Source organism: Roseibium sp. FZY0029, from assembly GCF_036350355.1.
Lineage (GTDB): Bacteria > Pseudomonadota > Alphaproteobacteria > Rhizobiales > Stappiaceae > Roseibium.
This window is the reverse complement of record NZ_JAZDVZ010000010.1, coordinates 114,114-169,873: the sequence shown is the minus strand read 5'-3', so window position 1 is coordinate 169,873 and position 55,760 is coordinate 114,114. Positions and strand designations below refer to the sequence as shown.

55 protein-coding genes (2 of these 55 cut by a window edge) are annotated in these 55,760 nt (G+C 60.7%); 14 read left to right on the top strand and 41 right to left on the bottom strand.

Annotation, left to right across the window (positions count from 1 at the left end; translation table 11 throughout):
• The 3 genes in view from V1T76_RS24905 to V1T76_RS24895 are tightly spaced (at most 35 nt apart) and all read right to left on the bottom strand, a layout consistent with a single transcriptional unit that may run on beyond the window.
• Window positions 1–1,080, bottom strand: the 5' portion of a protein-coding gene (locus V1T76_RS24905; RefSeq protein WP_442970173.1) for an ATP-binding protein. It extends 315 nt beyond the left edge of the window; 1,080 of the gene's 1,395 nt are visible here — the first part of the coding sequence; the start codon lies at window positions 1,078–1,080; its stop codon lies beyond the left edge, outside the window.
• Window positions 1,081–1,090: 10 nt separating this feature from the next.
• Window positions 1,091–1,789, bottom strand: coding sequence for a response regulator transcription factor (locus V1T76_RS24900; protein ID WP_330563382.1), 699 nt, complete (start codon window positions 1,787–1,789; stop codon window positions 1,091–1,093).
• Between the two features lie 35 nt (window positions 1,790–1,824).
• Complete coding sequence (locus tag V1T76_RS24895) at window positions 1,825–2,391, bottom strand: MarR family winged helix-turn-helix transcriptional regulator (RefSeq protein WP_330563381.1); 567 nt, start codon at window positions 2,389–2,391, stop codon at window positions 1,825–1,827.
• Window positions 2,392–2,637: 246 nt separating this feature from the next.
• On the opposite strand from V1T76_RS24895, the gene V1T76_RS24890 reads away from it, so the two are divergent.
• On the top strand, window positions 2,638–3,543 hold the full coding sequence (locus tag V1T76_RS24890) for a branched-chain amino acid aminotransferase (protein ID WP_330563380.1): 906 nt from the start codon (window positions 2,638–2,640) through the stop codon (window positions 3,541–3,543).
• 187 nt (window positions 3,544–3,730) lie between these two features.
• Window positions 3,731–4,807 (top strand): alcohol dehydrogenase family protein, encoded by a 1,077-nt coding sequence (locus tag V1T76_RS24885; protein ID WP_330563379.1) that lies wholly within the window; start codon window positions 3,731–3,733, stop codon window positions 4,805–4,807.
• Window positions 4,808–4,825: 18 nt separating this feature from the next.
• Here the strand turns inward: V1T76_RS24885 and V1T76_RS24880 are convergent, their stop codons facing one another.
• From V1T76_RS24880 to V1T76_RS24845, 8 genes are all read right to left on the bottom strand, one after another.
• Window positions 4,826–6,133, bottom strand: coding sequence for a multidrug effflux MFS transporter (locus V1T76_RS24880; RefSeq protein WP_442970172.1), 1,308 nt, complete (start codon window positions 6,131–6,133; stop codon window positions 4,826–4,828).
• Between the two features lie 114 nt (window positions 6,134–6,247).
• Window positions 6,248–6,709: a molybdenum cofactor biosynthesis protein MoaE gene (locus V1T76_RS24875; RefSeq protein WP_330563378.1), complete on the bottom strand. Its 462-nt coding sequence runs from the start codon at window positions 6,707–6,709 to the stop codon at window positions 6,248–6,250.
• A gap of 3 nt (window positions 6,710–6,712) precedes the next feature.
• Complete coding sequence (gene moaD, locus V1T76_RS24870; RefSeq protein ID WP_330563377.1) at window positions 6,713–6,964, bottom strand: molybdopterin converting factor subunit 1; 252 nt, start codon at window positions 6,962–6,964, stop codon at window positions 6,713–6,715.
• Between the two features lie 42 nt (window positions 6,965–7,006).
• A complete protein-coding gene (pgsA, locus tag V1T76_RS24865) occupies window positions 7,007–7,579 on the bottom strand; it encodes a CDP-diacylglycerol--glycerol-3-phosphate 3-phosphatidyltransferase (RefSeq protein WP_022998065.1) in 573 nt (190 codons plus the stop codon).
• Between the two features lie 102 nt (window positions 7,580–7,681).
• On the bottom strand, window positions 7,682–7,972 hold the full coding sequence (locus V1T76_RS24860) for an HlyU family transcriptional regulator (RefSeq protein ID WP_006937566.1): 291 nt from the start codon (window positions 7,970–7,972) through the stop codon (window positions 7,682–7,684).
• Between the two features lie 154 nt (window positions 7,973–8,126).
• Window positions 8,127–8,915 carry a molybdate ABC transporter substrate-binding protein gene (modA, locus tag V1T76_RS24855; protein ID WP_330563376.1) on the bottom strand — a complete coding sequence of 263 codons (789 nt, stop codon included), beginning with the start codon at window positions 8,913–8,915 and terminating at the stop codon, window positions 8,127–8,129.
• A 71-nt stretch (window positions 8,916–8,986) separates the two neighbouring features.
• On the bottom strand, window positions 8,987–9,358 hold the full coding sequence (locus V1T76_RS24850; protein WP_330563375.1) for a winged helix-turn-helix domain-containing protein: 372 nt from the start codon (window positions 9,356–9,358) through the stop codon (window positions 8,987–8,989).
• A gap of 167 nt (window positions 9,359–9,525) precedes the next feature.
• The gene (locus tag V1T76_RS24845) at window positions 9,526–10,551 is read right to left on the bottom strand and encodes a carbon-nitrogen hydrolase family protein (protein ID WP_330563374.1); all 1,026 of its coding nucleotides are present in this window, start codon (window positions 10,549–10,551) and stop codon (window positions 9,526–9,528) included.
• 124 nt (window positions 10,552–10,675) lie between these two features.
• Between V1T76_RS24845 and V1T76_RS24840 the strand changes: the two genes are divergently transcribed.
• Window positions 10,676–11,629, top strand: coding sequence for a helix-turn-helix domain-containing protein (locus tag V1T76_RS24840; protein ID WP_330563373.1), 954 nt, complete (start codon window positions 10,676–10,678; stop codon window positions 11,627–11,629).
• Between the two features lie 30 nt (window positions 11,630–11,659).
• On the opposite strand, the gene mscL is transcribed toward V1T76_RS24840, so the two are convergent.
• The 5 genes from mscL to V1T76_RS24815 all read right to left on the bottom strand — a co-directional run bounded on the left by mscL (window position 11,660) and on the right by V1T76_RS24815 (window position 16,333).
• On the bottom strand, window positions 11,660–12,103 hold the full coding sequence (gene mscL / locus V1T76_RS24835) for a large conductance mechanosensitive channel protein MscL (protein ID WP_330563372.1): 444 nt from the start codon (window positions 12,101–12,103) through the stop codon (window positions 11,660–11,662).
• 154 nt (window positions 12,104–12,257) lie between these two features.
• On the bottom strand, window positions 12,258–12,830 hold the full coding sequence (locus tag V1T76_RS24830) for a phosphatase domain-containing putative toxin (RefSeq protein ID WP_330563371.1): 573 nt from the start codon (window positions 12,828–12,830) through the stop codon (window positions 12,258–12,260).
• A gap of 88 nt (window positions 12,831–12,918) precedes the next feature.
• Entirely contained in the window at window positions 12,919–13,956 is a 1,038-nt protein-coding gene (locus V1T76_RS24825; protein ID WP_330563370.1) for a transporter substrate-binding domain-containing protein, read from the bottom strand.
• Window positions 13,957–14,106: 150 nt separating this feature from the next.
• A complete protein-coding gene (locus tag V1T76_RS24820) occupies window positions 14,107–15,177 on the bottom strand; it encodes an amino acid ABC transporter permease (protein WP_330563369.1) in 1,071 nt (356 codons plus the stop codon).
• Window positions 15,178–15,181: 4 nt separating this feature from the next.
• A complete protein-coding gene (locus V1T76_RS24815; RefSeq protein ID WP_330563368.1) occupies window positions 15,182–16,333 on the bottom strand; it encodes an ABC transporter permease subunit in 1,152 nt (383 codons plus the stop codon).
• Between the two features lie 96 nt (window positions 16,334–16,429).
• Here V1T76_RS24815 and V1T76_RS24810 point away from each other — a divergent pair, with 96 nt between their 5' ends.
• A complete protein-coding gene (locus V1T76_RS24810) occupies window positions 16,430–17,056 on the top strand; it encodes a GntR family transcriptional regulator (protein WP_330563367.1) in 627 nt (208 codons plus the stop codon).
• Window positions 17,057–17,081: 25 nt separating this feature from the next.
• On the opposite strand, the gene V1T76_RS24805 is transcribed toward V1T76_RS24810, so the two are convergent.
• The 6 genes from V1T76_RS24805 to V1T76_RS24780 all read right to left on the bottom strand — a co-directional run bounded on the left by V1T76_RS24805 (window position 17,082) and on the right by V1T76_RS24780 (window position 25,378).
• Window positions 17,082–17,666 (bottom strand): thymidine kinase, encoded by a 585-nt coding sequence (locus V1T76_RS24805; RefSeq protein ID WP_330563366.1) that lies wholly within the window; start codon window positions 17,664–17,666, stop codon window positions 17,082–17,084.
• Between the two features lie 127 nt (window positions 17,667–17,793).
• The gene (locus V1T76_RS24800) at window positions 17,794–18,864 is read right to left on the bottom strand and encodes an endonuclease/exonuclease/phosphatase family protein (protein ID WP_330563365.1); all 1,071 of its coding nucleotides are present in this window, start codon (window positions 18,862–18,864) and stop codon (window positions 17,794–17,796) included.
• Window positions 18,865–18,979: 115 nt separating this feature from the next.
• On the bottom strand, window positions 18,980–20,539 hold the full coding sequence (locus V1T76_RS24795) for a tetratricopeptide repeat-containing sulfotransferase family protein (RefSeq protein WP_330563364.1): 1,560 nt from the start codon (window positions 20,537–20,539) through the stop codon (window positions 18,980–18,982).
• 138 nt (window positions 20,540–20,677) lie between these two features.
• Window positions 20,678–22,234 (bottom strand): tetratricopeptide repeat-containing sulfotransferase family protein, encoded by a 1,557-nt coding sequence (locus V1T76_RS24790; protein ID WP_330563363.1) that lies wholly within the window; start codon window positions 22,232–22,234, stop codon window positions 20,678–20,680.
• A 60-nt stretch (window positions 22,235–22,294) separates the two neighbouring features.
• Window positions 22,295–24,274 carry an excinuclease ABC subunit UvrC gene (gene uvrC, locus V1T76_RS24785; RefSeq protein WP_330563362.1) on the bottom strand — a complete coding sequence of 660 codons (1,980 nt, stop codon included), beginning with the start codon at window positions 24,272–24,274 and terminating at the stop codon, window positions 22,295–22,297.
• A gap of 90 nt (window positions 24,275–24,364) precedes the next feature.
• On the bottom strand, window positions 24,365–25,378 hold the full coding sequence (locus tag V1T76_RS24780) for a calcium/sodium antiporter (RefSeq protein WP_330563361.1): 1,014 nt from the start codon (window positions 25,376–25,378) through the stop codon (window positions 24,365–24,367).
• A 371-nt stretch (window positions 25,379–25,749) separates the two neighbouring features.
• Here V1T76_RS24780 and V1T76_RS24775 point away from each other — a divergent pair, with 371 nt between their 5' ends.
• From V1T76_RS24775 to V1T76_RS24760, 4 genes are all read left to right on the top strand, one after another.
• Complete coding sequence (locus tag V1T76_RS24775) at window positions 25,750–26,421, top strand: outer membrane protein (protein ID WP_006937548.1); 672 nt, start codon at window positions 25,750–25,752, stop codon at window positions 26,419–26,421.
• A gap of 296 nt (window positions 26,422–26,717) precedes the next feature.
• A complete protein-coding gene (locus V1T76_RS24770; RefSeq protein WP_330563360.1) occupies window positions 26,718–28,259 on the top strand; it encodes an efflux RND transporter periplasmic adaptor subunit in 1,542 nt (513 codons plus the stop codon).
• 57 nt (window positions 28,260–28,316) lie between these two features.
• On the top strand, window positions 28,317–31,496 hold the full coding sequence (locus V1T76_RS24765) for an efflux RND transporter permease subunit (RefSeq protein WP_330563359.1): 3,180 nt from the start codon (window positions 28,317–28,319) through the stop codon (window positions 31,494–31,496).
• A gap of 129 nt (window positions 31,497–31,625) precedes the next feature.
• Window positions 31,626–32,630: an aldo/keto reductase gene (locus tag V1T76_RS24760; protein WP_442970171.1), complete on the top strand. Its 1,005-nt coding sequence runs from the start codon at window positions 31,626–31,628 to the stop codon at window positions 32,628–32,630.
• Between the two features lie 357 nt (window positions 32,631–32,987).
• Here V1T76_RS24760 and V1T76_RS24755 read toward each other — a convergent pair whose 3' ends face one another.
• Window positions 32,988–34,421, bottom strand: coding sequence for a glyceraldehyde-3-phosphate dehydrogenase (locus V1T76_RS24755; protein WP_330563358.1), 1,434 nt, complete (start codon window positions 34,419–34,421; stop codon window positions 32,988–32,990).
• 372 nt (window positions 34,422–34,793) lie between these two features.
• The gene (locus V1T76_RS24750; RefSeq protein WP_330563357.1) at window positions 34,794–36,428 is read right to left on the bottom strand and encodes a winged helix-turn-helix domain-containing tetratricopeptide repeat protein; all 1,635 of its coding nucleotides are present in this window, start codon (window positions 36,426–36,428) and stop codon (window positions 34,794–34,796) included.
• Window positions 36,429–36,547: 119 nt separating this feature from the next.
• Here V1T76_RS24750 and V1T76_RS24745 point away from each other — a divergent pair, with 119 nt between their 5' ends.
• Window positions 36,548–36,772 (top strand): tautomerase family protein, encoded by a 225-nt coding sequence (locus tag V1T76_RS24745; RefSeq protein ID WP_148585848.1) that lies wholly within the window; start codon window positions 36,548–36,550, stop codon window positions 36,770–36,772.
• A 143-nt stretch (window positions 36,773–36,915) separates the two neighbouring features.
• On the opposite strand, the gene V1T76_RS24740 is transcribed toward V1T76_RS24745, so the two are convergent.
• The 5 genes from V1T76_RS24740 to V1T76_RS24720 form a co-directional block, all read right to left on the bottom strand.
• Entirely contained in the window at window positions 36,916–37,737 is an 822-nt protein-coding gene (locus V1T76_RS24740) for a hypothetical protein (RefSeq protein WP_330563356.1), read from the bottom strand.
• Between the two features lie 72 nt (window positions 37,738–37,809).
• Complete coding sequence (locus V1T76_RS24735) at window positions 37,810–38,595, bottom strand: hypothetical protein (RefSeq protein ID WP_330563355.1); 786 nt, start codon at window positions 38,593–38,595, stop codon at window positions 37,810–37,812.
• Window positions 38,596–38,611: 16 nt separating this feature from the next.
• The gene (locus tag V1T76_RS24730) at window positions 38,612–39,082 is read right to left on the bottom strand and encodes a hypothetical protein (RefSeq protein ID WP_330563354.1); all 471 of its coding nucleotides are present in this window, start codon (window positions 39,080–39,082) and stop codon (window positions 38,612–38,614) included.
• A gap of 160 nt (window positions 39,083–39,242) precedes the next feature.
• Entirely contained in the window at window positions 39,243–40,616 is a 1,374-nt protein-coding gene (locus tag V1T76_RS24725; RefSeq protein ID WP_330563353.1) for a tetratricopeptide repeat protein, read from the bottom strand.
• 24 nt (window positions 40,617–40,640) lie between these two features.
• Complete coding sequence (locus tag V1T76_RS24720) at window positions 40,641–41,408, bottom strand: FkbM family methyltransferase (RefSeq protein ID WP_330563352.1); 768 nt, start codon at window positions 41,406–41,408, stop codon at window positions 40,641–40,643.
• Between the two features lie 164 nt (window positions 41,409–41,572).
• Here V1T76_RS24720 and V1T76_RS24715 point away from each other — a divergent pair, with 164 nt between their 5' ends.
• Window positions 41,573–42,370: an FkbM family methyltransferase gene (locus tag V1T76_RS24715; RefSeq protein ID WP_330563351.1), complete on the top strand. Its 798-nt coding sequence runs from the start codon at window positions 41,573–41,575 to the stop codon at window positions 42,368–42,370.
• Here the strand turns inward: V1T76_RS24715 and V1T76_RS24710 are convergent.
• The 8 genes from V1T76_RS24710 to V1T76_RS24675 form a co-directional block, all read right to left on the bottom strand.
• Window positions 42,341–42,772: a DUF6165 family protein gene (locus V1T76_RS24710; protein WP_330563470.1), complete on the bottom strand. Its 432-nt coding sequence runs from the start codon at window positions 42,770–42,772 to the stop codon at window positions 42,341–42,343. The genes V1T76_RS24715 and V1T76_RS24710 overlap by 30 nt on opposite strands.
• 181 nt (window positions 42,773–42,953) lie before the next feature.
• Window positions 42,954–43,604, bottom strand: coding sequence for a glutathione S-transferase family protein (locus V1T76_RS24705; RefSeq protein ID WP_330563350.1), 651 nt, complete (start codon window positions 43,602–43,604; stop codon window positions 42,954–42,956).
• Between the two features lie 47 nt (window positions 43,605–43,651).
• Window positions 43,652–44,308, bottom strand: coding sequence for a ribonuclease T2 (locus V1T76_RS24700; RefSeq protein WP_330563349.1), 657 nt, complete (start codon window positions 44,306–44,308; stop codon window positions 43,652–43,654).
• Window positions 44,309–44,339: 31 nt separating this feature from the next.
• Window positions 44,340–44,792: a cytoplasmic protein gene (locus V1T76_RS24695; protein ID WP_330563348.1), complete on the bottom strand. Its 453-nt coding sequence runs from the start codon at window positions 44,790–44,792 to the stop codon at window positions 44,340–44,342.
• A gap of 97 nt (window positions 44,793–44,889) precedes the next feature.
• Window positions 44,890–45,738 (bottom strand): 23S rRNA (adenine(2030)-N(6))-methyltransferase RlmJ, encoded by an 849-nt coding sequence (locus V1T76_RS24690; RefSeq protein WP_330563347.1) that lies wholly within the window; start codon window positions 45,736–45,738, stop codon window positions 44,890–44,892.
• The gene (locus V1T76_RS24685; RefSeq protein WP_330563346.1) at window positions 45,735–46,262 is read right to left on the bottom strand and encodes a GNAT family N-acetyltransferase; all 528 of its coding nucleotides are present in this window, start codon (window positions 46,260–46,262) and stop codon (window positions 45,735–45,737) included. The genes V1T76_RS24690 and V1T76_RS24685 overlap by 4 nt, the downstream gene beginning before the upstream one ends.
• 237 nt (window positions 46,263–46,499) lie before the next feature.
• On the bottom strand, window positions 46,500–47,375 hold the full coding sequence (locus tag V1T76_RS24680) for a cold-shock protein (RefSeq protein WP_330563345.1): 876 nt from the start codon (window positions 47,373–47,375) through the stop codon (window positions 46,500–46,502).
• A gap of 214 nt (window positions 47,376–47,589) precedes the next feature.
• Window positions 47,590–48,693: a DUF1176 domain-containing protein gene (locus V1T76_RS24675; protein WP_330563344.1), complete on the bottom strand. Its 1,104-nt coding sequence runs from the start codon at window positions 48,691–48,693 to the stop codon at window positions 47,590–47,592.
• A 220-nt stretch (window positions 48,694–48,913) separates the two neighbouring features.
• Here V1T76_RS24675 and V1T76_RS24670 point away from each other — a divergent pair, with 220 nt between their 5' ends.
• Window positions 48,914–49,552, top strand: coding sequence for an MBL fold metallo-hydrolase (locus V1T76_RS24670; protein WP_330563469.1), 639 nt, complete (start codon window positions 48,914–48,916; stop codon window positions 49,550–49,552).
• 131 nt (window positions 49,553–49,683) lie between these two features.
• Here V1T76_RS24670 and V1T76_RS24665 read toward each other — a convergent pair whose 3' ends face one another.
• From V1T76_RS24665 to V1T76_RS24650, 4 genes are all read right to left on the bottom strand, one after another.
• Window positions 49,684–50,688: a DUF1402 family protein gene (locus V1T76_RS24665; protein ID WP_330563343.1), complete on the bottom strand. Its 1,005-nt coding sequence runs from the start codon at window positions 50,686–50,688 to the stop codon at window positions 49,684–49,686.
• A gap of 224 nt (window positions 50,689–50,912) precedes the next feature.
• Window positions 50,913–51,263 (bottom strand): DUF6665 family protein, encoded by a 351-nt coding sequence (locus V1T76_RS24660; protein WP_330563342.1) that lies wholly within the window; start codon window positions 51,261–51,263, stop codon window positions 50,913–50,915.
• Between the two features lie 53 nt (window positions 51,264–51,316).
• Window positions 51,317–52,642, bottom strand: coding sequence for an MFS transporter (locus V1T76_RS24655; protein WP_330563341.1), 1,326 nt, complete (start codon window positions 52,640–52,642; stop codon window positions 51,317–51,319).
• Entirely contained in the window at window positions 52,639–53,202 is a 564-nt protein-coding gene (locus V1T76_RS24650) for a chalcone isomerase family protein (protein ID WP_330563340.1), read from the bottom strand. The genes V1T76_RS24655 and V1T76_RS24650 overlap by 4 nt, the downstream gene beginning before the upstream one ends.
• 423 nt (window positions 53,203–53,625) lie before the next feature.
• Here V1T76_RS24650 and clpS point away from each other — a divergent pair, with 423 nt between their 5' ends.
• The 3 genes from clpS to V1T76_RS24635 form a co-directional block, all read left to right on the top strand.
• Window positions 53,626–53,928 carry an ATP-dependent Clp protease adapter ClpS gene (clpS, locus tag V1T76_RS24645; RefSeq protein WP_006937491.1) on the top strand — a complete coding sequence of 101 codons (303 nt, stop codon included), beginning with the start codon at window positions 53,626–53,628 and terminating at the stop codon, window positions 53,926–53,928.
• A 237-nt stretch (window positions 53,929–54,165) separates the two neighbouring features.
• Window positions 54,166–55,170 carry an NAD-dependent epimerase/dehydratase family protein gene (locus V1T76_RS24640; protein ID WP_330563339.1) on the top strand — a complete coding sequence of 335 codons (1,005 nt, stop codon included), beginning with the start codon at window positions 54,166–54,168 and terminating at the stop codon, window positions 55,168–55,170.
• Window positions 55,170–55,760, top strand: the 5' portion of a protein-coding gene (locus V1T76_RS24635; protein WP_330563338.1) for an aminotransferase class V-fold PLP-dependent enzyme. The gene runs 558 nt beyond the window's last position; the window shows 591 of its 1,149 coding nt (coding positions 1–591); the start codon lies at window positions 55,170–55,172; its stop codon lies off the right edge, out of view. The genes V1T76_RS24640 and V1T76_RS24635 overlap by 1 nt, the downstream gene beginning before the upstream one ends.

The following is a 55,760-nucleotide window of genomic DNA, read 5'->3' as shown; positions in this document are numbered from 1 at the left end:
CAGGCGGCGTACCTCCACGTCCGGCGGCCCCTCGAAGCGTGTCGTCACGTCGTGGCCGGAGATCTCGGCCTCTTCTTCCAGTTCTTCCAGCAGCAGGGACATGTCGGTCTTCTGGATGTCCTCGTCGCCATAGCCGCTGGCAAAGGCGAGGTAGTCCTCCAGCATATGGCTCATCTCGTCGACATCCTTGCGCATCGCCTCGCTTTCCGGCGTGCCGCCGAGGAACGCAAGCTGCAGCCTGAGGCGCGTCAGAATGGTTCTGAGATCGTGGCTGACACCAGCAAGCATGGTGGTGCGCTGCTCGATCTGCCGTTCGATGCGCCGCCGCATGTCGATGAAGGCCAGGCTCGCGCGGCGGACTTCACGGGCACCGCTTGCCCTGAAGTTCTCCACCGGCCGGCCACGGCCAAAAGCTTCCGCCGCATTGGCCAGCCGGATGATCGGACGTATCTGGTTGCGCAGGAACAACAGCGCGATGATCACCAGGACCAGAGAGGTCGAAAACATCCAGACAAGGAAGATGTGCGAATTGGAGGCATAGGTCTGGCTGCGCCGGGTGAAGACGCGCAGGATCGAGTCCTTCAACTGGATGCGTATCTCGACGAAGCGGGACCGGCCGACCGTGTCGATCCAGAACGGCTTGCCGATGCGCTGCCCGATGGCCTGGCTCAGTTCCTGGTCGATAACGTCGAAGAACGGCTTGGGCGTGGGCGGTGGCAGGGGTTCCAGCGGCGTTACCGTCATGGACATGCCAAGCGCCCGCGAGGCGAGTTCCTCGATGTTGGCGTAATCCGGGTCCTGCGGATAGTTCTCCAGCACATAGACGACGGCTGCAATCTCGCGCACCACCGCTTCCGACATCCTGCGCGAGACCAGCTGGTAGTGCCGCTCCATGAACACGAAGACGAGCACCGACTGGAGGATCACAATCGGCGTCACGATGATCAGGAAGGTCCGGGTGAACAGGCCCTTGGGCATGACCCGGTACATCAGCCGGGAGGCCTGGCGGTAGACCGCCATAAGCGGTTTCAGGGGCACCGTCAGGGGAAAGCGCCGGAGGAAGCTGTCTAATCTGGCCATTGCGGTCCGGTCAGTCGCACGCAAGCCTGTAGCCGATGCCGCGCACCGTCTGCAGGTAGATCGGGTTCCCGGGATCGGTTTCGATCTTGCGGCGCAGCCGGTTGATCTGAACATCCACCGTGCGCTCTCCCAGACCGCTGTCATCGCCGACGATCTTGTGGCGGGGAACGGTCGCGCCCGGCTGTTCGGCGAAAATCGACAGGATCTGCTTTTCCCGGTCGGTAAGGCGTACCATGGCTTCGCCGTTCTTGAGCTCACCGCGCGCGGAGTTGAACGAGAACGGCCCGAAGCGGATTTCTTCGCTGACGATGACCGGCTGCTGGTTGCCGCGGCGCAGGATGGCGGCAATGCGCAACATCAGTTCGCGTGGTTCGAATGGTTTCGACAGGTAATCGTCGACGCCGGCCTCAAGCCCGGCGATCCGGTCCGGGGCTTCGGAGCGCGCGGTAAGCATCAGGATCGGGACGGGTGACTCCTCGCGAAGCGAAACGGCCAGTTCCAGACCGGTTTCTCCCGGCATCATGACATCGAGAATGATCAGGTCGAATTCCAGGCCGGAAAGACAGGTGCGCGCCTCGGCCGCATGGGCGGCGGTCGTCACACGGTAGCCGTTCTCCTTGAGCAACCTCGACAGGAGGTCCCTGATACGCTTGTCGTCGTCTACCAGGAGAATGTGGTTGGCGTTGTCGTCAGGCACCTGGGCATTCATGTCGGCTTTGTTGTCCTTCTGTGACCGTATGCCGGTCAATCCTTCAGGTTGTAAAGACTGCGTATCAACTGAAGGATCTGCGGCCGTGCTTCGGGATCAATCATTTGCAGCAGAAACCTGCGGATAATCTCGTCGCTGCCATCTGGCAATCCAATTAGGGCACGTTCAAGGCGCTTCTGTTGCAGGCTGGTCAGGTCCACAGCCAGGGCATGTCCACGTTCGGTGGTGTAAAGCAGCCTCTGCCGCCGGTCGTGATGGCCTTCGCGCTGTTCGATGATGCCGGCGTCCACCAGTTGCTTCAACACACGGCCAAGGCTCTGCTTGGTGATCCGCAGGATGCCGAGAAGATCGGTGACCATGATCCCGGGATTTCGGTCCACGAAATGCAGAACACGGTGGTGGGCGCGGCCGAACTCGTATTTGGCAAGCACGTCGTCCGGATCACCGGTGAAGTCGCGATAGGCAAAAAACAGAAGCTCGATCAGGTCGTAAGACAGCGTGTCGGCGCCATCCGTTTCGGACCCTTCGGGTTGCTGCGTCCGGGATATGTCCACACCGCGTTTAAGGGGCGGCTGGTCCGGTTTGAAATTTACGTCAGTCATATTGACTTAATTCTGATCGATTGTTACTTCTATCCGGTCGCGTACGAAATGATCGGTCTTTCTGATGCTTTTTTACGCATCAGATGATAAACGAATCCTATCATCGTCGCCGCGGCCATCAGGATACCGATAGTTGGCGTGCTGTGCAAAAAATACAGCGGTAAAAAAGGCGCAAGTCTTTGGTGTCATTTGCCTCTGTTGAACAGAAAACAAAAAGACGCTCATAGAGCGAGCGGGAGATGAAAGATGGCTGGAACGCCTTTTGATCAGCTCAGTGGTGATATCTGGTACGACGGCACCTTTGTGCCCTGGTCGGAAGCCAAACTGCATGTTCTCAGCCACGGACTGCACTACGGCAGCAGCGTGTTCGAAGGCGAACGTGCCTACGGCGGCCGTATCTTCAAGTCCGAAGAGCATACGGAACGCCTGCTTGCCTCGGCGCGCATGCTCGGTTTCGAGATCCCGTACACTGCTGAACAGATCAACGCCGCCAAGGAAGAAACCCTGGCACGCATGAACCTGACCGATGCCTACATTCGCCCCGTCGCCTGGCGCGGCAGCGAAATGATGGGCATCTCGGCACAGAACAACACCATTCACCTGGCAATTGCCACCTGGGAATGGCCGAGCTACTTCAAGCCGGAAGAGCGGCTGAAGGGCATTCGCCTGGACATGGCCGAATACCGCCGTCCGGCACCGGCCACGGCACCCTACAAGGCAAAGGCCGCCGGTCTCTACATGATCTGCACCATTTCCAAGCACGCCGCGGAAGCCAAGGGCTACACCGATGCGCTGATGCTGGACTGGCGTGGCCAGGTTGCCGAGGCAACCGGTGCCAACGTGTTCTTCGTCAAGGATGGCAAGATCCATACACCGACGCCGGACTGCTTCCTGAACGGCATTACCCGTCAGACGGTGATCGGCCTGGCAAAGGATCGCGGCATCGAGGTTGTCGAGCGCGTGATCATGCCGGAAGAGCTGCCGGAGTTCGAACAGTGCTTTGTCACCGGAACGGCCGCGGAAGTCACCCCGGTCTCCGAGATCGCCGGCAACTCCTTCGTGGTCGGCGACATCATCAAGACACTGATGCAGGACTATGACGCCGCCGTGCGTCCGCAGTCGCCGGCTCTGCAGGCCGCAGCGGGCCGGTAGGGTCTCGGCAAACGGAATGTTTGGAAAGGCGGGCCTCGGCTCGCCTTTTTCAGTTTCAGCGGCGGTCTTGTGCGAATTCAAAAGCAGCTGGCCAAGTGACAAGGCGCGGTTAGCCGATCGCCTTGTGTGTGAAGAATGATCGACTTACATAAGCAGGTAGAATGATCATTCTACCAAAGGAAGGCTTATGGCGATCCCCGAGACAATGAACGGTGTCGTGCTGACGGGGCACGGGGGACTTGAAAAACTGGTCTGGCGGACGGACCTGCCTGTTCCCGTTCCCGGGAAGAACGAGGTGCTGATCCGTGTCGGCGCGTCGTCAGTGAACAATACCGATGTCAACACGCGTACGGGCTGGTACTCCAAGGCCGTGCGCGGGGACACCGCCTCGGGGGCTGCCGGCGGATATACGGACGGTTCCGGCGCAGAGGGGAGCTGGACGGGCAAGCCGCTGACCTTTCCGCATATTCAAGGGGCCGATTGTTGCGGAGAAGTGGTCGCGGTCGGAGATGGCGTCCCGGCAGAGCGGATCGGCGAACGGGTGCTGGTCCGGGCCCTTCAATCCATGGAAACCGGCGGTGGGGATCCCGCGATCTGGACCTTCGGATCCGAATGCGCAGGTGGCTTTGCACAATATGCGACGGCGAGGTCTCACGATGCGCTTGCGGTCAACTCCGGCCTGAGCGATGCCGAGCTGGCGTCGTTTCCCTGTGCCTTTTCGACGGCTGAAGGAATGCTGCAGCGCGGTGAGGTCACGGCCGAGCGCGTGCTGATTACCGGTGCCTCCGGTGGTGTCGGCTCTGCCGCGATCCAGCTCGCCAAACGGCGAGGGGCTCATGTCACGGCAGTCACGAGCCCGCAAAAACCAGCAGAGTTGCAGCGTCTGGGAGCTGACGAGACACTGGACCGGGATGCTGTTCCACCCGAACAGTCGTTTGACGTTGTGCTGGATCTCGTCGGTGGTCCGTCCTGGGGCCGGTTGATCGACGCGCTTGGCAACCGGGGCCGCTATGTCACGTCCGGTGCGATTGCCGGTCCGATTGTCGAACTGGATCTTCGGACGCTGTACCTGCGTGACCTGACGCTTATCGGAAGCACCTATCAGCCGGACAGCGTCTTCCAGGATCTGGTGCGCTACATCGAGGCGGGCGAGATCCGTCCCGTCATCGCGAAAACCTACCCCTTGCGCGAGCTGCAGGCGGCCCAGGAGAAGTTTCTGGAAAAATCCTTCGTGGGCAAGATTGCAATAGATGTCGGCGCGTAAAGCGCCGGCAGGTCCCTGTTACGGCTGCGCATGCTTTTCGTGCATGGCATGAAACATCCGCCCGCGTTCGGCGTAGAGAATGCAGCCAATGGCGCACAGGCCATAGATTGTGTAGGCGAGGCCGAGCGGCTGGGTGGTGCCGTCGAAAAGCTGGCCCATGATGTAGCCCAGGATCGCGCCGCCAAGTGTCGAAATGGTGCCGATCACGGAGGAGGCAGTTCCGGCAATGGCACCAAGCGGTTCCATCGCCATGGCATTGAAATTCGCCCCCAGGAAGCCGAAGCTGGTCATGATCAGCGTGGCCAGGATCATGAAGGCCCAGAAATTCTCAAGGCCGAGCGCCGCCAGAAGCCAGACGGCAAATCCGAGTGCGGTGTAGACCACCGCCGCGCCATGGGACAGCCGGCGCATACCGATGGCTTCCACCAGTTGCGCGTTGGTGAAGGAGGCGCCTGCCATGGTGATGGCAATGGCGGCAAAGACGATCGGAAAAAGGGTTCCGAGGTCGAAGATGTCGACGAAGATCTGTTGCGACATGGCCAGGAACGAGAACAGGCCGCCAAAAATGAAGGCCGTGCCGACGGTGTACCCAAGGCTTACCCGCGTGGTCAGCGCCGTCATATAGGCGCTTACGATGGTGGAAACCTCCATCGGACGGCGGTTTTCGACCGCAAGGGTTTCCGGCATCCTGAGCGCGGACCAGATCATCATCGTGACACCGGAAATCAGCAGAAGCGCGAAGATCCAGTGCCAGCCGGCGATCAGGAGCACTGCCTGGCCGATGGATGGCGCGACAACCGGAACAGCCATGAACACCATCATCACCAGTGACATGACCTTGCCCATGCGTCTGCCGGTGTAACAATCACGGACGACAGACAGCACGGTGACACGGGCGGCAGCGCAGCCGATGCCCTGAAGCACGCGGGCGATCAGAAGCGTGTTGAGATCCATCGCGAAGATCGCGCCGATACTGGCAAGGCTGTAAAGCGCCAGTCCGCCGACGAGGACGCCGCGCCGTCCGAGGGCGTCGGTCACCGGGCCGAAGAAGAGCTGCGCGCTGCCGAAACCGATCAGGTAGGAAAGGAGCACCAGTTGGCGGTTGTTTTCCTCAACGATGTTGAGCGCATCGCCGATGGCGGGCAGGGCCGGCAGCATGACATCGATTGCCATGGCATTCAGCGCCATGATCATCGCGATGATGGCCACAAACTCGGCAAAGGGAATGCCGGGATCCCGAAGAACTTCGGAGGAAGAGCCGGAAGCGCCCTTTTCTGCCGCCGGCGTCGCAGCGGCTTTGCCAGAGGATTCACTGTCGTGTTTCACGGGGTCGGGACCAATACAAATAACGGGGCTGCCGGGGCAACCGCAAAGCTTGAGAATGGGAAAGGGGCGGCGGAGCGGCCTTTGAATCAATAGCAGACTATTCGCTTGGGCGGCTCAGGTCCAGCGTGCGGCGTCCGCGTCGTCTTCGGTTTTCGCTTCGACCCAGGTGCCGCTGCCACCTTCCGCTGGGTGTTCCTTCTTCCAGAAAGGGGCGCGGGTCTTCAGGTAATCCATCAGAAAATCTGCTGCCTCGAACGCGGCCCTGCGGTGGGAGGAGGCTGCGATCACCAGCACGATATTGTGACCCGGCGCGATCTTGCCGAAACGATGGATCACGGTGAGGCCAGTCAGTGGCCAGCGGGTTGCCGCTTCCCCGGCTATCCGGGTCAGTTCGGCTTCGGCCATGCCGGGGTAGTGTTCCAGTTCCAGCGCTGCCAGGGTGCCTGCTTCGTCCCGGCACAGACCAGTGAAGGTGACCAATGCGCCAACGTCCTTGCGGCCTTCCGTCAGGCGCAGGCTTTCCGCCTGAAGGTCGAAGTCTTCCGCCTGGACGCGGACGAGCGGCGTGACAGGCATCGTTCAGCCGCCTGTCATGGGCGGAAAGAAAGCAACTTCCCGGGCATTGCCAAGAGAAGCGTCCGTTTCAACGTGCATCTGGTCGAGGGCGACACGAATAGCGTCTTCTTCCTCGAAAGCGGCGGCGTGGTTGTCGTCGAGCGTCTTCAGATGCGTGATCAGATCGGCCACGGTGGCGACCGATGCCGGAAGCTCGATGGTTTCCTCTTCCACGCCGACCCGTTCACGGACCCAGGCGAAATAGCGGATGTTCATGAAACCTCCAGGTGGTGTTCTGTCAGGGACGGACCGAAGGCCCTATTCCGTGATCAGGTGGCCGATGCCGGCGCGGAAATAGTCGTACCCCGTATATAGGGTGAGGAGTGCGGCGAGCCAAAGTGCGACGAGGCCTGTTTGCGTCGTATAGGCAAACACGGTGTCTCCCGCAGGGCCGGCCAGCAGAAAGGCGACGGCGATCAACTGAACGGTTGTCTTCCATTTGGCAAGCTTGGTCACCGGAACGCTGACCTGCAGTTCAGCCAGAAACTCACGGAGGCCCGACACCAGAATTTCCCGGCACAGGATGATGATCGCCGCAATCATGGTCCAGCCATAGATGGTTCCATCGCCGGCCAGCATCAGCAAACTGACGGACACCAGCAGCTTGTCGGCAATCGGATCGAGCATGCGCCCGAGCGCGGACTGCTGTTGCCAGGCCCGCGCCAGATAGCCATCGAAGAAATCGGTGATCGCCGCCAGAACGAACAATGCAAGCGCGACCCAGCGGGCCGTGTTGCCTTCGAAATAGAAACAGACCGCAACCGCAGGAACCGCCAATATGCGCCCATAGGTCAGGAGATTGGGCAGGCTCAGGACAATATTTCGTTTCATGTCGGCTTTCAGATTTCGGGGTGATCCCGGCGACAAGGCTCCGCAAGACACCGTGCGGCAGCACCTGGAACGTCTGTCCCCAAAGATGGTCCGGTTTTCAGGTCAATCGAATATGCTATCGCCTACCTGGTCAATCATCATTTTGGCTTTGCGGATCATCTCGTTTTTCGCGCCTTCCTCATCCGGCAGCGTATCGGCGCGGATGAAGGTGTGAACCTTGGTCGTGTCGCCGACCTGTTTTTCAATTCGCCCGCAGACCTGCCACTGGCCATTCGCCTGCTGGGGCTCTGCGACGATCAGATAGCCGTCATAGTCCACCGTCGTTGCCTTCGACGCGCTTTTGCCACCGTCTCCGGAAGAGCCGAAAAGGGATTTGAACATCTTGCCGAGCATCTGAGGCCTCAATCCGTTTCATTTGCCCCCTTTTACGAGGGGCGGGGGAGCGCTTCAAGGGGAGAGGCGGGTGAAGCTTGCGGGAAATTGCATTCTCAGGAGCGCGGGGGGCGGTGCCAGGGCTTTCGGTAGGCGCCTCTTGAAGAGCCTCACCCTAGCGATCGAGCACGACGAACCCCTGTCGTTCGAAGGCTTCGCGCGCCTCCGGTCCCTGGAGATAGGTGAGAAACTCCGCTTCGGCAGAGCCATCGCGATTGGCGAGATCTGCCACCGGGTAGACGATGGGCGGATGGCTGTCTGCCGGGAAGGTTCCGACCACAGTCACATTGTCCTCTGCAACGGCGTCCGTGGCATAGACGATGCCATAGGGGGCTTCGCCCGTGGCGACCAGCGCGAGTGCGGAACGGACATTGTCGGATTGCGCGATCCGGGGCTCCGCTGCGTCCCACAGTCCGAGATTTTGCAGCGCCGCCTTGCCGTAAATGCCTGCGGGGACCGCATCGACCAGTGCCATGGCAAGGCGGTTGTCGCCGAGAAGCCCTGCAAGGTCCAGGTCAGTCATATCGAGCGGTTGAGCCTCCCGGCCATGGGCTATCAAGACGAGGGCATTGTTCAGGAGGTCAAACCGGCTGTCGGGTTTCAGAAGGCCGTCTTTCTCCAGGACATCCATCCAGTCCGGGTTGGCCGAAATGAAGATGTCCGCCGGTGCGCCCTGCTGGATCTGCCGTGCCAGCGCCGAGGAACCGGCCAGCGAAATCACCAGATCGTGACCCGTGGCGGCCTCGAAACGTTGTTCGATTTCATTGAGGGCGTCAGCCAGACTTGCCGCTGCGAAAACCGTGATCTGGTCTGCTGCGGCCACTGTCGGCGCCACTGCAAGGCCTACAAGAACGGCCGCACCGGCCAGCGAGCGCAGGCGGGTTTTTAGACTGGACTTGAACATGCGGCGAGGTCCTTGGACTTTCGATATGTTTCTCCGGAAATATCGCGGGTAAATACCCTGGAAGGCAAGCGTTATTTTCCGCTGGATATATCGCTCAGCATGGTCTTCAGTTTTTCGATATGCGGTTCTCCCGCGGCACGTGCCTTCAGTTCAATCGCACGATACTCCTCAAGAACCGCCAGTCCTGTCTCGGTAATCTGCGCCCCTCCGCCCTTCACACCGCCGCGGCTGCGTTCCACCAGAGGGGAGCGGAACATGGCGTTCAGGGTTTCCACAAGCATCCAGGCTCGTTTGTAGCTCATTCCCATTTCGCGGCCCGCGGCCGCAATCGATCCGGTGCGCTGGATTCGTTCCAGCAGCTCCGCCTTGCCGGGGCCGATCATTCCGTCCGGGCCGAACACGAGCCGGATGCGGAAGCGTGGGCTGCTGTCTTCGTCTGTCATGAACTGATATTGGCCGTGCCCGCCACGCCTGGACAAGGCGCAAATTGCCGTTTGTGGAGTTGTCCCAAAGTGTGTGCGAGGCATGGGGCAAGGAATTGGCGCAGGGGAATTTGGACACGTGCAACAAGGGGCCGGTGCGGAGATAGCCCGCACCGGCCCGTTTGTGGTTATTCGGCTGGCTCTTCCTTCTGGCTCAGCCGTGCTGCTGCAGGCTCGCCTGCATCTTCCCAGCCGGCCGCGTCATCGAAGGCGACGACGGGGCGCTGTTTCTTCCGGTTGAGCAGCAGTCTGGTGGAATCCCGCTTGGCATAGTGTCCCGCCGGATCGGCGGCTGCCTTGGCGAAGGCGATCATTCCAAGGTCGATTTCCGCATAGACGAGACCTTCTTCGTCCTGGGCAATCTGCGTTCCGATTTCCTGTCCGTCCGGGGCGTAGATGCGGGTATAACCACCACCAAGCGGGCACAGGGCCTCCTTTTCCGGATCACCCTGGCAGAGCTCATCCTGGATGTCCTTGGTGACCAGCGAGCATGGAGCAAGAACGAAACAACTGCCTTCGACCGCGTAGATCATCGATGCCGCGTTGTTGACTTCGTGGCCGAGGGCGTAGGCCATGCCCTTGTAGAGGTGGAGATTGGGCCATGCAGCGCAGTGGATCTGCTCGTTCTGGGCATACATGGCGTATTTCGACAGCGGCTGCAGGTGTTCCCAGCAGGCCAGTTGCCCGATGCGGCCAAGTGACGTTTCGACCACGGCAAGATCTGAGCCGTCGCCTTCGCCATAGACCGTGCGTTCCACGTGGGTGGGCTTCAGTTTACGCCGGCGGTTCACGACCCTGCCGGTCTCATCGAAATGCCACTGGGCGATATAGAGCGAGCCGCCGTCTCGTTCCGAACAGCCCATGGAGAGCTGGATGTTGTTTTTCCGGCAGGCGTCGGCAAGACGTTTTTCGTGGTCCGAGCCGGCAACGATGGAGTTTTCGAAATAGCGACCGGCAAACTGCATCTGCCAGGCAACTGGCCCGAGCCAGATATAATTGGGATAGCCGGGCAGCCAGGTTTCGCTGAAGGCGATCAGTCTGGCGCCCGCGGACGCCGCCTCGCCAATCAGGCGGACGGCTTTGTCGATGCCTGCCTCCAGATCGAGAAAACAGGGGGCCGCCTGGACGGCCGCGACTTTGAATTGCTTGGTCATGTGATGTCCTCCTAGGCCTGCCAGCCTGCCGGAGTGACAGCAGGAATACTTTTGTGCCTGAGCCAAAAAACTTGCGTTTTTGGGCGGACTGCCGAAAATCGACCGGTCGAACATGGAAACGCATATGAGCGGCCAGGCCTCATACAGCACTGCGCATATCGCACCGCGCGATCGGTTCGCCTACTGGCGGGAAGCGGTCTGTGCGTCGTATGTGCAACTGGGCTGTGAAGCCGGAGACGACCCGGGCTTTGCAGGCAGTCTGGATATCGAGCGTCATTCGGCCCTGTCCGTCTCCAGGGTGTCGGGAACACCGCACAGGGTGATACGGCGTCCGAGCGACATCCGCGCTGCCTCCGAAGCAGATTTCCTTGTCAGTCTGCAGACCGCAAATACTTCGCGTCTGACACAGTTCGGAAAAACCTCGGTTCTCCGTCCTGGTGACATGGTGATCTACGACAGCACCCAGCCTTATTGCCTGGATCTGACGGAGCCCTTTTCGCAGACGGTGCTGCAGTTTTCGAAGGCAAGTCTGCTCTCCCGCCTGCCTTTCGCCGAAACGCTCGGCGGAACCTGGGTCGATGGCCAAAGTGACATTGGCCGTCTGGTGCGGGAAAGTATGCTGGCGTTTTCCGCTCATCTGAACAGCAGTTCGCCGATCTTTGCCGCCACACTGCAAGAGACACTTCTTGATCTGGTGGCGACCGGGCTGGCCGGCAGCCGGACGAGCGAGCTGTCGCTGTCCTCTTTCGATCGGCAGATCCTGCTCCGGGCGCGCAGTTTCATTGCGCACTATATTCACGATCCGGAGCTGGATCGGAACCAGGTGGCGTTGGCCACCGGACTTTCAGTGCGGCGTCTCAACGCGATCTTCCAGTGCGAAGGCTCTTCCATTGCGGGAGAAATCCGTCAGAAACGGCTGGAGGTCGTTGCGGCGGCGTTGCGTGATCCGCGATTTGCAGCGCTGTCGATCAGCGAAATCGCGATCCGCTGCGGGTACAACAATCTGCAGCATTTTTCGACGCTGTTTCGAAACGCATTCGGCCGTTCGCCCCGGCAATACCGGGACGACGACGCGTAGCGGCAACGCGGCCGCGTTGCGAGGGCGCTGTCAGGCCGACGGCTTGGCCGATTTCAGCTCGTCGCGAATCTCAATCAGGACATCGATTTCCGATGGGCCGGTCTTGACCTCCGGCTCGACGTCGTCCGGCTTTTCCGCCATCGACTTGATCCGGTTGACCGACTTCACCAGCATGAAGACGACGAATGCGATGATCAGGAAGTTGATGCAGGATGTGAGGAAGGCGCCATAGGCGAACACAGCGGCACCGCTTTCACGAGCGGCGGCAAGGCCGGTGCCTGCGGGAACGTCTCCCGACAGAACGACATACATCGACGTGAAATCGATGCCGCCGATGATGAGCCCGATAATCGGGTTGATCAGGTCATTGACCAGACTGGTGACAATGGCGGTGAAGGCTGCGCCGATGATGATGCCGACGGCAAGGTCCATGACGTTGCCTTTGGCGATAAAGTCCCGAAATTCCTGAAGCATATGCTGACCTCAAATTTTCCTGATACCGAACCTGTCGTCCGGGATGGCCCGGCGGATATGCAAATGGCCGGGCTTCCTGACGGGCTTAACGATTTTCCCGGTCAGGTGGCTGTTGTCCATAACAAAGTGAAGCCTGTCTTCTGCGGGCGGCGGGTCAGGCGGCGCGCTCCCTTCCGTGCAGCCACTGGAGCTGCTTTTCGCTTTCGATGGAATCGGCAAATCCGGCACGGACGGTCTTGATGGCATCTGCCGGGGAAAGGCCCCGTTCGATCAGCATGCTGGCAGCGACCGTTCCGGAGCGGCCAGCGCCATAGTGGCACGACAGGGCCACCGTTCCTCCGGATGTCAGCAGGGCGCGGATCTCGGGATCGATTTCGGTCCAGTGGTCCATGAAAGCTCCATCGGGTGCTTCGTAGTCCTTGATCGGCAGATGGACGATCCGGATCGATCTTGCAGCCGCTGTCTGCGTCAGCAGTCCCCAGGCCTCTTCAGGCACTTCCCCGAATTCCACGAGCACGATCAGAAGGCCGCAGGCGGCGAGCGCGGGCGAAGACAGAGTCGCGGCCATGCGTTCGCTGTCAACATAGGCATTGCCCTGAACGTCGAAGGCCAGTCCGGGAAATCCGAGCGTCGCAATATGCCCGCCGCCGGGGCAGGCAATAACGGTTCGAATGCTTGTGTCGTCCTCCATCAGCCGGGCTCGAAGGTCAGGGGGGTATTTTTCCATCAATGTCTTTCCGTGGTTATCCTAGCATTCCTGTCATGCTTGTGACGATCGCCGGCGGATGACAGCTCCGCACCCGCCGGCATTTTGTTTAGCGGATCGGGTAGGCGTACATCTGGCCGCCGTCACTCACCAGGGCATTGGCGGTTTCCGAGAGGTCGATCCCGAACGGGGTTTCCTTGCCCAGGTGACGCTCGAAGACCTCGGAATAGGCACCGACCTGGCTGATGACCTGGAAGGCCCAATCCTTCGGCAAGCCCAGCTTGCCGGCCATTTCCGCCGCTGCGCTGTCTTCGGCAAAAAGGCGCTGAACCGCCTTGGGCTGGCTCTCCAGACCCTCGACGATTGCCGTGACATTTTTCGAGGTGATACCCAGGATATCGGCATTCAGCATGACCTGAAACGCCCAGAAGACGGCTGCCTCGAGAGCCTGATCTGGCTGGGTCACCAGCGTCAGCGGTTCGGCCGAGATCACTTCCGGCAGGATCGTGTAGGCTTCCGGGGTGTCGGACAGCAGGCGGTCGCTGAGAAGCGCGGTCACATCCGAGGCGTAGACATCGCATTTGCCGGAGAAGAAAGCCTCGAGCCGGGCGGTCTTGTCGGCAATGTTCTCGACACGATACTGGATATCGCGGTCGCCGAACCAGTCGGCGATGTTGAGAAGCGTGGTGGAGCCGTCCTCGGCGCAGACCGTCGCACCGTTGAGCTCAGTGGCGCTGGAGACGCCGAGCGTCTTGGGCACCATGAAACCCTGACCGTCAAAAAAGGTCGTTGCGACGAAGGCCAGGCCGGGGTCGGCGTCACGCGTGCCAGTGGCGGTGATCGAGCGCGAGGCCATGTGAGCGCCGTCGGCAACAATCGTCTTCATGGAGTCGGAAAAGCCGATCCCGCGAATGTCGGCCTTGGTGGCGTCGCCGAGTATCGCGGCGGCGGCCATGCGGCAGAAGTCGGTGTTGAATCCCTGGAAGACGCCCTGGCTGTCGGGAACCGAAAAGCCGGGCGAATTCGGGTTTACAAGGCAGATCAGCTTATCTTTGGCGATGATGTCGTCAAGTACCGGACCGGACAGAGCCGGAGTTGCGAAAAAGGCCGCCGTGAGTGCGGCGACTGAGGACAGGAGATTTTTCATTGCGGTCATCCCTTCACACTGGTCGAGAAATTTCTATACCTCAATACCTGTATACAGGTACATTGTAACAGTTTCTTGACGTCTGTCTACGGGACAGAAGAAAGACTTTCTGCTGGCAACCAGACGGCTATCGCCTTTGCGGATAGATCGTCAGGAAGCGGAATTGCGATGAAGCTGCCGGCCGATGCCGGACAGGTAGGCGCAGGACAGAAAGAACCACAGGCCGACAAGCACATAGGCTTCCAGGGCGTTGTCCCGCCATTCCGGATCGCCGAAGGACATGCGGGCGGTCGCGGTCAGGTCGTGAATGCCGACGACGACAACGAGGGAGGTGTCCTTGTAGGCCCCGATGAGACTGTTCACGAGAGAGGGCAGGCTGCGGCGGATGGCTTGTGGCAGCACGACAAGCCGGGTGGCCTGCCAGTAGGTCATGCCGAGCGAATTGGCCGCTTCGCCCTGTCCAGCAGGCAGGGAGAGAAGACCGCCGCGGATATCTTCCGCGAAATAGGACGCATGGAAGAACACCAGTGCCACCAGTGTTGCCATGACCGGAGAAATGCTGACGCCTGCCGGCAGCGTCAGAGGCAGCACGAAAATGCCGACGAACAGCACCGTCAGCATCGGGACCCCGCGGGTGATCTCCACATAGGAAGAGGCAAGGAGTGCGAGGATCGGATGGGAGGTCTGCACGCGGGCGAGCGTCAGCAGGACGCCAAGCGGAAAGGCAAGCGCAACGGCGACGATCGACAGGATCAGAAGAATGGGCAAGCCGTTCCAGCGCACCGGGTCGACGGCCTGAAGGCCGAAAACACCGCCGCCCATTAGGACGAAGGACAATCCGATGACAAGGACCCAGATCGCTGCCAGTTGCCCGGCATTGAGCCGGGGCGGTTTGCCGACCATCTGCCGGCAGGTCAGGATGGCCAGGAGGCATAACATCACAGAGACGGCTGCCGGGCGGGCCTGCAGGTCGTAGGGGTAGGTGCCGAACAGAATAAGCCGGACCTTTTCCGTCAGGAAGGGCCAGCAGAGACCTGCCGTCTCACGGCAGGCATCGGCCTCCTGCCAGGGCCAGACGGCCTCCAGCAACAGCCATCGGATCGAGACCCAGGCAATTGCGGCGATCAGACCCCCGGTCAACAGGGACAGGGCAGCTGCCAGCGGTGACGAAAACCCCTCCCTGAGGCCAGTGCGCAGATGCGCCGCGAAGGTGAAGTTCATTCGGTCACCTTGTCTCGCGCCTGGTCAGGCGACGATGGTAGCGGTTAAAGGTAGTGGTCAGGCCGAGACACAGGGCAAGGTAGAGCCCCATGGTGATCAGCATCATTTCCAGCGGCTTGAAGCTCTGGTTGATGATGGTGCCGGAGACCGACATCAGATCGGAATAACCGACCGCGATGGCAATGGAGGTGTTCTTGACCAGATTGACATACTGGTTGTTCATTGGCGGGATGACGATCCGGATCACCTGAGGCAGGACGATCAGGCGGATCGACTGCCAGGGCGTCAGGCCCAGCGCCTTTGCAGCCTCCGTCTGGCCTTTCGGAATGGCCAGAAGGCCGCCGCGGACCACTTCCGCGATCTGGGCGCCGTGGTAGATGCCGAGCGTAGCGGCGATGACCACGAATTGCAGCGACAGCCGTCCGCCGCCCTGAAAATCAAATCCCTTCAATTCGGGAACGGACACCGTTACCGGGACCTGGAAGACAAGGATCGCCAGCAGCGGCAGGGCGATTGGCAAGAGGTTGATCGCAACGGTTTCCGCCGCTCCACTCCGGCGGCCCGCCAGTTTCTGACGCGCGCGCCACAAAAAGCCGATGCCCAGTCCGAAAACAGCCGCCGCGACGGCAAACCACATTCTCTGGTTAGAGACCACGACCGGAAAATTGACGGAGCGGTTGGAGAGATGGAACGGGCCCACCGAGATCGCCTCGCGAACATGCGGCAGGCCGTTGACGGCCAGGACGAACAGGATCAGCAGGACAAGCAGCTTGGGCAGGTTGCGGAAGACTTCGACATAGGCCAGAGCCAGGGCGCGTCCGATCGGGCTGGGGCCGACGCTGACAAGCCCGAAGACAACGCCGATCACGGTCGCAAGAACCAGGCAGACAGCCGCCAGGAATACAGTGTTTGCCAATCCGACCAGGATGACGCGGGCATAGCTGTCGCCGGGGGAATAAGGGATCAGCGAGCCGCTGACGTCGAACCCGGCTTCCTGGACCAGAAATCCGAAGCCGGGGCTGACCCCGGCGGCTTCCATATTGGCCAGAACGTTGAAGACCGCCAGTGCCAGAACGAGCACAAGCCCTCCGACCACGGCGATGTCCGAGAGGTGCAGGTGCTTCTCTGCCGGAGGGGGTGGGCTTGGTGGAATCATGATCCTGCATGTATACTGGTGAGATTACCAAACTTGTATACAGGTATATCGATGCGACGTAAACCGTGCTTTATACCAATTGGACATGATGACCCGATGAACCAGTCCTCCCATTTCGATACGAAACACACCCGGACACTCGACGACCTGCGGCGGAACATCTGCATGGCGCAGCCCGGCGAAGACCTGGTGCTCCACGAGACCGCCCTGACGGCGCAATACGGCATGTCCAGAACGCCGATCCGGCAGATCCTGCAAAGACTGGCCTACGAGAGGCTGGTGGAAACCAGAAGCGGTGTCGGAACGGTCGTCGTCGCCCTGCAGGAAGCACAGCGCAAGCGCGATACCCTGACACACAAGGGCATCCTGCAGGCGGCGCTGCTGCAGGACCTGCCAGACCTGTCGATTGCGCAGCATTCCGACATTCTGGCGCTGGGCGGCATCGCCTCGATGGTCGGCGAGGACGACCGGGGCCTTCAATACGATGTCAAAAGCCGGCTGCACGGCCTGCTGTCCGGACTGATCCCGGACCCCATTCTCCAGGATGCCTTCTCCGCCAGCTACTGGCGGATGGTGCGCTGGCACATGCACGATCTTGCCGTCGATGCCACTGCCGCGACCGGTAGGCTGCGGGCTTTCATCGAGCGGATTGCAGCCTACGAGGCCCGCAACAGCCGGGATCTGGTCAGCCGTATTGTCGAAGGGGACAGCGCCAGCCTTTAGACCTGGGTTGAACGGGCGCGGAGGGTCAGGCCGGACCTAGATCCCGCTCGGACCAGTGCCGGCGGCAGAGCGAGACGTACTTGTCATTGCCACCGATGACGACCTGGTCGCCTTCTTCGACGATCTTGCCGTCCGCATCCAACCGGGCAACCATGGTTGCCTTGCGCCCGCACCAGCAGATGGTCTTGATTTCCTTCAGATTATCGGCAAGCGCCAGCAAAGCGGCGCTGCCGGGAAACAGCTTTCCCTGAAAATCCGTTCTGAGACCGAAGCACATCACCGGTATACGCAGCATGTCGGCCGCCCGGGCGAGCTGCCAGACCTGGTCTTCCGTCAGAAACTGGGCTTCATCGACGAAGACCGCATCGACCTTTTGCGCTTCGTTGGCACGCAGGATGTGTTCAAACACATTGTCGGATGAGTTGAAGACATCGGCATCCGCCCCCAACCCGATGCGCGAGGCTATCCGGCCCTTGCCGGCCCGATCGTCGAAGGCGGCGATCAGGAGCAGCGTGGTCATCCCGCGCTCCTCGTAGTTATAGGCAGCCTGCAGCAGGACGGTCGACTTGCCGGCATTCATCGAGGAGTAGTTGAAATAGAGTTTGGCCATGCGGAACTTTGTGAATCGGTCTTGAAGTTTCGGGCAGTTTTCAGGAAACAACCCGAGGCCTCAAACACTTTCCGGTTGAAGTCACAGCCAATATCTCAATTTCAGGTACCGGGGCCGATTGCCGGATTCAGTTCGCTGGCGTCTGGGCGATCTCCACGATGAGCGGCAGATGATCGGAACCGATATCGGGCCCAAGGGACACGTTGACGATCTGAATGTCCCTGGAGACGGCAAACTGGTCGACGGGTGCGCCGAGGATCCAGTGCAGGCTGTAGTCGAAGAAGAAACGTGTTGTCTGGGGCCAGCCATCCGGATAGGCGGTCTTCAGCCCGTTGCGTTCAAGGGTCTGCTGGAACCGTGCGGACCAGGGCGAACTGTTCCAGTCGCCGATTGCCAGAATGTTGGTGCCGTTGCCGGCCTTCAGAGTGTCGATGACAGCGTCGGCCTCATCGAAATAGCGGCGCTTGTTTTCCCAGCGGGTCTTCGAGCGCGGGCTGTCGGGATGAATGACCAGCAGATGCAGGGGCGCAGCCCCCGTGTCGAGGGAGAGCGACAGAAGCTCCCTGTCGCCGTCGTAATAGACGTTGGCACCGGGAGGCACATCGCCGGAGATGACGCGGGTTTCCTCGTCGGACACCGGAAAGCGGGAGTAGACGGCAAGACCGCCGAGATCACCCACTTTCAGATAGTCTGGGAATCCGTTCTGTCCTGCTCCGCCAACCGGCAGGCCGAGGCGCTGCCAGCGGCGTTCCTGCAGCCACCACAGCACTTCCTGGAAGACCACAACGTCCGGCTGCTCCTTTTCCAGAAAGGCCTGCAAGACCTTGTCGCCCAGAAACAGATGTTCGAGATTAATCGAGACGACCTTGAGCGGGCGGTCGCCCGGAGCGGCAGGGCCGAGAGGCTTGGTATTGGCGAGGGTGCGTGCGCCTGTCAGCCCGGCAAGGCTGAGAAAGGCGGCAAGAGCCAGCACCCAGGTTACCCGGTAGATCAGACGGAGACGGTGCCGAACCAGGAAACCGGCCGCACCGGCCAGGCAACCAGCGAGGCCAGCGGCCAGAAACTGCCGCAGGAAAAAGCTCATGTTGTCTGCGAACCAGATGTCCGGCGCCAGAAACGCCAGCAGACCCAGCACGCAGACCGCAATGGCACCAAGGCTGCCGCACCACCCGATCAGGGACAGTGCGCTGTGGATCACGGAACGCGGTTTAGCCTGGGGCTTTCGAAACATGGCAGCCTGTGTCCGATTTCTTGAGTAGGCGGCTGTGCTTAGCACGGACTGCGCAAAAGGTGCGACCTGTTTTGCCGTGAGATCAGGTTCCGTCGGCTTCCAGCGCTGTCAGAAGCGGCTGGATATGCGCTTGATAAGCCTTCCAGCGGCCGACAGAAGAGGCATAGACCGGACGGCGTGCCTGCTCGCGGCTGAAGGTGAAGATCTGGGTGGTCTCATCAGGGGGCGTCAGGCAGTCGTCGTCCCAGTCCAGGCCGGTGTGGGTGATCAATGCCCGGCTTTCCGGTTCCGTGTCGCTCACCAGGCTTTCATAGGACTGATGCCTCAAGGCAACCGGCAGAACCTCTGACCAATGGGCCATCAGAGCAAGGTAGTGATTGAAATAGCCGCCAAGCGAGGACTGGCTTTCATTGTAGGAATGGTGTGGCGGAAGCGGTGTCATGTAGATCGAAAGACAGGTGTCTTCTGCGCCCCGCGTCACATGCACGAAGCTGGCCTTCGGGAAAAGAAGGGCGAGAAGCCACAGCGTTTCGAAGTTGTGGGGCATCTTGTCGATCACGCGGTGCGCTCTCTTGTCGATATCCTCCAGATGGGTGAGATAACGGCGGCCGATGCGCTGAGCCTCCTGCCGTGTCATCTGACAGGCAGCTTCGAAAAGGTGCCGGCCGTGTCTCCGGCCGGTTGTCAGGTCATGAATCCGATCCGGTAGGAACTGAAGCTCGCCTGCGGCCCGGGCAGCCGGATGCCGGCCGATGATCCGCTCGACAAGGGTCGTGCCCGAGCGGGGCATGCCGAAAACGAAAACCGGTCTGTCGCTTGAAAGCGCCCAGTCTTCTCGCTGTTCGAAGAAGTCCCGGTCAAAGACGGTTTTACAGGTTTCCACGAAGGTTTGTTGGACGTCCGCGTCGTGAGCGGGATAAAGGCCCGTCCGGTAATTGTCGAAAAAGGAAAATGCCTTGCCGGTGTCGCCTGCAGCATCGCAGATCTTGCCTGCGGCAAAGGCAAGACGGGTGACCTCCGGGGAGGCCGTACCTTCAGGCATTTCCGAAAGATGCCGTTCGATTCCCTCAAGGACCCTTTCCCTCAGGGTTTCGTCCTCAACCTCGGAGGCCGCGGTCAGGATTGCAGGATCGGAAGGCGCCTTCGAGAGGGCGACGCGAATATGGTTTTCAGCAAGATCCCGATTGCCAAGCGTCATTTCCAGTTCAAACAGGCCGAGGTGTGCACGCGGCGACTGCGGATCGGCCTTGAGCGCCTGCGCGAAGGCCTGGCGGGCAGGTTCGGAGCGTCGAAGGTCGGCATAGACCTCGCCCAGGACGCGATGCGCGTATTCCGATCCCGGGGCGAGAGACGCTCCTTTTCGAGCGTGCGGCAAGGCTTCCTCGCTGCGCCTCTCGATGTTGAGCGCACTTGCAAGCGTGGTGTGCACCACTGCCTCCTTTTTCGCGAATTTTGCGGCCTTTTCCAGATGAGGGATCGCCGCCGCTGTCTCGCCGAAGGAAAGGCAGGCGAGGCCAAGGCCGTAGCGTGCGCGGGCGTTGTGCGGCTCTTTCGCAAGCAAAGCCTGAAGCAGTGCCTGCGCACGGCTGAACTGGCCAGTTTGAAGAAGAGCAAAAGCTTGATCGGTGGGATCTGCGTGCATCTTGGTCCGGTGGCTTGCACCGCGCAGGCGGCTGGTATCGCGAATGCACCCGTTTCCTGTACGCGTATAAGGCGTGCCGGGTGCCGGTTGATCGCTACAGCTTGTGATAAACCAGCCAGAAGATGCAACCCTTCGGTGTCAGGTTTCGATCCCTGCAAGTCCCTCCAGAAGCGGGCCGATGTGATCCCGGTATTTTTCGAAGCGGTTCACGGCCCCTGTATGAATGGGTTGCCTGACCTGGGCCATGGAGAAGGTAAATACCTGCGCTTCGTTCGTTTCGTGATGGCGGCAGGCATCGTCCCAGGCCAGCCCGGTGTGGGTGACCAGGGCCGGGCGTTCCTGGTCCGGGGCGTTTACCAGCGCCTCGTAGGACTGGTCACGGATCGCGACCGGCAGAACATCCCCCCAGTGCGTCATCAGTTTCCTGTACTGCCCGTAGTAGTGGGCGAGCGATTGCTGGCTTTCACAGTAACCGTGCTTGCCGGGGAGAGGGGTCATGTAGATCGAGACGCAGGTATCGGCCGGGTTGCGGCTGACATGGCAGAAATGCGCATTTGGAAACAGCAGTGCGATCAACCACAGATGCTCGAAATTCTGAGGCATCTTATCGATCACGCGGGCGCTTTTCCTGCTGAAGCCGTCGAGCATCGTCAGGTACTTGCGGCCAATGCGCTGGGCGGTCTTGCGGTCGAGTGCCATGGCGGCGTCAAAGAAGGCGGTGTCGCCGGCGAGACCCGCCGTCAGAGCGTCGATCTGTTCGTCAAAAAAACTGAGTTCGCCTGCGGCCGTTGCCTTCGGGTGGGCAGAGAGGATGGCCTCCACCAGCGATGTGCCGGAGCGTGGCATGCCAAAGACGAAGACGGGCCTGTCGCTGGTGAGGGCGAAGTCCTTGCGGTCGTCGAAGAACTGTTTTGAAAAGACCTCCCGGCACGTTTCGACATGGCGTTCCTGCCGGCCGGCATCATAGTGGCCGTAAAGCTCGCTCCGATGCAGGCCGAGGTAATGAAAGGCCTTGGGAATGTCGCCGGTGTCGTCGCAGATCTTGCCGGCGGTAAAGGCGAGCCTTGCCCGCTCGACCGTGGCCATCGGCTTGTCTGCATCATCCAGCAACGGCTCGATCTTTTCCAGCGCTTCCCGTTTCAGGCCAATGTCGGAGAGGTCCCTTGCGCTGATGAGAACGGAAGGTTCTTCGGGGGCAAGCTCCAGCGCGCGGCGGAAATGGGTTTCGGCCTCGTCCATCTTGCCGAGCGAGACCTTCAGCCGCGAGAGCGCCAGGTGCGCGATGGCCGATGCTTCGTTGATGGCAAGCGCGTGCTGGAAGGCATGTTCGGCCATGACGGGCCGCCGCAGCCTGGCGTAGATCTCGCCCAGGGTCCGGTGGGCGAATTCGGACTTGCCGTCGAGGGCGACCGCCTTGCGCGCATGGGGGAGGGCTTCCTCGAAGCGGTTGTCGAGGGTGAGAGCATCCGCCAGCGTCGCGAAAATCACGGCTTCCTTCTTGGCGACTTTCGCGGCGGCTTGAAGATGATCGATTGCCCGGGCGGCGTGTCCATGGGTCAGATAGATGACACCAAGCCAGTGGTTGACCTGCGGGTCGCGCGGGTTGGCTGCATTGAGATTGGTCAGGATCTCCAGCGCCATGCCGTAATCCTTCGCGTCGATGCACCGAAGCGCGGCTTCCAACGGGTTTGACACTCTAAGGCTTCCTTGGCTTTGGCGAATTCTTTAGCAGGGCGGAAAGGCCGGCGCGGCGTCCTATTCATGAAAATGGTCATAGACCAGTTTGGCAATCGCTTCGGAAATGCCCGGTACGGCGGCAAGATCATCGACGCCCGCCTTGGAGACAGCCTTGGCCGTGCCGAAGTGACGCAGAAGCGCCTTTTTGCGCGTCGGACCAACGCCTGCAATCTCATCGAGCGGGTTTTTGGTAATGTCCTTCTTGCGGCGGGCCCTGTGGCTGCCGATGGCAAAGCGGTGGGCCTCGTCGCGCAGACGCTGGACGAAATAAAGCACCGGGTCACGCTCGGGCAGCATGAAGGACTGACGGCCGGGGATGAAGAATTTCTCCCGTCCGGCATCCCGGTCCGGCCCCTTTGCAATGCCGACCAGCGGGACATCGGTGATGCCGAGGCTTTCCAGCGTTTCGCGCGCTGCGGTCAATTGGCCCTGGCCACCGTCGATGAGCACCAGTTCCGGCCAGGCCGGTACGCCGGTGTCAGTGGGGGCCGTTTCCAGATCGCTGTCCTCGCCGTCTTCGAGGGCGGAATCGTCCGCCTGCGGCTTGCTGTCTTCGCGGGCGTGTTCCTTCAACAACCGGGAGAACCGACGGGTCAGCACTTCGCGCATCATGCCGTAGTCGTCACCGGGGACAAGATCTTCCGACTTGATGTTGAACTTGCGGTACTGGCCCTTGGCGAAGCCTTCCAGGCCGGCGACGATCATGCCGCCCACCGCATTGGTGCCCATGATGTGGGAGTTGTCGTAGACCTCGATCCGGCGCGGCGGTTGGGGCAGGTCGAAAGCTTCCGCAACGCCTTTCAGCAGACGAGCCTGACTGGAGGTTTCCGCCAGCCTGCGGCCAAGAGCTTCGCGCGCATTGGTGAGCGCGTGGTCGACCAGTTCCTTCTTTTCCCCGCGTTTGGGGCAGGCGACATCGACCTTGCGGCCCGTCCTTTCGGTGAGAGCCTGGGCAAGCAGGTCCTGTTCGCTCAGTTCGTGGGACAGCAGGATCTGCCGGGGCGCGGGCTTGTCGTCATAAAACTGCGCCAGGAAGCTTTCCAGAATATCGGCTTCCTCAAAGGACTTGTCGGCCTTGGGAAAATAGGCCCGGTTGCCCCAGTTCTGGCCGGTGCGGAAAAAGAACACCTGCACGCAGGTCTGGCCGCCTTCCTGGTGGATGGCGAAAACGTCGGCTTCCTCGACCGATTGCGGGTTGATGCCCTGATGCGCCTGAATGTGTGACAGCGCCGACAGGCGGTCCCGGTAGATGGCGGCGCGCTCGAACTCCAGATCGGCAGAGGCGGCTTCCATCTGCTGGGCAAGCTGGGTCTTGATCAACTGGCTGCGCCCGGACAGGAACGCCTTGGCCTCGGAAACGAGGCCGGCATAATCCGCCGGATCGATTTCGCCGGTGCAGGGGCCGGCGCAACGCTTGATCTGATACTGCAGGCAGGGGCGGGAACGGTTCTCGTAGTAGCTGTCCGAACAGGTCCGGATCAGGAAGGCCTTCTGGAGCGCGTTGATGGTGCGGTCTACAGCGCCTGCGGAGGCGAAGGGGCCGAAGTAGTCGCCCTTGCGCTTGCGCGCACCGCGGTGCTTGACGATGGCGGGGGATTCATGGTCGCCGGTCACCAGAATATAGGGAAAGGACTTGTCGTCGCGCAGCAGCACGTTGAACCGTGGGCGCAGACGCTTGATCAGGTTGGCTTCCAGAAGCAGCGCTTCCGGCTCTGTCTGCGTGACGACGAATTCCATCGCCGCTGTCGCCAGGATCATGCGCATGATCCGGTTGGACTGGCCCTGCAGGCGTGTGTAGCTGGTGACCCGTTTCTTGAGGCTGCGCGCCTTGCCGACGTAGAGAACCTCGCCGTTCTCGTCCAGCATCCGGTAGACGCCCGGTCCGTTGGGCAGCCGCTTGACCTCGTCGGCGATGACCTCGACGCCCTTGCGTGCGGGGGCTTTGCCGGTCTCCGGCGCTGCTACGGCGCTTTTTTCAGAATCAGTATCGTCCTGCATGCCAGACATTTAAGCCGCGCAAGGCAATAGGGAAAGAGGCGGGCGCAGCGAAGCGCGGCTCTGCTGCCAACAAGGCTGCAAAAAGGGCTTTCAGGAGGTGTGCCCCAGCACATAAACGGTGGCGATATAGGCGCAATAGGCCGTCGTCATGACGGCGCCGGAGACGCGACCAAGGCAGATGCGCATTCCGGCCAGGATTGTCAGCAGGATCGCACAGGCCAGCATCACCCAGATATCCAGCTTAAGAACTTCCTGTGGCACGTCGATGGGAACGATGACCGCGGTGATGCCTATGATCGCAAGAAGATTGAAGACGTTTGAGCCGATGACGTTGCCGATGGCGACGGCGCCATGCTGACGGATGGCCGCCATGACGGTGGTGGCCAGCTCCGGCAGGGACGTGCCGAGCGCGATGACCGTCAGGCCGATCACGGCTTCACTGACGCCCCAGGAGGTTGCGATCGACGTTGCCCCACTGATGGTGAAATGTGCACCGAGCGGCAGGCCAACCAGGCCGAGCACGATATAGGCCAGCGCGATCCAGATGGAGTCCGGAACGTCCTCGACATCGTCCAGGCCGTCGTCGTCCTCCACCTCGATTTCAGCGGCCGCAGCACCTGCGGAGGCCGCGGCAATCGCCATTTGCTCTTTTCTGTGCTTGCGCGCCATCATCGTTGAGGCTGCGAGGAAGACACCGAGCAGTGCCAGAAGAATGACCCCGGCGGTGAGGCCGATGGGGGTGAAGAAACAAAGCGCCATGAAAACGATGGTGACGGCCACCATGAACAGTGCGTTGCGCGTTGCCCCGGTTTCGCCGCAAGGCGTTGCCGCGATCAGCGCGGGCATGCCCAGAACCAGAAGCACGTTGGCGATGTTGGACCCGACCACGTTGCCGATGGCAATGCCGCCTGCGCCTTCCAAGGCTGCTTTCAGGGAAATGACGAGTTCGGGAGCCGATGTGCCGAAGGCGACGATGGTCAGGCCGATGACCAGATTGGGAATACCGAGACGCTGGGCAATTCCGACAGAACCCCTGACCAAGACATCGCCGGCGATAATCAGAACAACAAGTCCGCCTGCGAGGCTTATGTAGTCAAAGAGCATTTACGAAATTCCGGTTCGGGTCAGGTTCAGTCGTCAAAGGCGGCTTCAATGTGGCAGCGCCAAAGTTCAACTTGGCGCCTTATACGCAATAGATCGGTGAGGGGAAAGCCGCGGACAAGGATCTTTCTACCGGCCAAATGGGGTTTGTGCATGCAAATTGCAATTGTCTTTACGGGTCTTTCATCCTGTCAGAATGTTGCCTCCATTCGTCATCAAAACTCCCCATTCTCAATCCTGATCCGCCACAAACGATCTCCATATCTTTGTGATGGGGGAGAGTGAGGGCGCGGCTATTGTCCCGTCCAACTCGCACATGGCCGGCTGATTACCGGCCTAAGCACTAATGGATAAAGTGGATCTGGAGTACTCAAATGAAACGTCTTGCACTTGCTGGCATGGCCCTGACAGCTGCGGCAACCGCATCGGCGCCTGTCCTGGCTGCGGATCTGCCGCAGTCGCCGGCACCGGCCTATGAGGCGGTTCCGGCTCCGCAGCAAAGCATCGATTGGACCGGCCTTTATGTCGGTGGCAATCTCGGCTGGGCGTTCGGCCAATTCGACAACAAGGCCGGCAACAACACCGGGCTTGGAGTGGATGCCAACGGCATCGCCGGCGGTCTTTACACCGGTTACAATTTCCAGGTGACGCCGAACATCGTCGTCGGTGCGGAAGCCGACTTCAGCCTGACCGACCTGGAAAAATCCAAGTCCAACGGCGGCTTGACCCTTCGGTCCAAGTCTGACTGGAACTCCAATTTCCGTGGCCGTGTCGGTTACGCCTTCGACCGTTACCTGGTCTATGGTGCCGGCGGTCTGGCGATTGCCGATCTGGAAGTTTCCGGCAATGGCGACACCGACAGCAAAACGGCCCTCGGCTGGACGCTGGGTGCAGGTGGCGAAGCAGCCATCACCAACAACGTTACCGCCAAGCTGGAATACGTCTACCAGGACTTCGGCGAGCAGGATTTCAACCTGAACGGAACCGGCGTGAGCTCGGATTTCAACAATTCGCAGGTTCGTATGGGTATCGGCTACAAGTTCTAAGCCAGCCCGCAACCGATGCGGAAAGACCCGGTACCGAGAGGTGCCGGGTTTTTTCATGGCTGCCTTACGTTTGGTCTTTGGTGAAGGTGCGGCTTTTGGGTGGCTGCGGCAAAGGGAAGCTGCTGACAGCGCGGCATGTCCGCTTTCCGCTGTAAACGGTACGGTCCGATACAAGTCGTTACAAGCTTTTCCGAATTTCGCCCCAGTACCGTGCTAGGAATGGCATCTGACGTAAGGTGCCGGTGCTGCGGGTGTTTTGTTCTGCCTGATTGCCCGGCCTTCATGTGGAGAGGCGAATGCGGTTTCTGATGCGCGGACTTGCCGGTCTGGCATTGATGGCGATCATGATCGGCTTTGCCGGTTTTGGCGGTTACCGTCTTTACAATGCGATGACGGCGGAAGAGACCGCGCAGAGCCGGCCCGCCCGGGAACGCAGTTATTCGGTCAATGTCGCCGAGCTGACACCGCAGACGGTGGCGCCGGTGACGACCGCCTACGGCCAGGTGGAAAGCTGGCGGACGCTGGAACTGAGGGCAAGTTCCGAAGGTCGGCTTGTTGAGGTTGCCTCCAAGTTTCGCGATGGGGCAGCTGTCGCCAAGGGCGAACTGCTGCTCAGGATCGATCCGGCCAATGCGGAGTTTCAGGTGCTGGATGCGGAGGCGGCCCTGGCTGATGCCGAGGCCCAGAAAGCAGAGGCCGCGGAAGCGATTGTCGGGGCGGAGCAGGAGCTGGAAGCGGCTCGCCGCCAGCTTGAGCTGCGCAAACAGGCGCTCGAACGCCAGCAGCAACTGAGGGACAAGGGCTATTCCACGGCCGTGCAGGTTGAGACCGAGGAACTGGCCGTCGCCTCGCTGGAACAATCGCTCAGCAACCGTCTGCAATCGGTCATCACAGCGCGCAAGCGGATCGAGCGCATGGACCTGACGGTCAAGCGCGCCCGGCTTGCGCTGGACGATGCCAGGCGCACCCTGGAAGAAATCACCCTGACGGCTCCCTTCAGCGGTTACCTGTCGGAGGTCAACGCCACGCTGGGGCGGCGCGTTGGCTCCTCCGAAACCCTTGCCCTTCTGATCGATCCGGCGGCGCTGGAAGTCCGGTTTTCCCTGTCGACCGACGAGTTCTCGCGGCTGCTGGATACCAGCGGCAATCTGGTGAAAGCGCCCGTGACTGCCGTCCTGCAACTGGGCAGCCGCTCCATCGAAGTGCCGGGCACCATCGACAGGGCCGCGGCTGTCGTTTCCGAAGGGGAGGCCGGGCGGACGCTGTTTGCCGCGCTCGATCTGGAGCCTGGTACGGTTCTGCGGCCGGGCGATTTCGTGAAGGTTGAGGTGCGCGAGCCGGAGCTTGCCCGGGTTGCCCTGGTCCCCTCGGCGGCCGTGACGGAAGACGGCCGCATGCTGATTGTCGGCGAAGACGAGCGGATCGAGGAAATCAAGGCAACGATCCTGCGCCGCATGGGCGATGACGTGATTGTGGCCAATGTCCCCTTCGGAGCCGATTATGTGCGCGAGCGCCTGCCGCAGCTCGGCACCGGGCTGAAGGTTTCACCAAGGCGCAGCAACGGCGGGCCGGATGCGCCGCAGGCGGACGAACCGGCGAGTGTGCAGGCACCAGATGCGCAGGTGTCAAATGGCGGGGCGCCGGAGAATGGCGAAACGCGTCTCTCCGGCGATCTGGTGGCGCTGGAACCGGAGCGGCGTGCGGCCCTGATCGATCAGTTGAACAGGTCCGACATGCCGGAAAACCGCAAGGCGAGACTTCTTGCCCTTCTGAACAAGCCGATGGTGCCGAAAGAGCTGATCGAACGACTGGAGCATGGCGGCGGAAACAGCGGCTGACCAGAGCTGATGTCTTTCGTCCCGTCCCGCCCGATACCCTGATTGGAGTGTTCCCACATGCGTTCTCCCGGCGGATCGCAATTTGCCTCGCTGCTGGACTATATGGTCCGGCACCGTACAGCGGCCAACCTGCTGCTGGCGATGATGCTGATCAGCGGTTTCGCGGCCTCGACGCAGATCCGGACACAGTTCTTTCCCGATTTCGTACGCGAGGAAGTGGAAGTCGTCGTCAACTGGTCAGGCGCCGGACCCGAGGATCTCGACAGGGCCGTGGTCGAAATTCTGGGTCCGCAGCTCCTTGCCATCAATGGCGTCGACGAAGCCACGTCCGTCGCGCGCGAGGGCAGAGCCAGCATCGAACTGGAGTTCGAGGATGGCTGGGACATGAGCCAGGCGACGGACGAGGTGAAGGCCGCCGTCGATCAGGCTCGCTCCAGCCTGCCCGAAGGCATCGACGAGCCCGTTGTCACCAGAAGCGTCTATTCCGACCGGGTGACGGATGTCGTCATGTACGGGCCGGTCGACATCGACCAGCTTGCCCGCTTTGCCGAGGATCTTCAGACCGTCTTTTTCCGCCAGGGTGTGACACGGGTTTCCATTCGCGGATTGGAAGACCCGATCATCCGGGTGAATGTCGGCGAGAACATGCTGGTGCGGCACGGGCTGACGCTTGCGGAGATCGCCGACGTGGTGTCGGCCGAAATGGAAACGACGCCCGCGGGCGATGTCGCCGGCAGTTCCGCGCGGTTGCGCACCGGGCAGACCCGGCGCAGCGAGCAGGAGCTGGGCGAGATCGTTCTGAAAGCGCCCTCGCAAGGAGAAAAGCTGCAGCTTCGGTCCGTCGCCGACATCGTCACCGAAGGGGTGGAGAGCGGCAGGGCCTATTATCACAAGGGCCAGCCGGCGGTGGTTCTCAGGGTCAGCCGCAGCGCCCAGGGAGATACCATCGAGGTTCAGCGGGCGGTGGAACGCATCACGGCGGAGTTCCAGCACACACTGCCCGAAGGGGTTGTCGTTCAGCTTACCAACACCCGCTCGCAGGCGATCATCGACCGGCTGGATATCCTGGTTGAAAACGGCATCTTCGGGCTGGCCCTGGTGCTGTTGTTCCTGTTCCTGTTCCTGTCGGCGCGAACGGCTTTCTGGGTGGCGGCCGGCATTCCGGTGGCGATGGCCGCCACTGTCGGGCTGATGTATCTCTTCGGGATCACGCTGAACATGATTTCCGTGTTTGCGTTGATCATCTGTCTCGGCATCGTCGTGGATGATGCCATCGTGGTGGGCGAGCATGCCGACTTCCTGCACCGGCGCGGTTATTCGCCGGCGGAAGCCGCCAGCCTGGCCGCCCGGCGCATGACGGCGCCGGTCTTCTGCGCTTCCATCACCACGCTGATTGCCTTCGTCGGGCTGGTGGCCATCGGCGGGCGCTTCGGCAGTCTTGTGGCCGATATTCCCTTCACGGTGTCGGTGGTGCTGATCGCCAGCCTGGTGGAATCCTTCCTCATCCTGCCGGCGCACATGAACCACGCCCTGAAGGCCAGCAAGAAAAAGCACTGGTTCGATCTGCCCAACCGTCTGTTCAATCGGGGTTTCGTCTGGTTCCGGGAAAAGCTGTTCCGCCGGTTCGTCACCTGGGTCATTGCCGTGCGCTATCCGGCAATCGGCTTTGCGCTGATGATCCTGGCGCTGTCGCTGACGCTGGTACTGGACAAATCCGTGCGCTGGCGCTTTTTCAATGCGCCGGAGCAGGCGGTGGTTTCCGCCAGTATTGCCATGATGCCGGGGGCAAAGCGCGACGACACCAAGGCGATGATCGCGGAGATGGAACGGGCGCTTGACGTGGTCAGTCAACGCTATACCGAAAAATACGGCGCCGACCCGGTCATTTTCGCGCTTTCCACCGTTGGCGCGACCGCCGGACGCGGCCTGAGCGGCGCAGATACCAAGGACGCCGACCAGCTCGGCGGTATTTCCATAGAACTGCTCGACCCGGACCTTCGGCCCTATTCGGCCTTTCAGTTCATTGGCGACTGGCGCGAGGAAATCAGGAAGCCGCCGCTTCTGGAAACGCTGGCCCTGCGAGGAGAGCGCTCGGGCCCCGGCGGCGATGCCATCGACGTCAAGCTCTATGGCAACTCCACGGAAAACCTGAAGGCCGCCGCCGAAAGCCTGAAGCAGTCGCTGGGTGCGATGGAGGGCGTCAGCGCGCTGGAAGATACGCTGGCCTACGACAAGCCCGAACTGAACCTGACGCTGACACCGCGCGGCGAAGCCCTTGGCTTCACCACGGACGAAATCGCCCGCGTTCTGCGCAACCGTCTGGAAGGCATCAAGGTTGCCGAGTTCCCGATCGGCCGGCGGACGGCCACCGTAAAGGTGCTGCTGCCGGACGAGGAGACGGATGCCGCTTTTCTTTACACAACGCGGGTGCGCACCGATGCCGGAACCTATGTTTCCCTGAGCGAGATCGTCAATGTCGAGAGCACCTACGGCTTTGCCTCGGTCCGACGCAGCGACGGTCTGCGCACGCTGCGCGTCTACGGCGATGTGTCGGAGGACAACCCGGAAGCTGCCGCAAGGGTGACGGAGGTGCTGCAATCCGAGCTTCTGCCGCAGCTTGCCGCCGATTACGACGTGGAAAGCGAGATGAGCGGGCTGGCGGAACAGGAACGCTCGTTCCTCTCCGATGCCCTGATCGGCTTTGCCCTGTGCCTGGCCGGCATCTACCTGGTCCTGTGCTGGATCTTCGAATCCTGGACCCGGCCGCTGATGATCATGATCATCATTCCCTTCGGCTGCGTCGGCATGATCTGGGGGCACTATCTGCACGGCGTGCCGCTGTCGATGTTCTCCGTTGTCGGCTTCATCGGCATGGCGGGCATCATCATCAACGACAGCATCGTGCTGGTGACCACAATCGACGAATACGCCAGGGGCCACCCCTTCCGGCAAGCCGTGGTCAACGGCGTCTGCGATCGGCTGCGCGCGGTCGTGCTGACCACGGCCACAACGGTGTTCGGCCTGGCCCCGCTCCTGTTCGAAACCAGCCGGCAGGCCCAGTTCCTGCTGCCAACGGTCATCACGCTTGCCTACGGTCTGGGCGTCGGCCTGTTCCTGGTCATCCTGCTGGTGCCCGCCCTGCTGGCAGTGCAGAAAGACTTCGGCCAATCCATCACCAGCGGCAAGCGCCTGCTCAAGGCCCGCGGCCGGGCTCCGCTTTCGGGTGGGCGGGTGTGAGGTTGGGCGTGCAACGATGTACTGGAGCAAAGCTCACATCCACACGAGAACATCTGACACATTTCCGGCATCGGGCCAGAAAAGTGTTTGATCAAAGTCAGTTCAATCAAACGTAAAAGGAGACACGCCTTGAACCGTCGTTGGCTGGGCGATTGCGCCTTGTCTGTGCCCGTACTCAGCTTGGGTACGGCGAGTTTCACCTCCGGGCCATGGTCTGGAAATGATGCGGGCGAAGCCCGGCGTCTGGTCGACATCTGTCTCGACGAGGGGTTGAATATGTTCGACACCGCGGACGTCTATTCCGGCGGAAAAGCCGAGATGGTTCTCGGGCAGGCAATCGAGGGGCGCCGAGACAAGGTGATCATCTCCACGAAGGCAGGTCTTCGTACTGGTCCCAACGAACACGATGTGGGGAGCTCACGCAGCCACCTGTTGGCCGCTGTCGACGGTATGCTGAGCCGCCTTCGCACCGACTACATTGATCTGTTCCAGCTCCATGCGTTTGACGCCATGACACCAGTGGAAGAGACCATGGAGGTGCTGGATGGATTGGTGAAAGCAGGCAAGGTGCGGCAGCTGGGTGTCTCGAACTACACCGGCTGGCAGCTAATGAAATCCCAGGCAGCGGCACGGTACAACGGTTGGCAGCCCTTGGTCGCGCACCAGGTGTATTACTCTCTGATCGGACGCGATTACGAATGGGAGCTGATGCCGTTGGGACTGGATCAAGGCGTCTCAGCTTTGGTGTGGAGTCCTCTGGGGTGGGGCCGTCTGAAGGGAGGCACGAGGCATGTCTCGGCGGGCCGGCACAAGGAAGCGGCTCCGGATTATGCACCGCCTCTTAACGACGAAACTCTTCTGGAGCGCGTACTTGCCGCGCTCGGGCACGTGGCCCGTGACACTGGCAAAAGCGAAGCCCAGGTTGCGCTGAACTGGCTTCTGCAGCGACCCACCGTCGCAAGCCTGATCATCGGCGTTAGCAGCGAAGCCCAGTTGCGCAACAATATCGGGGCCACCGACTGGGTGCTGGATGCGGAACACCAACGCCTGCTTGACGAGGCCAGTGCCACCCCCGTTCCCTATCCATATTGGCATCAACGCGCCTTCCCCGAACGTAATCCGCAACCGGTATGAACGGAATGCGATGTGTCTGCTTTCAGGAGTCATAAGCCCGGCGTGAACGCGACGCCTTGCTCGCACTATGCTGACCTGGCTTGTTTGCCTGGGCCGACTATCTGCTCCGGGCTGTAACTGGATGGCAGGCGTTCGATCAACATCGAAAACCGGGGCAGGGGATTGTTGCTACACCTGGATCTCATTTATCAATCCAGCCCGGTCTCCGGTCTGGTTCTTGTCAAGAGCCGGGGCAGAGTAGCAAACCAGGGGCGCTTTTTCCCGCAGGTCGATGGGGGGAGCATCCAAGGCAACCAGGCAGTGATAGGCAGGGGCCAAGACATGGCTTGGCCCCGTGCCGTTTCGTTGAGGCCGCTGTTACGCGGGAACTGTCGGGTATTTCATGCCCGCGACTGCTTGCATCAGGCGGATGACCTGGGTGCTGTAGCCCGCCTCGTTGTCGTACCAGACGTAGAGGACCAGGCGGTTGCCGTCGACGATGGTGGCCTGGCTGTCGACCACGCCGGCGTGGGTGGAGCCGACGAGGTCGGAGGAGACCAGTTCGGTCGAGGCCGTATAGTCGATCTGGTCCTGCATCGGCGATTGTACGGAAACGCCCCGCAGGTAATCGTTCATTTCCTCGGCCGTCGTCTCGCGCTTGAGGTTCAGGTTCAGGATGGCCATGGAGACATTGGGGATCGGCACCCGAACCGCGTTGCCGGTCAGCTTGCCCTTCATTTCCGGCAGGCACTTTGCGACGGCGCTTGCTGCACCTGTGCTCGTCAAGACCATGTTCAAGGGTGCCGCCCGGCCGCGGCGATCGCCCTTGTGGTAGTTGTCGATCAGGTTCTGGTCGTTGGTAAAGGCGTGGATGGTTTCCACGTGGCCGTTCTCGATGCCGAACTCATCGTTGATCACCTTGAGCACCGGTGTGATGGCGTTGGTGGTGCAGGAGGCGGCACTCAGGATCTTGTCGTCTTCCGTGATGTCGTCATGGTTTACGCCATAGACGACGTTCTTGATGGTGCCTTTGCCCGGCGCGGTCAGAATGACCTTCGACGCGCCCGGACATTTAAGATGTTGGCCAAGGCTTTCCTCGTCGCGCCAGATGCCGGTGTTGTCGACCACCAATGCGTTGCGGATGCCGTATTTGGTGTAATCGACCTCAGCGGGGGAGTTGGCGTAGATCACCTGGATGTAGTTGCCATTGGCGATGATCGCGTTCTGCTCTTCATCGATGGTGATGGAACCGCTGAATGCGCCGTGGACAGAGTCCCGTCGCAGCAGGCTTGAGCGTTTCTTGAGGTCGCCCTCCTTGCCGCCGCGCACGACAATTGCACGAAGGCGCATCTTGTTGCCGGCGCCGACGCGTTCGATCAGCATGCGGGCGAGAAGACGGCCAATGCGGCCGAAACCGTAAAGAACGACGTCCTGCGGTTCCTGCAGAATGGAGGTCTTGCCGGTGTTGATGCTGGCAAGCTGCTTTTCAAGGAAGCTCTTAACGTCGCCGCCTTCTTCCATGTAGCGGTGGCAGAGCTTGCCGAGGTCGACGCGGGAGGCGGCGAGATCCATCTCGAGCATTGCTTTGACGATTTCAAGGCTCTTGGAGACTTCCAGCTCCTGCCCGGTGATCTGCAAAGCATAGCGGTGTGCCTTGATGATCTCGATGGCGGAGTTGTTCAGCAGGCGGCGCCCGAAAATCCGGATGTTGATGCCGAAATCACGGTAGAGGTGTCCAACAAGTGGGATCATCTGCTCGGCGGCGGACTGTTTTTCCTTCCAGTTCTCGAAGTGATTATCCATGGCCGCCATACACAAAACTCCCTTTTGGTCTTTCCAGCGCAATGAGTGGCAAGTCTTCAGCCTGCGCAGGGTGTTTAGCTCTTGTGCAAACGCAATGTCCATAAGCAGTTTGAAGACTAATCGATTGAAATTTCAGAAAGTGCTTTGTGTCGCATTCCCGTGGTGGAAGGCGATACATCCGGAACCTTGAGGGCGCCGAAGGATCAACACAAGGAGACTTGAAATGATCGGAGAGGCGCAGAGAATATCTTGGAGGTTTGTAAATGAGGACGTGTATAGCGTCTGAAATCGGCCTTCGGCTCCAAGCAGATAGCGGCCGTCACACAATTCCGGTGTTGATGTGGGGCAGGTTTTCGGCGGTGTTGCGGGTGTAAAGCCTTGTCACACGCCGAGATCCCGCATGGCTTTTTCTATGGTTTCGCGAGCACTGTTCTCGGCAAAGGGGAAGGAGGCAAAGAAGACTTCCGAGCTGATGGCCGGATCCGCCTGTTTTGCCCGTGCGAGCCATTGCCGGGCTTCGGCATCCTTGCCGGCAAGGTGTGATGTCAGCGCCGCGATCAGCGAGATATGCTTGTGGGCACCGATCATCTGCGCCGCTTTCACGGCAAGCTCTTGCGCCTTTGGAATGTTGCCAAGTTGAAGTTGCACCAGCGCCCGTGCCGATGTCATGCCATAGGCGAGCGGGTCGAGCGGACTGAGGTCCAGCGCCAACGCAAGGTCAACATCGGCCTGCACTGCACGCCCTGCCATCACGCTCACCAGGCCCCGTGTGTAGACGCCCTGCGCAAAACTGGGGCTGAGGCTGGTTGCCCGGTCGAACCAGGCGATGGAATCCTCCAGCTGGCCGTCGAGCCAGGAGCATCGCCCGGCATTGAAATGGGCAAAGGGATCGAGCCGGTCGGTCTCCACCGCTTGCTGCGCCAGCACCCGTGCCTGTTCGACCTCCGCCGCGGGATCTTCTGAAAAACGCATGAAGGCTGACTGGAAATGTGTGAAGGACAGCCCACCCATGGCACCGGAGAAATAGGGATCGCGCTCCAGAGATTGTGTGAACAGCGCGGCCGCTCTCGCGTTGTCCTGCCGGTTGAAGCGGTACATGTGGTCAAGGCCCAGGTGGAAACAGGCCCAGGCATCGAGTTCTCCCGGCGCACGCCTGCGGGCGAGCCGCACTTCGTTCTGTGGGATCTGGACCGCCAGACTGGCCACCACATGGCTTTCGATGTCCGACCTGAGTTGCTGCAACTCAGTAAGGCCGCCGCGATAATGCTCTGCCCAGATCGTTCCGCTGCTGGTCATGTCGATCAGCGACACGCCGATGGTGACATGCTCACCCGACAATTCGACCGTTCCTGTGAGCCCATAGCGAACACCGAGCTGCCGACCGGCGGACAGCGGGTCCACGTCGGGCCCGCGAAAGCGGAAGCTCGATCCGCGTGCGATGACGAATAGCCAGTGAAGGCGCGACAGATCCGCAATGATGTCGGCGGGCAGGGCATCGGCCACGATTTCTTGCTGGCCCGGCTCGCCGAAATACTCGAAGGGCAAGACAGCGATAGAGGGCCGGCCATCGCGTGCGTTCTTCAGCATGTCTTCAATCGCCGGGGCGGCTTGCTCCTCGGTCATGAGGGCGGATTTCACGCAGAGCGTTTTCTCCAGATCACCGCTGACCTCGGTGTCCGCAACAAACCGGAACCCTTTGCCATGGATTGTCCGGATGACTTTCTGCGCGCTGCCTGTGTCTCCCACTGCCTTGCGCGCCGCCTTGATCCGAGCCGCCACAGCAGTTTCGGAGACGATCCGTCCGTCCCAGATATGCTCGATCAATTCATCCTTGCTGACCATCCGGTCGCGGTTTTCCGCCAGCAGCAAGAGAAGGGAGAGGACTTGCGGCTCAATCGCCACGCGTTCGCCACCGCGGCGCAATTCGAAACGTGCCCCGTCCAGTTCAAAGCCGTCGAAGGTAAACACCAGGGCGTCGGCTTGCGGCACATGTTCCCCTTTCCCGAAAGTCTTCATGAAAAGGTCAGTTATATTCACGTCCCCGTCAAGCATTGCCGCAGGGGAAGGCGTATCTCTTGTTCATCGGGAGCAACCGATAGTTTTGAAGCACTGAGACATGAACCAGGAGATATGAAATGCCTTTGGTAACGATTGATGTCATCAAGAACGTTTTCACCCCCGAACAGAAGCACCAGCTGATCGAAAAAGTAACCGAAGCCATGGTCTCGGTCGAAGGCGAAGCCATGCGCCCGGTCACCTGGGTCCGCGTTATGGAAGTCGAGCAGGGGGATTGGGCGATTGGCGGCCAGCGCCTGGGAGCTGCGGACGTTCATGCCATGTCGGGCAAGAAAGTCGCCTGACCCGAGCGAAAAACTGTTGCAACAAGGGCCGTGCCTTCAGGCGCGGCCTTTCGCGTTTGGGCGGGCAGTTGCAGACAGCTCCTCAGGGGCGAACGCTGGTTGGTTGCGACCCTTCCGCTTTTTTCTGAACGGGCCGCCAGTTGTCAAACCTCAAGCGAAGGAAAGTCGTCGTGCAATTTGTCGGCATATCTGCCTTCGAACGTGTGTTGCCCTGCGTGGCGGATGGTGGTTTGGCAGTCGAGCCAGATTGTGCCGCTGCAACCTCGGACCCAGCGCAGGCTGAAGCTCTGATCTTCGTGCAGGAACAGCCGTCCGTCCGGCGTCGGCAGATGGCCGAAGAAGTCGTAATACTCCATACCGGCATGGGCCGGGATCAGCGACATATCGGGATAGTGGGTGACGACGCCGCGTGCCACCATTGTTTCGGGCACCTTGCGGCTCAGCAGTGTCAGGCCCTGGCCCCCTGCCGGGATGGAGATGAAGCCATCCCGGTGCTCGGGCTGCCAGTCCGTGTTGTCATAGTCGCGAAGCTGGTGGTTGTAGGTCGTGCTGCGGGAGATGAGCTGTTCCATCGGGGTTCGCTCGGTTTCCGGCAGGGCGGCTTCGGCTTCAATGAGGTGCCGGAGCAGGTCCCAGTTGTAATATTTCTGCGGGTAGGACGCGCTGACGAAATCATCGCCGAAGGCGATCAGCCGCCAGATGGCCTCGGGCGAAAACTCCATGTCGGAATCAAGCATCAGCATATGGCTGAAGTCCTTGTGAGCGAGAAACTTGCTCATCAGGTGATTGCGGTTGATGACGAGGTTGGCCGCGCCGTAGGTTTCGAACGCAAAGGGCAGTCCGTGACGCTGAAACTCCTGTGTCAGCGCGATGAGCGAGCGAACGGTCGGCAGTTCGACCTGTCCGCGGGTCGGCATCGCGATCATGATGACGAGTGGAGTTGCTTCGCCAGCCTCGTTCGCCATTTCCTGTTCCTTCTTCGGAAAGCGGTTGGCTCGAACCGCAGCGCCTTTGCAGCCGCAAGGGGCGCCGGTCTTCTAGGGTTTCTTTTTCGGTTGAACGAGGTGCGCCGGCCGCAGCTCTTCCGCCGCCTTGAAGAGTGAAAATGTCTGGTTCACAAAGCCGACAACACCGTTGATCTGCTGCAGATAGGCCTCCAGCTCCGGTGTGCGCTCCGCCTCGACCAGCTGGATTGCCCGTGACTGGGGCAAGACTTCAAACAGGACATAGAACAGTGGGTCGCCGCGCCGCAGTTCAAGAGGTGCCGAGATATCGTGCCACTCGAAAGCCCAGGTCAGCGTTCGCGGCCAGACGTTGATCGGAAACCGTCCAGGGATCATCAGACCGGGCAGGGGCGTTTTTCTGAGATGCTGAAAGGGCGGAAGCTGCGACATGTAGGTGGGCTCGTCCGCTATGAAGATATATGGCAGGCGCATCTGCAGGATCGGCCTGCCGGGGTCGCGCCATTCCTCACGCGGATGAAGGATGATGAGATGGGCAAAGACATCGTCACGAACCGTGGACATAGGGCCGTCGGCATTTACAACGGCAGGTTCGCCAAAGTCGGTTTCTGCCATGCGAAGTGTCAGGTCGCAGGGACATTGCACCTCGAACAACCGGCTTTCGAGCCCCAGAACCGCCGGGCACGCAGTCACCGATTTTGCATGGGTTCGCGGGAGTGAGGGCGAAGGCTGTTTCAGCCTTTGCGGCGGCTTGTAGATCAATCGGGATTCGTTTTCCGCCAGAAGCCACCCGATTGTCGCCGGGCCGCTTTCTTCGCCGTCTCCGCCGTGCACGTCAACGCTGACGTTGAAACTCAGCACGGGCGGGCCGCCCCTGTTACCGCCGGAACTGTGCACTGATCCAGGGCGGGGCTGGGAGCCAGCGGTTGAGGCTCTTGTCCAGATAAAGGCCGGTGACGATGTTGTAGGAAACGGTCTCCGGCTGGCGGGTAAAGGGGTTGGTGACCTGCCGCGTCAGAATTTGCGAACCGCGATAGCCCGGCGCAAAGGCGGTATTTGCCGATGGTGCGCTGGAACCGGGGTGCCCCGCATAGATCGTGTCCATAACCGGCAACCGCGTGCCGGGATGGCCGGCGTAGATGGTGCTCATCACCGGTCGTCGCGCGCCCGGATGCCCTGCATAGATCGTGTTCATCGCCGGCCGCCATGAACCGGGGTGCCCTCCATAGAGGGTGTCCATCACCGGTCGCCGCGCGCCCGGATGCCCTGCATAGATCGTGCTCATCGCCGGCCGTTTGGAGAAGGGAGCATATCCAGCGGGGCCGGCGGTGAGCGTTTCAGAATGCATTTGCCCCGGCCGGCTGCCCATGGAGCTGTCGGCGGATGGCTTTCGACCAGCACCCAACTTTGCGAGATCTTGATCGATTCCCGGCTTCTTACGGTCGACCAAAGCTTTTCCCTCAATATCCTAATAATGTTGAAGATTTAATTCTAAAACTGACATAAAGTTACAAAATACCTCTGCTTTTCGCAACTCTTTTCAGAGCTTCCCTTATATTGCCGACAACATCGGTCCAGTTGCGCGATTTCTCTTGCCGGAAATAGCGCATGCCCGGATACCAGTCCGATCTCTCCCCTTCAAAGCAATGGTACCAATGGGGAAAAGTGTCGAGCAGTACCCAGACCGGCGTGCCGACCGCGCCCGCGATGTGGGCGGCCGCGCTGTCGGTCATCACGATGATATCCAGCGCCTGGATCAGGAGGGCAGTTTCGGCAAAATCGAAATCGTCGCAGTCGATCACGAGATCCCCGAGCCCGCCCTCGATCAGCTGGCGTTGCGGCGGGCCTTTCTGCAGACTGAAGAGCTGGACGAAGGGGAGTTCGGCAAGCGGCAGAAAATCCTGGAGCCGTGCAGACCTGTCCGCGTTGCCGCCATAGTCCACGTTTCCCGACCAGATGATGCCGACCCGCAGCGGCGCTCTTGCCCTTGCCAATAAACTGTCGCGCCTTTCTGCAAACGACGGGTCTCCCTGGAGGCGCGGGGGCGGATGAAGAGACGGGTCCTTGACGTTCAAGAGTGAGGGCAGTGACAGCAGCGAGACCTGAAGCGCGCATCCATGCGGGCCTTCGGCATCATCGACCCATTCGTCGACACCTTCCATAGAACGCAGGAGGAGTAAAAGGGCAGGTGGACACAGGAAATGGACATTGGCACCGGTGGCCTTGAGTGCGGGCAGGAAACGTACCGCCCAGACGATGTCGCCATAGCCACCCTCAGGCAGGACGAGAATTTTCTTTCCCGAGAGCGGAGACCCGTCCCAGAAGGGCAGGTGCTGTGATGCCGCCGGGCTGGCGTTTAAGCCGAAGCGGTGCTCCCAAAGTGGCCAACCGGCCTGATAGTCCCGTTGTCCCAAAGCCAGCCAGGAAGCTTCGATGGCTGATCCGGCATCGTCCGAATTGTGGCGCAACAGCTCCCTGAAGGTGGCCAGGGCTTCGTCGCGCTGGCCTGTCCTGGAGCGGGCAACGGCGAGGACATAGTCGATTTCCGGAACGTCCGGCTGCTGGCTCTTGAGTTGTTCCGCTACGTGCAAGGCGTCCCCCGGGCGCCCGAGGCGCAGATAGTGCGCGATAAGGCGGTGTTGGGCTGTGGCGCTCGCCGGCTCTATGGCAGCGGCGCGGGTGAGGCACGCAAGGGCTGCCGTCGGCCGCTGCTCCAGACTATGAACTTCAGCCTGGAGCAGCCAGGCGTCCAGATGATCCGGACAAAGCTCCAGACAGGCATCTGCGTAGGCGATTGCCGCAGCGCATTGCTCCCGGCCGAAGCTTCGCAGAGCCATGGCGTATAAGTCGTCTGCCGTCAGATGGCCGGGATCCCTGGTCATGTGGTTCTTGCCGCCGACACCCGCTCACGTGGCTCTGTAGATTTCGTCGATGCCAATGAATTCGATCACCTCGTATCCTTTCCCGGCCATGAAGGATGGGATCTCGGGGCTGTCGGAAATGTTCTCGATGCTCCAGGTTTCGACCGGAACGGTCTCGAAGGGAAACTCCTTGAGGACCGCCATCTCGCCGCCTTCGACATCCAGAGACACATAGTCGATCCTGTGAATGCCTGCCTCCTGGAGAATATCCCGGATCGAGCGCACGGGGATTCTGGCAATACGCTCGTCGTGCTCGGGGTGCTGACGGATTCTTTCCAGAAGATCCGGCGCGATGCTGTCTATCAGTCCACCGCTCTGGGTATAGCCGGACCGGATTTCAAGAAAGGCCGCCTCAGGTGCCGGGGTGCCAACCGCGGTGTTGAGGCAAGTGCAGCGGCGCACGGAAGTTGCCTGCGCATGGTTGGAAGGTACGGGTTCTATCAGAAGCCCGGTCCAGCCAAGTTCCTTTTCAAAGAAAAGAGTGTTTGATCCTGTAATGCCGTCATAGCCGCCCAGTTCCAGAAAGACGCCGCCCTCGCGGTTGTTCAGAACAGTATCATTCAGAAACTTGTCCTGGCCGGAATTGCTGAAATACGCAGCGTGCATCCCCAGAGCCTTTTCCACAACCCAAAGCTCGTGCAGCAGGCCACCCCGGACCGGTCCAAACACATGTTCAAGCTGCCCGGAAAGCGTTTCCCGCAAGTCGGTCAAGGTTTCCCGGGGATACGTGCTGTAGATTTCCGGCGTGGTCATGAGGCGGTGGGGTCCTCAGTCATTTGACAATGGCGCGTAACTGAATGCTTCAAGTCTAGTCTTGAGTTACCTTACGTTAGATCGGCTGGCTGACCAAAATCAAAATCTTTGATCATCCCGGTGCCGTGGGCATTCATGCCGGACAGACTGGAGGAACGGCAGAAATGACGAACCAAGACTCGATCGCCGGTCTGACGGACGCGTTTCTGGACTGGTACATCGCCAACCGGCATCGGCCGGATCTGGCCGAGCTGAATGACTATCTGCTGAATGCTGCCCTGTCTGCGCGGGGGTACAACAATGCCGAAAGTGGCGAGCGTTTCTTTATAAGGGACGTGCTGGCCACCTGCGACCCAAAGCTTTGTATCGACATCGGCGCGAATGTTGGCCGGTACAGTCTTGATCTGCTGGAGTTCACGTCGGCGGATGTAATTGCCTTCGAACCGTTGATCCGCTCTTACACGGAGCTGGTGCACAATACGCTGCGTTTTGGCGGCAGAATCCACTGTGAGAACGCAGGCGTCGGAAATTTCAACGACGAGGCGGCGCTGCATTTCGACTCGTCGAACTCTGTTCTGGCCTCTTTCGCTGAGGAGGTGAAGAGGGTGAGTTATGTCACCAACGGGGAGACCGTGACGGCCAGCGTCGTCACACTTGATAGCTATTGCCAGGAAAGGGGCATCACGGCGATTGACCTCATCAAGATCGATACCGAAGGCTTTGAAGCCGAAGTGCTCGACGGGGCAGCGCGGGTGATTTCAGAGGTCAAACCGCGGTTCGTCCAGATGGAATTCAACTGGCATCAGATGTTTCGCAGCAAGACGCTGAACGATTTCGCCGAGATGCTGCCAGGCTATGACGTCTATCAGTTGCTTCCAGATGGCTGGGTGCAGCGGGATCCGAGAGATCCGCTGTCGAACGTCTTCCAGTTTTCAAACTTTGTTTTTGTCCTGAAAAGCTGATGTTTCGTCCGGAAGAGCACAGCCACCCGCATAGGATTTCACCTCGATAATGCGCGAGCCGAGTTCGGTATTGATCTCCCGCTTCAGCGCCGTACGTCTATCGTTGCTCTGATAGATGCGCCTCGCCACATCGATGAAGCCGTCACCGAAATCCTGTCTGCGCTCGCAGTTCCGTATGTCGTCTTCCAGCGACCACAGAGTTTCATTGAGGCTCTTTAACCGGGCCTTCCAGGTCCGGATCTGGTCCGAGTTCGGGAGGTGCCGGTCGAAAACGTCTTTGAGGCAAGACAGCTCGTAGCGGACATGGTCGAGTTTGTCTGGAGCGGATATGCGGGCGGCCTTGATTTCAAGGATGGTGATCTTGTCGATGAGTTCAGCCGGTGAAGCCGGTATGCAGATCATGTCGACCAAGGTGCGCGTCCCTTGTGCTCATTCCGCTGGCATCAGAACTGTAGCATCAAGTCGCGTGTCCGTTAATTGGCGCGGCCTTGGTTCTTGGAATGGGTCCGGTAAGCCTGGACCAAACAAAAAGCCAGCCCGGCGTCATGCGGGCTGGCTGATTGGGGCAACTGCGCTCTGGTAATTACCGTAGCGGGGCCGGGTCGTTTTCCGGAACGGGTGTCGGCGCAACCCTGGTGTCGGTGAAGGCGGGCACGGCCGCTTCGAAGGCGTTCAGCCAGGCCGCCAGCTTCGGATGGGTCTCGCGCCATTTACCGGCAAAGCGGAGGTCCAGATACCCGAGCGCACAGGCGAGCGTCAGGGAACCTGCGTTGACGTCTGCCGCGGTTGCCGGGGCGGACGGTGTGTTGTCTTCGAAGTGCTTCAGGCCACGTTCCATCTTGCCTGCCTGATAGGCGTCCCAGGCCGGATCACGGTACTTCTGTTCCTTGAAGCGCTTCTCGTAGACCCGGAGAATGGCCGCATCCATGATGCCGTCAGCCAGCGTCTGGTCGCGCAGGACCGGAAACCGGGCTTCGCCTTCGGGAAACAGCTTGCCGCCACCGGCCAGGAAATCGAGATATTCCAGGATGACGGAGCTGTCGTAGAGAACGTCACCGTTTTCCAGAACCAGTGCCGGGATCTTGCCGAGGGGGTTCTGCCTGCGCAGGCTGTCGGAGGGGTCGGCGGTATTGGCGTCTTCGACTTCGACCTTGCCCTTGAGGTCGAGAATGGACAGGGCGAGTTTGACCTTGCGGCCGAAAGGCGAAGGGGCAGACGAGCGAAGTTTCATCATGGGGCCGAACTCCTGAAAGACTTGGGCGGTTGGTATGTCGAAAACGGTCAGCGGGCGCCGGGGGGTGGCACGGACATGCCGCCGGCGCGGCAGCCGGATCTGTCGACCTCGCGGCAGGACCTGAATTCCAGATCCCTTGTGAGGCAGATACGCACTTCCTCAAGCTCACCCCGGTCGCAGGTGACTGCAAGACCGTCTTCCGTGAGGCCCGGATTGGCAAGCCGGAAGGCTTTTTCCACGGTGTCTGGCGCGGCCTTGCCGCGTTTGTCGAGCGTGCGGAAGGCCCCTGGAATGGTGATCTTTTCGTAGGCTTCGCGGGTGAGGGCGAAATAGTTTTCCGGCGTCAGGCCGGAGCAGGTGCCATGCTTGCGCCACTCGTGAAAAACGAGATTGTGGCTTGGCATGATGTCTTCCATCGAAACGGCGATCTGCCGGTCGATGCGCTGTGGTGCGCCAGGGCAGCTTTCCGGAAATCCGCGCTCATATTGTGGCCACAGGCCGTGCACGACGAAGCGAAACGGTTTGGAGACGTCGCATTGATGCGGGTTGGCGTCCGCGCCTTCCTGCTTGCAATAGGTCGGCGACCAGGACAGGGCGAGGACGTAGAAATCGAACTTGCCGGGTTCATCGGCCCGGGCAGGCAGGCTCAAGAGCCCCGCCAGCAGACAGGCGGACAGTCTTCCGATGCAGCCGAGCAGCGCCATGGATCAACCTTCTAGGGGCAAGGCCGGAGCCTCAGTGCGGCCGTGCCGTGCTGCAATGGTCGCCGTAGACACGCCACTGGTCGAGCGGGGCAAGGCAGGCCTCCACGTTCCAGCCCAGCCCGACGAAGCCTGCGTGCTCTTCCACCATGTAGTGGACCGCCTGGATGGTGCCATCGGACAGGCTGGCGGTGCCCTTGCAGTAGCGGCGTTCGATCGGGCTGATGCCGTTGCTGCGGCCGTTGACTTCGCTGATGGCGTCGATGCTCAAGATGGTTCGGCCACCGTAATAATCCTTGCGGGCACGGGCGACGGTGCCGGCCACGGCGCTCTGAACGGACGCGGCCGTGCAATCCGGCAGGCGATTGGCATTGTCGCTGCCAAAGGAGAAATAGACACGGTCGTCATTCGCGGCAGCCGGTGCAGCCAAGCTTGCGCAAAAGGCGAGGGCTGACAGGGTCAAACAGACGGTACGGGCAATACGCACGGCATAAACTCCGGAAAGCAAACTGTGAGGGAGACGATGGGGGAGCCGGGTCGGAAGGTCAAGGTTCCATCCCGGTAAAAGTGTCACTGCAGGGGCTTTATTCGCCGATCAACTGCGTCACGTTCCAGCTTGCGCCAGGGCCCTGATGCAGGATGTCGCACAACCAGGGCAGGACCAGACGCATTTCGTCCGCCAACGTGAAGGGGGCGTTGATCAGCGTCATGCCGGACCCGAGCATCCTTGTGTCCGGCCCGCTTTTGCCGACATTGAGGTCGAGGCTCAGCACGTCCCGCAGGCCCGCTTCCGCGAAGTCTTCGTGCATTCGGCGGATCGCTCGTGCGTCCTTCATGGGATACCAGAGGGCATATGTTCCGCCCGGCCACTTCTTGTAGGCCTTCACAATAGCATCGGTCATGCGGAAGAATTCGTCCGTCACTTCGAAGGCCGGATCGATCAGCACGAGGCCGCGCTTTTCCTTGGGCGGCAGAAAGCTGCCCATGGCGAGCCAGCCGTCCAGGTGGATCGTCTTGACCTGATGGTCGCCTGCGAACCGCTCCGCCAACGTCTTGAAGTCGGCCGGGTGCAACTCCGTCAGCGTGAGGCGGTCCTGTTTGCGCATCAATTGCCGGGCAACCATCGGCGAGCCGGGATAGACCGTCAGTGTGTCGCCGTCGTTGAGCGACCGCACTGCCGTCAGCCAGGGGGCAAGCAATTCCGCGACCTGCGGCGGAATTTCCGCTTCAAGCACTTTGCCGATGCCCAGTTGCCATTCTCCGGTCTTCTGCATCTCTTGCGAGTTGAGATCGTAGAGACCGATGCCCGCGTGGGTATCCAGAATGCGGAAGGCTTTGTCCTTGCGCTGGAAATAAGCGATCAGGCGGGCCAGAACGACGTGTTTCAGAACGTCGCCGATGTTTCCAGCGTGGTAGGCGTGGCGGTAGTTCATTCTGTCCTGGTTCCCGAAGCCGGTTCGGCTTCGCGCTTGAAGAAAACCACAGCTTTTTCGCCGTGGTCGGCCTTGCCGATTTCCGTGAAACCGAGCCGGCTGTGGAAGCGCATCGACCCTGGGTTGGCGGGCCGTTCGTTGACTTCGCAAACGAACACGCGGCCGGTGCCGGCGAACCGTTCAAACAGGGCGTTGTAAAGGGCATCGCCGATCTTCCTGCCGCGCAGGGTTTCGTCGACGCAGATACGGTCAGTGTAGGCGAAGTTGGACAGGCGTTCGCACAGCCATTGATAATTGCGGCTGTCATAGTCGGTGCCGTCTCCCAGACACAGCAGGAAACCTGCAGGAGCGTCGTCCACGACCGCGACAAGGCAGATCAGGGCCGAGTTGACGAGGTCGAGCAGTTCTTCGGCGGTCAGTTCGTTCACGGCCGGCACGGCAGCATTGTTCAGCGGAAGCAGCGCGCCGAGGTCGCCCGGCAGGAAGGGTCGGATGGACAGGGTATCGGATGAAACGGCAAGCATTGGGCACCTACATGGAATTCGGATGGGCCTTATAGGCACTTCGGCAGGATGTGAAAAGACGTCCGCTGGATCCGTTGGTCGCCGGAAGAGCGGAGGATCGGGCTGCTGCTGAGGGCAACTCGAAAAGGGGCGAGGGAGGCAGTGTCGGTATAATTGGTGAAAAGACAGTGGGCGCAGCATGGCTGCGCCCACTGGCATCATACTTTCGAAGCCCCGCGTTGCTGGGCGTTCCGAAGTTTATTCTTCGGCCGGTTCGCCGTCGTCTTCCTGCGGTGCGTCACCGTCTTCGAGCGCCTGCAGGTTGACCGCTTTCGGTCCCTTGCCGCGACGATCCGGTTCGGTCTCGAAAGACACACGCTGTCCGCTGTCCAGGCCGGCAAATCCGGACCGCTCGACCGCGGAAATGTGCACGAACACATCCGCATCGCCTTCGTCCGGAGTAATGAAGCCAAAACCCTTGTCGTTCTTGAAGAACTTCACAGTGCCAGACTGGCGTGGGCCACGTTCGACCGGTGGCATGTCCCGCCGCGGGCGCTGCTGACGGAAGCCGCCGTCGCCTTCGCCGCCACCTTCGCGCGGGGCTCCGCCGTAGCCGCCGCGGCCACCACCGTAACCGCCGCCTTCGCGTCCACCGCCGCCGTAACCGCCGCCTTCGCGTCCACCGCCGCCATAGCCGCCGCCTTCGCGTCCGCCGCCGCCGTAGCCGCCACGACCACCGCCGCCGCCATAACCGCCGCCTTCGCGTCCACCGCCGCCATAGCCGCCGCCTTCACGTCCGCCGCCGCCGTAGCCGCCACGTCCGCCGCCGCCGCCGTAACCACCGCCGCCTTCGCGGTCGCCGCCACCGCCGTAACCACCACGGCCGCCACCGCCACCGCCGCCGTAACCGCCGCGGCCGCCGCCGTAGCCGCCTTCCTTATTGTCGTCGCGGCCGTAGCCGCCACCAAAATCATTGTCGCGTCCGCCGCGGTAGCCACCATCCCGGCCGCCGCCATAGAAGTCTCCACCGAACTCGCTTCCGCCAAAATCACTGCCGAAGTCTTGCGGACCGCCAAACTCGCGCTTGCCGCCGCGCCGACCACGCGACCGCCGGTCCGAATCACCATCGTGCATTACCGAATCACCTTAATTGTTGCGCCCTTTCGGCACATAACGACCAACTTCACCCGCCTTCACAGTCGAGTCACCACACTCAAACGCACTCCGTGCGCCTGATCAACATTCTGGGATAGGGCTTGAGCAAACCTGTCACATCCCTCTCCAGCCGCTGCGTTATCATCATAAGGGCGGGACAGGGAAAATCGCAAGAAAATCCTTGGTGGAAGCCTTAATTGGAGGCGTTTTTCAGCGGCCAGGTGTTTGACCAATTGGACAAGTCAGGTTCCGTACCGTCACATGTCTTCCTGGAGGCTTCCTCAAGCAGGACCAGGCCGGTGCCGTTCCACACCCAGCGGTTCCACAGGCCGCATTCGCCAACGCCCGACCCCTTGAAGTAACTGACAAGCTGCTGGTCGGCCGGGATCCATCTGGCGTTGTAGATGAGATCTGTTGCTATCGGGCCCTTTTCCGACATGCGAGCGACGTGAACCTGACGGGCCGCGCCGTCCTTGCCGGAAAGCACGGCGACATAGGGACTGTTGTAGGCGGTTGGAGCCCCGCAGGGGATGATATAGAGCGCGGCGCTGTCGGCGAGCGGCACACGGACCGCATTCAGGCTGGCAAAGATGGTCGGGTCGATTTCCGAGCACAGACGGTTGGCAGACCACACGGCGGCGACTTCCGGGGGGAGCTGGTCGGCACTCATCAGCGGAATGGCATGCGGGGCGTCCCTGGCAGGGTCGGTGCCGGGGGCGACAATGGCAGCAACCGTGCCGGTACGGTCCTGGCGGTTGTCGAGCCAGAGCAGGCTGGATTTGAGGCCAAGCAGAGAGACAGGTACGGCGACAGGTTCGGTGCCGGTGGCGGTAGCAGCGGGCAGGCGGATGGTCAGTTCCTTGCCCATGCGCATGGCATCAAGCAGTGTCGTTGTTGCCGGTCCTGTCGGATACCAGAAGCCTTCTCCACCCAGCGGGCGGAAGCCGGCTGGTGGATTGACCGCCGGCTGCATTTCGCGAAGCTGTTCGATCGGCAGGGCTTCGATGGGTGCGCCGTCCACTTCGAACTTGAGCGTACCGTCCTGCGGCAGTTCGGTGTTGGTGGTCACGCGGACGAGCGGCTGTGCCTCGGCCTGCCAGTCGCGGACGATGCGCACATCGACCCAGACAGACTGGCTGCGGGTGAAGGATGAGGCGAAGCAGACGCCCGTATTGCCGCAATCGACCGTCCAGCTTTCGAAACTGGGTGTTGTGCGGCCGGGCTGCGCCATTGTGCTTGAAGCGCCCATAAGCGCTGCGGCAACAGTCATCAGCAGTGTTAACAGTCGTGGCGTCATCAGCTCCGGCTATCCGAATGTGCTTGGCATCTTCCAACAGGTCCATACATCTTGTACGAAATGCACGCGGCCAGGTGAAGCCGCGATTGATCAGAAAGACGACGCCGGACGGCGTTGTCCCGTATTTGTTACATTGGGCCGTGGAAGGCCGCAGTTAAAGGAGGCTGCCATGGCGCAAGACACTACGAATTCAGGCGGTGGTGAAGATCACGAAGACGGTATGCCGCCGATCCAGGTCATGGTGCTTGCCGTGACACCTTTTCAGCAGAACTGTTCGCTTATCTGGGACCCGTCGACCATGCGCGGGACAGTGATCGACCCGGGCGGCGATGTCGACAAGATCATGGCGGCTGTCGACAAGCAGGGCGTCAAGGTTGAGAAGATCGTTCTGACGCACGGTCACATCGACCATGTCGGTGGCGCGGCAGACCTTGCCGAAGCGCTCAAGGTGCCGGTGGAAGGCCCGCATGAAGCCGATCAGATGCTAATCGACAGGGTCGCCGATCAGGCCGTGCAATTTGGCGTCGAGGGTGTAAAGCCCGTGACACCGGATCGCTGGATGGTTGAGGGCGACCAGGTGGAAATCGCAGGCCGCATGTTCGATGTGCTGCATTGCCCCGGTCATTCGCCCGGACACCTGGTGTTTTTCGACAAGGAACTGCGGTTCGCGATTTCCGGCGATGTTCTCTTCGCCGGTTCCATCGGCCGCACGGACTTGCCGGGGGGCGATCACGCGACCCTGATCAAGTCGATCCGGGAAAAGCTGCTGCCGCTCGGGGATGATGTCGCGTTTCTGCCGGGACATGGCCAGGCGTCAACCATCGGCCACGAGCGCGAAACCAATCCGTTCCTGACGTGAGGGGGAGGCAGTCGGGTGGAACCGCGCTGCAGGAGCAGCGCAGTCTGCGCTGCAATGCCTGAAAAGAAACAGTTGCCGCCGGTGGAGGTTCGGCCGCGGTGCCGAAACGTCCGCTCAGGCGGCCAGAGCCTTCAGAGCAGGCCTCTCAAGTCGCCGATGCGGTCGTTGACCAGCCAGCCGTAGTAGTTTTCCTGCGGCCAGGTTTGGCCGCTGCGGCGGAACTTTGCAGCCCGGCCCCAGGGATCTCCGAGGTTATAGAGCGTCGCGGTCAGGCCGGGGTTCTTCGAGATGTCCACTTTGCCAACGGATTTATAGGCGGCAATGGCGTCCTGAATGATCGCGGCCATGTAGTGCAGCGAGATATTGGGGTCCATGGTCGCCTTGTAGACAGCTTCTGAATCTGCTGCGGTCAGCTTGCGGAAGTTACTTGTCCTGGAAACGCGGTCAGTCATCTTGAGCACCGTGAGCGGGCTCAACTGGCCAAGACCGAAACTCTGGCCGGAATAGAGCGGCTGGAAGAAAGCTTCGTTGAAATTCTTTCTCGGATAGCGCACACCATCGACCGACCGGCCGCGAAACTTGCTGTTCCAGACGCTCTCATAGCAGGACCACCTGCGGTCCGAACTTTTCTGGATATGCTCCTTGCGGCAGTTGTCGAACTGCGGACGTTCGACGAAGGTGTCGACATGCTCTCCGTTCAGTTCGAACTCGAAGCGGATGCCTGCATAGGACAGCGCTTTCACATAGTAGGATTGCGCGCTGTCGAGCGTGTCGTAGTTGTAGGTGTGTTCACCAACGATGGCGCCGATGATATGGATCGGGTCGATGCCGTAACGCGAGGAGACGCGCTTGATGGACCCCATCAGGCGGCGGTCACGCTTCAAAACAGCCAGAACCTTGTCGAATTTGGCATCATAAGATGACTTCGAGGCGGCGGTGCGGCGGGAGGATGCAAAGGGGATTTTCGGCTGGTTCTTGAGCCGGTTTCCTTCCGGAACCACCCGCACCGACTGCGCTTGCGCGGTCGTGCTTGTCGCAATCGGCAACGCCAGGGGGGCCAGAAGCAGACCAAAAATCAGACATCCAGTCACCAGTCTGGAAATTTGGCCGAGATGACGGGTCTTCCTGCACACCATAGTTTTTCTGCGCCTGGCTTTATCTTGTGTTTCTTGCCGACCAAATGCGGTCATGCCTGCGAACTTTAGCTGTTTCACATAGCTCGCCGGATGTGACTGTAAATAACTCATCTTGCAAAAAGCCCCCAGAAAAAACCACCGCAGCACCGAAGATGCAACCGGTTCCTGTCTCTAGGGCAGGGACATCAACAAAGAAGTGACGCCGGTCACAGGCGTGCGGATTGTCAGGAGCCCGGCTTGGATCGGAAAGCCGACGCAGGTCCCATGCGCAGGCGAACCGCCTTCGGAACAGCCAGGAAATCATAAAAAGCCCTATGTTGCCGCAAGCCGCACAGTTCCCGCTGGATGGTGACGTGCCAGAGCGCTTCACCGGCTTCGGCAAGCCGGTTTTCACGCGCTTCGGTGTCCGTTTCAGGGGCTTCGTCCACCGCTTTCAAATCGGCGAGAGCCTTTTCCAGCTTTTTGGTGAGCCGGGAAAGTGTTGAGGCCTTCTCGTTGAGGACTTCATTCTCGAGCGCTGCTGCGAGCGGGTCCTTGTCGGCGGGGCTGATCAACTGAGGTGGGCGTAGGGTCATGTCTTCAGGTGGTGCTGCAGTGTTCCGGCACGAGGGCAATGACACGCGCAGGGTCACACGGTGGATCGGTTGAGGGCAAGGTCTTTTTCGAACAGCAATAGACCGCACAAGGCCAACAGTTTCAGCAGGCATGGCAAGGCTGCGTAGGTGACGCTGAGCATGAAATTCAGCTCTGGCGTCATTTCAATACCCGGCTGGTATCCGAAGAGGCCGAGCAGCGGCAAGGCAGCACCTGTTGCCAGCGCCAAGGCGGATTTGGACAGAAACGCCATGACTGCAAACAGGCGTGACGCTTCCCCCTGACGGCGGTCTTCATCGATGTGGTCGGCCAGAATGGCAGGAGGCAGGGCAAGGTCGGCGCCGAGTGCCAGGCCGGAGAGAGCGCACACAAGGCCATAGGCGAGCAGGTCGCCTTGTTGAAGCAGCGCGGCCCAACAGAAGGTGAGGATGGCGACGGCAAGCGAGATTTGCCAGGCGCGAACCTTCCCGAAGCTGCGGGCAAGCCGGGTCCAGAGCGGCATGGAGATCACGCCAGAGAGAAAATAAACAAGCAGAAACAGACCCGTGTAACTTTCTGCCCCAAGCCTGTCGCGGATGAAGAACATCACCAGGACGGCGGGAATGGCGCTGGCGAAAATATTGAGAAACAGAAGTCCAAAGAAGAGACGCCGCCAGCGGTTGCGAAGAAGGGCCCACCAGCCCATGACCGGGGTGTCCGTTTGCGGGGTTTCAAGCGGCGCCGATCGCATCCAGCGCAGCAGCAACCATAGAGAGACTGCCAGGAGTGGCAGGTAGCCGAGAGTGACATAGAGGAAGGCTGTTTCGAGGCCGGTCACGGTTGCCAGGGCCGCAGGCAAGACGGATGCGACCAGAAGGCCGGCAAGGCCGAAGCCCTCGCGCGCTGCTGTCACCGGCGTTCTGTCGGATGCATTGATTTTCCAAAGGCCGCCAAGGGTCTGGTAGTTGATGGTGACGATCGAAAACCCGGTGGTGCAGATGAGCACGGAAGCGGCGAACCAGACCAGCGGGGCGGCTTCGACGGGATGGAACAGCATCCAGAAGCCTGCACCGAGCATCATCGCTCCGAAAGCAAGCACCGCGCCGCGCAGATGGTGGAACCGGTCACTGAGACTGCCGATGAAAGGATCCTGCACGGCATCGAACAGGCGCAGCACGAGCAGAATGGCGCCGAGCGTCGCAACCGGCTGTTGCAATGTGACGGCATAAAAGTCAGGGGCGTGGAGGTAGATCGGCAAACCGGCGAAGGCGAGGGGAAATGCCATCGCCCCATAGGTAGCCAGGCTGGAAAGCGTCACGCTTCCAGCATCGTCTTCCGCTTGCCGATGTGCCGCTCCGCTGCCCGAAGAGCGTGACTTCACGAACCGGACCCGACCAGCTTTGCGCGCAACTGCGGGTCACGCGTGTTGCCGCCCAACCAGATCGCGAAGAATTTCTTTGTGAAGGCCGGATCGGCGATGGTCCCAAGCTTCCGGTTGCCAAGATAGAACTCGGCATGACCGCTGCTGTTGCGGACACCCGTGATGGACTGGCCGGGCGTCACACTCGGAAAAATGGCTTCCATCTGAGATTGCCACTTTGCCAGTTGTGCGTCCGATACGCCGCCCTGGCGCCGGATTTCCTTGACCGAGCTTTCGGCAATCTGCTTGCCCTTGAAGCTTCGCAGATAGGTCAGCTTCAAGGCGAATGGGGCCGAAGGATTGTAGGTACCCCTTGGGGCGTAGAGTTCGGCGTCGAACACCTTGAACCCGAGGAAGGTCATTCTTCCCTTGCCAACCAGTTCTGGCGAGGACATCAGCCTGGCTGCCGAACCGAGATCGGCGCGAGCGGGGCCAGCCGGTAGGGTCACGGTCAAAGCCAGGAGCAGTGCGGCGGCAAGTCCGTGCCACCGAAACCTGTGTGTCGTTAATTGACGAACCATCGAACAATCCTCCGAAAACCATCTCATGGGGCCCAGCCACAAACACTCTACGAGGGAACGCTGCAGCCGGATTAGTGGCGTGCGCCTTTGTTGTTGGTTGCGGTTGGCAGGCGCTCCCGATGGCTTGGCTTCACGGGGAGATCTGGCATGTCGCCGGCAGACGATCGTCGTCGGGCGTCTTGCTGCCACTTATTTCCGCTTTGTGATCGCAAGATTTCCGGCTGTCATGTTTTCTTCGATTTCGCGATGCAGTATAGTGGGGTAAAGCAAGGGCCGACTGCGGACGCTGCGTCATGTCAGATGATTGCATCGGGAGCTGAACAGGTCCGCAAGCACGTCGCCGGAGGAATAACCGGCACATTTTCCATTTATCAGGTGAGACCGCATCACGCGGACCCTAAAGCGTCAGCTTGGACGATTGTCATGAGTGAGATCGATTTCAAACCGAAACTGAAGCAAAAGACGAAAGTACAGCGGCCGAAACTCTACAAGGTCATGCTGCTGAACGACGACTACACGCCGCGGGAATTCGTGGTTTTGATCCTGAAGGCGGAATTCCGTCTGGACGAGTCCCAGGCGGAGGTCGTGATGATGACTGCGCACCAGAAGGGCGTCTGCGTCGTCTCCGTTTATCCAAGGGACGTCGCCGAGACCAAGGCCACTCGTGCCATTGATGCGGCGGTTCGACTTGGCTATCCGCTGCAGTTCACCGTTGAGCCGGAGTGACACCGCAAGCTGCTGATGCTCTTTCACCGGCCAGACAGATGCCGGCAGATTGTCACCTGCCAAGCTCTCTTTGGCCTGGTTCTCACTGGCCGCGTTCTCGCTGGCCAACATCTCGCTGGCCAGCATTTCACCGGGTGGACTGTTTCCAACTTTTGCACACCATCTTGCCGAACGCCGCTGGCATGAATTCTGCTGATGTTGCACTCAAGTGCTGCAGACATCAGGATTCGTGCCAATATGGAACGTTGCGCAAGAACAATTGCTCCGAAACAGAACATTTCCTTTCGCAAGATCGTTATCACCGGGGGCCTGGGTTTTATCGGGTCGAAGGTTTTCAAGCGTGTTGCCCGGATGGCGAATGTCGCCGAGACCGTGATCCTCGACCGCGTTTCCTATGCGGCCGATTTCCGACGGCTCGCTCCCGTCGAAGAAGCAGGCAACCTTCCGGTCATACGCGGTGACATCCGCTCGCCGATCGACGTGGCGGCGGCGCTGCATGAATGTGATGCCGTTATCCATCTGGCGGCGGAAACCCATGTGCCGCGATCTTTTCACGCTCCGGAGCTGTTTTTCGACGTCAATGTGACGGGCACTGAGGTGCTCTTGAATGCGGCCCTCGATGCCGGTGTGAAGCACTTCATTCACATCAGCACGGACGAGGTCTACGGACCTGCGCTGGAGGAGGTTCGCGAAACGGCTCCCTTGCGGCCGACGACCCCTTACGCGACTTCCAAGGCCATGGCCGAGGAAGCCGTCATAATGGCGGCGCAGAGCGGGTTGCGCTCGACCATCCTGCGGCCGACAAATGCCGTCGGCACCGGGCAGAACCCGGAAAAACTGTTTCCGCGTTTCGTCATGCAGGCTTTGAAGGGACTGCGGTTTACGATCGAGGGCACCGGGGCTCAGGAGCGCAGTTTCCTGCCCGCAGGCGATCTTGCCGCCGCGATCGGCCTCCTGCTCAACACACAGGACGAACAAGCGCTGGAGATCTTCAACATCTCCGGGGAAGAAGATCTGTCGGTGCTTGAAGTTGCCCGCCGGGTGTCCGACGTAACGGGTGTTTCCAACGGCCTGCATTTCATTCCGGACCGCCAGACCAACGATCCGGCCTACCGGATTGACGACAGCCGGCTGCGCTCGCTTGGATACCGCCAGAAGAGCTCGGTCGATCAGGAACTGCGTGCGATCTGCCGGGACATGCGCTCCCGCGTCCGCCGCTTCGCCGATGAGGACCGGTTCTGATGCTGGACCTGCCGGTCGCGGTGGCGCCTCAGCCTATCCGTTTCCATTCGACCCACATACCGCCCGCCACCTATGATGCGGTCGCAACGGCGCTCAGCAGCAAACATCTGCGTGCTGGCGGCAGCTATAGCCGCAAGGCGAAGGCGCTGGTGAGCCGGCATGTCGGCCATGACCGTGTGTTCCTGACCAATTCCTGCACCTCTGCACTGGAGATCGCGGCGCTGGCGCTCGATCTTGGACCGGAGGACGAGGTTATCGTTCCCACGTTCACCTTCTGCGCAACGGCATCCGCCTTTGCCCGCAAGGGCACCCGGATCGTGCTGGCCGACATCGATCCGGCAACGATGATGGTGACGGCCGAGACGCTGGAAGCGCGCCTGACGAGCCGGACGCGGGCTGTCGTGGTGGTGCACTATGGCGGCGCCGCCGCTCCCATGGCGGCAATCAAGGATCTGTGCGATCGGCACAACATCGTCATTATCGAGGATGCGGCGCAGGCTTTCGGCACGAAACAGGATGGCCGGGCGGTCGGCACATGTGGACTGTTTGCCGCTTATTCCTTCCACGAAACCAAGATCATCAGCGCCGGT

What these genes read in the sequence shown, in the direction of transcription:
- V1T76_RS24875 (WP_330563378.1), bottom strand. Translation starts at nt 6,709, where the DNA reads ATGCCTGTCACGCCGCTCGTCCGCGTCCAGGCGGAAGACTTCGACCTT.
- V1T76_RS24715 (WP_330563351.1), top strand. Translation starts at nt 41,573, where the DNA reads ATGACGAACCAAGACTCGATCGCCGGTCTGACGGACGCGTTTCTGGAC.
- V1T76_RS24740 (WP_330563356.1), bottom strand. Translation starts at nt 37,737, where the DNA reads ATGGCGAACGAGGCTGGCGAAGCAACTCCACTCGTCATCATGATCGCG.
- V1T76_RS24725 (WP_330563353.1), bottom strand. Translation starts at nt 40,616, where the DNA reads ATGACCAGGGATCCCGGCCATCTGACGGCAGACGACTTATACGCCATG.
- V1T76_RS24900 (WP_330563382.1), bottom strand. Translation starts at nt 1,789, where the DNA reads ATGAATGCCCAGGTGCCTGACGACAACGCCAACCACATTCTCCTGGTA.
- uvrC (WP_330563362.1), bottom strand. Translation starts at nt 24,274, where the DNA reads ATGCAGGACGATACTGATTCTGAAAAAAGCGCCGTAGCAGCGCCGGAG.
- V1T76_RS24660 (WP_330563342.1), bottom strand. Translation starts at nt 51,263, where the DNA reads ATGACCCTACGCCCACCTCAGTTGATCAGCCCCGCCGACAAGGACCCG.
- V1T76_RS24730 (WP_330563354.1), bottom strand. Translation starts at nt 39,082, where the DNA reads ATGCATTCTGAAACGCTCACCGCCGGCCCCGCTGGATATGCTCCCTTC.
- V1T76_RS24830 (WP_330563371.1), bottom strand. Translation starts at nt 12,830, where the DNA reads ATGGAAAAATACCCCCCTGACCTTCGAGCCCGGCTGATGGAGGACGAC.
- V1T76_RS24680 (WP_330563345.1), bottom strand. Translation starts at nt 47,375, where the DNA reads ATGCACGATGGTGATTCGGACCGGCGGTCGCGTGGTCGGCGCGGCGGC.
- modA (WP_330563376.1), bottom strand. Translation starts at nt 8,915, where the DNA reads ATGTTCAAGTCCAGTCTAAAAACCCGCCTGCGCTCGCTGGCCGGTGCG.
- V1T76_RS24640 (WP_330563339.1), top strand. Translation starts at nt 54,166, where the DNA reads ATGGAACGTTGCGCAAGAACAATTGCTCCGAAACAGAACATTTCCTTT.
- V1T76_RS24720 (WP_330563352.1), bottom strand. Translation starts at nt 41,408, where the DNA reads ATGACCACGCCGGAAATCTACAGCACGTATCCCCGGGAAACCTTGACC.
- V1T76_RS24860 (WP_006937566.1), bottom strand. Translation starts at nt 7,972, where the DNA reads ATGCTCGGCAAGATGTTCAAATCCCTTTTCGGCTCTTCCGGAGACGGT.
- V1T76_RS24670 (WP_330563469.1), top strand. Translation starts at nt 48,914, where the DNA reads ATGCCGCCGATCCAGGTCATGGTGCTTGCCGTGACACCTTTTCAGCAG.
- V1T76_RS24685 (WP_330563346.1), bottom strand. Translation starts at nt 46,262, where the DNA reads ATGCTTGCCGTTTCATCCGATACCCTGTCCATCCGACCCTTCCTGCCG.
- V1T76_RS24675 (WP_330563344.1), bottom strand. Translation starts at nt 48,693, where the DNA reads ATGACGCCACGACTGTTAACACTGCTGATGACTGTTGCCGCAGCGCTT.
- V1T76_RS24775 (WP_006937548.1), top strand. Translation starts at nt 25,750, where the DNA reads ATGAAACGTCTTGCACTTGCTGGCATGGCCCTGACAGCTGCGGCAACC.
- V1T76_RS24665 (WP_330563343.1), bottom strand. Translation starts at nt 50,688, where the DNA reads ATGGTGTGCAGGAAGACCCGTCATCTCGGCCAAATTTCCAGACTGGTG.
- V1T76_RS24810 (WP_330563367.1), top strand. Translation starts at nt 16,430, where the DNA reads ATGAACCAGTCCTCCCATTTCGATACGAAACACACCCGGACACTCGAC.
- V1T76_RS24895 (WP_330563381.1), bottom strand. Translation starts at nt 2,391, where the DNA reads ATGACTGACGTAAATTTCAAACCGGACCAGCCGCCCCTTAAACGCGGT.
- V1T76_RS24840 (WP_330563373.1), top strand. Translation starts at nt 10,676, where the DNA reads ATGAGCGGCCAGGCCTCATACAGCACTGCGCATATCGCACCGCGCGAT.
- moaD (WP_330563377.1), bottom strand. Translation starts at nt 6,964, where the DNA reads ATGAACATCCGCTATTTCGCCTGGGTCCGTGAACGGGTCGGCGTGGAA.
- V1T76_RS24845 (WP_330563374.1), bottom strand. Translation starts at nt 10,551, where the DNA reads ATGACCAAGCAATTCAAAGTCGCGGCCGTCCAGGCGGCCCCCTGTTTT.
- V1T76_RS24850 (WP_330563375.1), bottom strand. Translation starts at nt 9,358, where the DNA reads ATGACAGACGAAGACAGCAGCCCACGCTTCCGCATCCGGCTCGTGTTC.
- V1T76_RS24795 (WP_330563364.1), bottom strand. Translation starts at nt 20,539, where the DNA reads ATGCACGCAGATCCCACCGATCAAGCTTTTGCTCTTCTTCAAACTGGC.
- V1T76_RS24710 (WP_330563470.1), bottom strand. Translation starts at nt 42,772, where the DNA reads ATGATCTGCATACCGGCTTCACCGGCTGAACTCATCGACAAGATCACC.
- V1T76_RS24770 (WP_330563360.1), top strand. Translation starts at nt 26,718, where the DNA reads ATGCGGTTTCTGATGCGCGGACTTGCCGGTCTGGCATTGATGGCGATC.
- V1T76_RS24765 (WP_330563359.1), top strand. Translation starts at nt 28,317, where the DNA reads ATGCGTTCTCCCGGCGGATCGCAATTTGCCTCGCTGCTGGACTATATG.
- V1T76_RS24780 (WP_330563361.1), bottom strand. Translation starts at nt 25,378, where the DNA reads ATGCTCTTTGACTACATAAGCCTCGCAGGCGGACTTGTTGTTCTGATT.
- V1T76_RS24885 (WP_330563379.1), top strand. Translation starts at nt 3,731, where the DNA reads ATGGCGATCCCCGAGACAATGAACGGTGTCGTGCTGACGGGGCACGGG.
- V1T76_RS24755 (WP_330563358.1), bottom strand. Translation starts at nt 34,421, where the DNA reads ATGGCGGCCATGGATAATCACTTCGAGAACTGGAAGGAAAAACAGTCC.
- mscL (WP_330563372.1), bottom strand. Translation starts at nt 12,103, where the DNA reads ATGCTTCAGGAATTTCGGGACTTTATCGCCAAAGGCAACGTCATGGAC.
- V1T76_RS24815 (WP_330563368.1), bottom strand. Translation starts at nt 16,333, where the DNA reads ATGATTCCACCAAGCCCACCCCCTCCGGCAGAGAAGCACCTGCACCTC.
- V1T76_RS24650 (WP_330563340.1), bottom strand. Translation starts at nt 53,202, where the DNA reads ATGGTTCGTCAATTAACGACACACAGGTTTCGGTGGCACGGACTTGCC.
- V1T76_RS24705 (WP_330563350.1), bottom strand. Translation starts at nt 43,604, where the DNA reads ATGATGAAACTTCGCTCGTCTGCCCCTTCGCCTTTCGGCCGCAAGGTC.
- V1T76_RS24805 (WP_330563366.1), bottom strand. Translation starts at nt 17,666, where the DNA reads ATGGCCAAACTCTATTTCAACTACTCCTCGATGAATGCCGGCAAGTCG.
- V1T76_RS24690 (WP_330563347.1), bottom strand. Translation starts at nt 45,738, where the DNA reads ATGAACTACCGCCACGCCTACCACGCTGGAAACATCGGCGACGTTCTG.
- pgsA (WP_022998065.1), bottom strand. Translation starts at nt 7,579, where the DNA reads ATGAAACGAAATATTGTCCTGAGCCTGCCCAATCTCCTGACCTATGGG.
- V1T76_RS24890 (WP_330563380.1), top strand. Translation starts at nt 2,638, where the DNA reads ATGGCTGGAACGCCTTTTGATCAGCTCAGTGGTGATATCTGGTACGAC.
- clpS (WP_006937491.1), top strand. Translation starts at nt 53,626, where the DNA reads ATGAGTGAGATCGATTTCAAACCGAAACTGAAGCAAAAGACGAAAGTA.
- V1T76_RS24750 (WP_330563357.1), bottom strand. Translation starts at nt 36,428, where the DNA reads ATGAAGACTTTCGGGAAAGGGGAACATGTGCCGCAAGCCGACGCCCTG.
- V1T76_RS24820 (WP_330563369.1), bottom strand. Translation starts at nt 15,177, where the DNA reads ATGAACTTCACCTTCGCGGCGCATCTGCGCACTGGCCTCAGGGAGGGG.
- V1T76_RS24700 (WP_330563349.1), bottom strand. Translation starts at nt 44,308, where the DNA reads ATGGCGCTGCTCGGCTGCATCGGAAGACTGTCCGCCTGTCTGCTGGCG.
- V1T76_RS24825 (WP_330563370.1), bottom strand. Translation starts at nt 13,956, where the DNA reads ATGAAAAATCTCCTGTCCTCAGTCGCCGCACTCACGGCGGCCTTTTTC.
- V1T76_RS24745 (WP_148585848.1), top strand. Translation starts at nt 36,548, where the DNA reads ATGCCTTTGGTAACGATTGATGTCATCAAGAACGTTTTCACCCCCGAA.